General features: G+C 66.7%; 51 protein-coding genes (2 of these 51 cut by a window edge). 31 read left to right on the top strand and 20 right to left on the bottom strand.

Features of this window, described 5'->3' with window-relative positions; all coding sequences use genetic code 11:
• A protein-coding gene (locus ACQR1E_RS11490; RefSeq protein ID WP_315753195.1) for a DHA2 family efflux MFS transporter permease subunit crosses the window boundary here: on the top strand, positions 1–1,405 show its 3' portion. The gene continues 179 nt to the left of window position 1, outside the view; the window shows 1,405 of its 1,584 coding nt (coding positions 180–1,584); its start codon lies beyond the left edge, outside the window; its stop codon occupies positions 1,403–1,405.
• A 122-nt stretch (positions 1,406–1,527) separates the two neighbouring features.
• Here ACQR1E_RS11490 and ACQR1E_RS11495 read toward each other — a convergent pair whose 3' ends face one another.
• From ACQR1E_RS11495 to ACQR1E_RS11510, 4 genes are read right to left on the bottom strand one after another with little or no spacing between them, the layout of a single operon-like run.
• On the bottom strand, positions 1,528–2,379 hold the full coding sequence (locus tag ACQR1E_RS11495; protein WP_315753194.1) for a fumarylacetoacetate hydrolase family protein: 852 nt from the start codon (positions 2,377–2,379) through the stop codon (positions 1,528–1,530).
• 9 nt (positions 2,380–2,388) lie between these two features.
• Entirely contained in the window at positions 2,389–3,711 is a 1,323-nt protein-coding gene (locus ACQR1E_RS11500) for an MFS transporter (protein ID WP_315753193.1), read from the bottom strand.
• A gap of 27 nt (positions 3,712–3,738) precedes the next feature.
• A complete protein-coding gene (locus ACQR1E_RS11505) occupies positions 3,739–5,295 on the bottom strand; it encodes a bifunctional 3-(3-hydroxy-phenyl)propionate/3-hydroxycinnamic acid hydroxylase (protein ID WP_434845145.1) in 1,557 nt (518 codons plus the stop codon).
• Between the two features lie 31 nt (positions 5,296–5,326).
• Complete coding sequence (locus ACQR1E_RS11510) at positions 5,327–6,220, bottom strand: VOC family protein (protein WP_316169669.1); 894 nt, start codon at positions 6,218–6,220, stop codon at positions 5,327–5,329.
• 175 nt (positions 6,221–6,395) lie between these two features.
• Here ACQR1E_RS11510 and ACQR1E_RS11515 point away from each other — a divergent pair, with 175 nt between their 5' ends.
• The gene (locus ACQR1E_RS11515) at positions 6,396–7,112 is read left to right on the top strand and encodes a GntR family transcriptional regulator (RefSeq protein WP_315828184.1); all 717 of its coding nucleotides are present in this window, start codon (positions 6,396–6,398) and stop codon (positions 7,110–7,112) included.
• A 2-nt stretch (positions 7,113–7,114) separates the two neighbouring features.
• Here the strand turns inward: ACQR1E_RS11515 and ACQR1E_RS11520 are convergent, their stop codons facing one another.
• Entirely contained in the window at positions 7,115–7,771 is a 657-nt protein-coding gene (locus tag ACQR1E_RS11520; protein ID WP_315753189.1) for a TetR/AcrR family transcriptional regulator, read from the bottom strand.
• A 188-nt stretch (positions 7,772–7,959) separates the two neighbouring features.
• Here ACQR1E_RS11520 and ACQR1E_RS11525 point away from each other — a divergent pair, with 188 nt between their 5' ends.
• Positions 7,960–8,388, top strand: a complete 429-nt coding sequence (locus tag ACQR1E_RS11525) for a CHRD domain-containing protein (protein WP_315712732.1) — start codon at positions 7,960–7,962, stop codon at positions 8,386–8,388.
• A gap of 30 nt (positions 8,389–8,418) precedes the next feature.
• Here ACQR1E_RS11525 and ACQR1E_RS11530 read toward each other — a convergent pair whose 3' ends face one another.
• The 5 genes from ACQR1E_RS11530 to ACQR1E_RS11550 all read right to left on the bottom strand — a co-directional run bounded on the left by ACQR1E_RS11530 (position 8,419) and on the right by ACQR1E_RS11550 (position 13,684).
• Positions 8,419–9,993 carry an EAL domain-containing protein gene (locus ACQR1E_RS11530; RefSeq protein ID WP_316201854.1) on the bottom strand — a complete coding sequence of 525 codons (1,575 nt, stop codon included), beginning with the start codon at positions 9,991–9,993 and terminating at the stop codon, positions 8,419–8,421.
• A 162-nt stretch (positions 9,994–10,155) separates the two neighbouring features.
• Positions 10,156–11,343 (bottom strand): MFS transporter, encoded by a 1,188-nt coding sequence (locus ACQR1E_RS11535; RefSeq protein ID WP_315712730.1) that lies wholly within the window; start codon positions 11,341–11,343, stop codon positions 10,156–10,158.
• Between the two features lie 27 nt (positions 11,344–11,370).
• Positions 11,371–12,735, bottom strand: coding sequence for an NAD(P)-binding domain-containing protein (locus ACQR1E_RS11540; protein WP_315753187.1), 1,365 nt, complete (start codon positions 12,733–12,735; stop codon positions 11,371–11,373).
• A 48-nt stretch (positions 12,736–12,783) separates the two neighbouring features.
• Positions 12,784–13,101 (bottom strand): ArsR/SmtB family transcription factor, encoded by a 318-nt coding sequence (locus ACQR1E_RS11545; protein WP_315712726.1) that lies wholly within the window; start codon positions 13,099–13,101, stop codon positions 12,784–12,786.
• Positions 13,102–13,204: 103 nt separating this feature from the next.
• A complete protein-coding gene (locus ACQR1E_RS11550) occupies positions 13,205–13,684 on the bottom strand; it encodes a hypothetical protein (protein WP_315828179.1) in 480 nt (159 codons plus the stop codon).
• 77 nt (positions 13,685–13,761) lie between these two features.
• Between ACQR1E_RS11550 and ACQR1E_RS11555 the strand changes: the two genes are divergently transcribed.
• The 4 genes from ACQR1E_RS11555 (at position 13,762) to arsB (ending at position 16,420) form a co-directional block, all read left to right on the top strand.
• Entirely contained in the window at positions 13,762–14,412 is a 651-nt protein-coding gene (locus tag ACQR1E_RS11555; RefSeq protein ID WP_315828178.1) for a Crp/Fnr family transcriptional regulator, read from the top strand.
• Positions 14,413–14,504: 92 nt separating this feature from the next.
• Positions 14,505–14,867, top strand: a complete 363-nt coding sequence (locus tag ACQR1E_RS11560) for an ArsR/SmtB family transcription factor (protein WP_315712722.1) — start codon at positions 14,505–14,507, stop codon at positions 14,865–14,867.
• Positions 14,860–15,387, top strand: a complete 528-nt coding sequence (locus ACQR1E_RS11565; RefSeq protein WP_316192934.1) for an arsenate reductase ArsC — start codon at positions 14,860–14,862, stop codon at positions 15,385–15,387. The genes ACQR1E_RS11560 and ACQR1E_RS11565 overlap by 8 nt, the downstream gene beginning before the upstream one ends.
• Before the next feature lie 4 nt (positions 15,388–15,391).
• Entirely contained in the window at positions 15,392–16,420 is a 1,029-nt protein-coding gene (gene arsB, locus ACQR1E_RS11570; RefSeq protein WP_315712719.1) for an ACR3 family arsenite efflux transporter, read from the top strand.
• Positions 16,421–16,453: 33 nt separating this feature from the next.
• On the opposite strand, the gene ACQR1E_RS11575 is transcribed toward arsB, so the two are convergent.
• Positions 16,454–16,723, bottom strand: a complete 270-nt coding sequence (locus ACQR1E_RS11575; protein ID WP_316187543.1) for a hypothetical protein — start codon at positions 16,721–16,723, stop codon at positions 16,454–16,456.
• Positions 16,724–17,083: 360 nt separating this feature from the next.
• On the opposite strand from ACQR1E_RS11575, the gene ACQR1E_RS11580 reads away from it, so the two are divergent.
• The 9 genes from ACQR1E_RS11580 to glgX all read left to right on the top strand — a co-directional run bounded on the left by ACQR1E_RS11580 (position 17,084) and on the right by glgX (position 25,586).
• A complete protein-coding gene (locus ACQR1E_RS11580) occupies positions 17,084–17,389 on the top strand; it encodes a PepSY domain-containing protein (RefSeq protein ID WP_315712717.1) in 306 nt (101 codons plus the stop codon).
• Positions 17,390–18,055, top strand: a complete 666-nt coding sequence (locus ACQR1E_RS11585; RefSeq protein ID WP_315712715.1) for a response regulator transcription factor — start codon at positions 17,390–17,392, stop codon at positions 18,053–18,055.
• Positions 18,052–19,470, top strand: a complete 1,419-nt coding sequence (locus ACQR1E_RS11590) for a sensor histidine kinase (protein WP_315712714.1) — start codon at positions 18,052–18,054, stop codon at positions 19,468–19,470. The genes ACQR1E_RS11585 and ACQR1E_RS11590 overlap by 4 nt, the downstream gene beginning before the upstream one ends.
• Before the next feature lie 108 nt (positions 19,471–19,578).
• Complete coding sequence (locus ACQR1E_RS11595) at positions 19,579–20,127, top strand: cytochrome b (protein ID WP_315753181.1); 549 nt, start codon at positions 19,579–19,581, stop codon at positions 20,125–20,127.
• 60 nt (positions 20,128–20,187) lie between these two features.
• A complete protein-coding gene (locus ACQR1E_RS11600) occupies positions 20,188–20,883 on the top strand; it encodes a VIT1/CCC1 transporter family protein (protein WP_315828176.1) in 696 nt (231 codons plus the stop codon).
• A 447-nt stretch (positions 20,884–21,330) separates the two neighbouring features.
• Positions 21,331–21,942 carry a hypothetical protein gene (locus ACQR1E_RS11605; RefSeq protein WP_315828175.1) on the top strand — a complete coding sequence of 204 codons (612 nt, stop codon included), beginning with the start codon at positions 21,331–21,333 and terminating at the stop codon, positions 21,940–21,942.
• Between the two features lie 168 nt (positions 21,943–22,110).
• On the top strand, positions 22,111–22,359 hold the full coding sequence (locus tag ACQR1E_RS11610) for a DUF3551 domain-containing protein (RefSeq protein ID WP_410052185.1): 249 nt from the start codon (positions 22,111–22,113) through the stop codon (positions 22,357–22,359).
• Positions 22,360–23,013: 654 nt separating this feature from the next.
• Complete coding sequence (locus tag ACQR1E_RS11615; protein WP_315712707.1) at positions 23,014–23,286, top strand: DUF3606 domain-containing protein; 273 nt, start codon at positions 23,014–23,016, stop codon at positions 23,284–23,286.
• A 65-nt stretch (positions 23,287–23,351) separates the two neighbouring features.
• The gene (gene glgX / locus ACQR1E_RS11620; RefSeq protein ID WP_315753178.1) at positions 23,352–25,586 is read left to right on the top strand and encodes a glycogen debranching protein GlgX; all 2,235 of its coding nucleotides are present in this window, start codon (positions 23,352–23,354) and stop codon (positions 25,584–25,586) included.
• Between the two features lie 21 nt (positions 25,587–25,607).
• On the opposite strand, the gene ACQR1E_RS11625 is transcribed toward glgX, so the two are convergent.
• Positions 25,608–26,525 (bottom strand): LysR family transcriptional regulator, encoded by a 918-nt coding sequence (locus ACQR1E_RS11625; protein WP_315828172.1) that lies wholly within the window; start codon positions 26,523–26,525, stop codon positions 25,608–25,610.
• A 129-nt stretch (positions 26,526–26,654) separates the two neighbouring features.
• Between ACQR1E_RS11625 and ACQR1E_RS11630 the strand changes: the two genes are divergently transcribed.
• The 5 genes from ACQR1E_RS11630 to ACQR1E_RS11650 all read left to right on the top strand — a co-directional run bounded on the left by ACQR1E_RS11630 (position 26,655) and on the right by ACQR1E_RS11650 (position 32,661).
• The gene (locus ACQR1E_RS11630) at positions 26,655–27,950 is read left to right on the top strand and encodes a D-galactonate transporter (protein WP_434897059.1); all 1,296 of its coding nucleotides are present in this window, start codon (positions 26,655–26,657) and stop codon (positions 27,948–27,950) included.
• A gap of 21 nt (positions 27,951–27,971) precedes the next feature.
• Positions 27,972–29,045: a tartrate dehydrogenase gene (locus tag ACQR1E_RS11635; protein ID WP_315753175.1), complete on the top strand. Its 1,074-nt coding sequence runs from the start codon at positions 27,972–27,974 to the stop codon at positions 29,043–29,045.
• Between the two features lie 155 nt (positions 29,046–29,200).
• Complete coding sequence (gene pyk / locus ACQR1E_RS11640) at positions 29,201–30,619, top strand: pyruvate kinase (protein WP_315753174.1); 1,419 nt, start codon at positions 29,201–29,203, stop codon at positions 30,617–30,619.
• A gap of 192 nt (positions 30,620–30,811) precedes the next feature.
• On the top strand, positions 30,812–31,624 hold the full coding sequence (locus ACQR1E_RS11645; protein ID WP_315828168.1) for a UDP-2,3-diacylglucosamine diphosphatase: 813 nt from the start codon (positions 30,812–30,814) through the stop codon (positions 31,622–31,624).
• A 47-nt stretch (positions 31,625–31,671) separates the two neighbouring features.
• Positions 31,672–32,661 (top strand): threonine ammonia-lyase, encoded by a 990-nt coding sequence (locus ACQR1E_RS11650; protein WP_315828167.1) that lies wholly within the window; start codon positions 31,672–31,674, stop codon positions 32,659–32,661.
• Between the two features lie 10 nt (positions 32,662–32,671).
• Here the strand turns inward: ACQR1E_RS11650 and ACQR1E_RS11655 are convergent, their stop codons facing one another.
• Together ACQR1E_RS11655 and ACQR1E_RS11660 are read right to left on the bottom strand one after the other, a co-directional pair.
• Positions 32,672–34,351, bottom strand: coding sequence for a caspase family protein (locus tag ACQR1E_RS11655; protein ID WP_316167132.1), 1,680 nt, complete (start codon positions 34,349–34,351; stop codon positions 32,672–32,674).
• A gap of 205 nt (positions 34,352–34,556) precedes the next feature.
• Positions 34,557–36,167, bottom strand: coding sequence for a hypothetical protein (locus tag ACQR1E_RS11660; protein ID WP_434841842.1), 1,611 nt, complete (start codon positions 36,165–36,167; stop codon positions 34,557–34,559).
• 75 nt (positions 36,168–36,242) lie between these two features.
• Between ACQR1E_RS11660 and ACQR1E_RS11665 the strand changes: the two genes are divergently transcribed.
• Positions 36,243–37,430 carry an MFS transporter gene (locus tag ACQR1E_RS11665; protein WP_434841843.1) on the top strand — a complete coding sequence of 396 codons (1,188 nt, stop codon included), beginning with the start codon at positions 36,243–36,245 and terminating at the stop codon, positions 37,428–37,430.
• On the opposite strand, the gene dgcA is transcribed toward ACQR1E_RS11665, so the two are convergent.
• The gene (gene dgcA / locus ACQR1E_RS11670) at positions 37,412–38,407 is read right to left on the bottom strand and encodes an N-acetyl-D-Glu racemase DgcA (RefSeq protein WP_316169656.1); all 996 of its coding nucleotides are present in this window, start codon (positions 38,405–38,407) and stop codon (positions 37,412–37,414) included. The two genes, ACQR1E_RS11665 and dgcA, sit on opposite strands and share 19 nt — an antisense overlap.
• Before the next feature lie 158 nt (positions 38,408–38,565).
• Between dgcA and ACQR1E_RS11675 the strand changes: the two genes are divergently transcribed.
• From ACQR1E_RS11675 to ACQR1E_RS11685, 3 genes are all read left to right on the top strand, one after another.
• Positions 38,566–39,699 (top strand): ABC transporter permease, encoded by a 1,134-nt coding sequence (locus ACQR1E_RS11675; protein ID WP_315713623.1) that lies wholly within the window; start codon positions 38,566–38,568, stop codon positions 39,697–39,699.
• A gap of 6 nt (positions 39,700–39,705) precedes the next feature.
• Positions 39,706–40,476 (top strand): ABC transporter ATP-binding protein, encoded by a 771-nt coding sequence (locus ACQR1E_RS11680; RefSeq protein WP_315753168.1) that lies wholly within the window; start codon positions 39,706–39,708, stop codon positions 40,474–40,476.
• A 151-nt stretch (positions 40,477–40,627) separates the two neighbouring features.
• The gene (locus tag ACQR1E_RS11685; RefSeq protein ID WP_315828162.1) at positions 40,628–41,500 is read left to right on the top strand and encodes an MlaD family protein; all 873 of its coding nucleotides are present in this window, start codon (positions 40,628–40,630) and stop codon (positions 41,498–41,500) included.
• Between the two features lie 283 nt (positions 41,501–41,783).
• Here ACQR1E_RS11685 and ACQR1E_RS11690 read toward each other — a convergent pair whose 3' ends face one another.
• Positions 41,784–47,396, bottom strand: coding sequence for a methyl-accepting chemotaxis protein (locus ACQR1E_RS11690; RefSeq protein WP_315712690.1), 5,613 nt, complete (start codon positions 47,394–47,396; stop codon positions 41,784–41,786).
• A 381-nt stretch (positions 47,397–47,777) separates the two neighbouring features.
• Here ACQR1E_RS11690 and ACQR1E_RS11695 point away from each other — a divergent pair, with 381 nt between their 5' ends.
• A complete protein-coding gene (locus tag ACQR1E_RS11695) occupies positions 47,778–48,152 on the top strand; it encodes an Hpt domain-containing protein (RefSeq protein WP_315712689.1) in 375 nt (124 codons plus the stop codon).
• Positions 48,153–48,235: 83 nt separating this feature from the next.
• Complete coding sequence (locus tag ACQR1E_RS11700; RefSeq protein WP_315707114.1) at positions 48,236–48,556, top strand: 2Fe-2S iron-sulfur cluster-binding protein; 321 nt, start codon at positions 48,236–48,238, stop codon at positions 48,554–48,556.
• A gap of 50 nt (positions 48,557–48,606) precedes the next feature.
• On the opposite strand, the gene ACQR1E_RS11705 is transcribed toward ACQR1E_RS11700, so the two are convergent.
• Positions 48,607–49,071: an acyl-CoA thioesterase gene (locus ACQR1E_RS11705; protein ID WP_316167126.1), complete on the bottom strand. Its 465-nt coding sequence runs from the start codon at positions 49,069–49,071 to the stop codon at positions 48,607–48,609.
• A 174-nt stretch (positions 49,072–49,245) separates the two neighbouring features.
• On the opposite strand from ACQR1E_RS11705, the gene ACQR1E_RS11710 reads away from it, so the two are divergent.
• From ACQR1E_RS11710 to ACQR1E_RS11720, 3 genes are all read left to right on the top strand, one after another.
• Positions 49,246–50,274, top strand: a complete 1,029-nt coding sequence (locus ACQR1E_RS11710) for an NAD(P)/FAD-dependent oxidoreductase (protein WP_316187535.1) — start codon at positions 49,246–49,248, stop codon at positions 50,272–50,274.
• Between the two features lie 172 nt (positions 50,275–50,446).
• Positions 50,447–51,055: a DUF2147 domain-containing protein gene (locus tag ACQR1E_RS11715; protein ID WP_315713622.1), complete on the top strand. Its 609-nt coding sequence runs from the start codon at positions 50,447–50,449 to the stop codon at positions 51,053–51,055.
• Between the two features lie 196 nt (positions 51,056–51,251).
• Positions 51,252–51,512 carry a DUF3551 domain-containing protein gene (locus ACQR1E_RS11720; RefSeq protein ID WP_316200825.1) on the top strand — a complete coding sequence of 87 codons (261 nt, stop codon included), beginning with the start codon at positions 51,252–51,254 and terminating at the stop codon, positions 51,510–51,512.
• A 203-nt stretch (positions 51,513–51,715) separates the two neighbouring features.
• Here the strand turns inward: ACQR1E_RS11720 and ACQR1E_RS11725 are convergent, their stop codons facing one another.
• Both ACQR1E_RS11725 and ACQR1E_RS11730 read right to left on the bottom strand, forming a co-directional pair.
• Complete coding sequence (locus ACQR1E_RS11725) at positions 51,716–53,662, bottom strand: hypothetical protein (protein ID WP_434897060.1); 1,947 nt, start codon at positions 53,660–53,662, stop codon at positions 51,716–51,718.
• Positions 53,663–53,765: 103 nt separating this feature from the next.
• Positions 53,766–54,857 (bottom strand): lysylphosphatidylglycerol synthase transmembrane domain-containing protein, encoded by a 1,092-nt coding sequence (locus ACQR1E_RS11730; protein ID WP_315712684.1) that lies wholly within the window; start codon positions 54,855–54,857, stop codon positions 53,766–53,768.
• Positions 54,858–55,227: 370 nt separating this feature from the next.
• On the opposite strand from ACQR1E_RS11730, the gene ACQR1E_RS11735 reads away from it, so the two are divergent.
• Complete coding sequence (locus tag ACQR1E_RS11735) at positions 55,228–55,734, top strand: ferritin-like domain-containing protein (RefSeq protein WP_434897061.1); 507 nt, start codon at positions 55,228–55,230, stop codon at positions 55,732–55,734.
• Between the two features lie 74 nt (positions 55,735–55,808).
• Here ACQR1E_RS11735 and ACQR1E_RS11740 read toward each other — a convergent pair whose 3' ends face one another.
• On the bottom strand, positions 55,809–56,215 hold the 3' portion of the coding sequence (locus ACQR1E_RS11740) for a hypothetical protein (RefSeq protein ID WP_315738812.1). 28 nt of this gene lie beyond the right edge of the window; only the last 407 of its 435 coding nucleotides appear in the window; its start codon lies off the right edge, out of view; its stop codon occupies positions 55,809–55,811.

Below are 56,215 nucleotides of genomic sequence, written 5' to 3' on the forward strand. Positions count from 1 at the left end.
GACCTATCTCGTGTCCAACGCGATCATCCTGACCGCCTCGAGCTATCTCGCCAAGCGCTTCGGCCGCAAGACCTTCTTCCTGCTGTGCCTCGGCCTGTTCACCTTGAGCTCGGTGCTGTGCGGCTTCGCCTGGAATCTGCAGGTGCTGCTGCTGTTCCGGATCATGCAGGGCCTCGGCGGCGGCGGCATGGTGCCGGTGGCGCAATCGATCCTCGCCGACTCCTTCCCGCCGGAAAAGCGCGGCCAGGCGTTCGCGCTGTTCGGCGTCGCCGTCGTGGTCGCGCCCGTCGTCGGTCCGACGCTCGGCGGCTATCTCTCCGACAACGTCTCCTGGCACTGGTGCTTCCTGATCAACGGCCCCGTCGGCGTCGCCGCGATGATCCTGATCGGGCTCATCCTCAAGGAGCCAGAAGAGGTCACGGCCGAGCGGCGCAAGCAGGCGCATGGCTTTGACGTGGTCGGCTTCGTGCTGGTCGCGACATTTCTCGGCGCGCTCGAACTGATGCTGGACCGGGGCCTTGAGGACGACTGGTTCGACTCGCGATTCATCATGGTGACCGCCGCGGTCTGCGTCGCGGCCTTCATCGCCATGATCCCGTGGGAGATGAACCAGAAAAATCCGACGGTCGATGTCCGCATGCTGGCGTCGCGCCAGTTCGGCGCCAGCTTCCTGGTGATGCTGGCGACCGGCGCGATCCTGCTCGGCACCACGCAGATGCTGCCGCAGATGGTGCAGCAGGATTTCGGCTACACCGCGACCTGGGCCGGCCTCGTGCTGTCGCCGGGCGGCCTCGTCACGATGGCGATGATGTTCGTCGTCGGACGCCTCTCGGGCAAGGTGCAGCCGAAATACATGATCATGACGGGCGCGGCCGTCGTGGCGTTCGCGATGTACGACCTCACCCGGGTCTACGCCAATGTGGATTTCTGGTTCTTCGCCGAATCCCGCATGCTGATCGGAATTGGCCTGCCGCTGATCTTCCTGTCGATCACGACCGCGTCCTACAACGGCATTCCGCCTGAGAAGACCGACCAGGCCTCGGCGCTGATCAACGCCGCGCGCAACACCGGCGGCTCGATCGGCGTGTCGCTGGCCGCCAACATCCTGGCGCATCGAGGGCAGTTCCACCAGAGCCGGCTGGTGGAGAATGCGATTCCATCCAATCCGGCCTATCAGGACACGCTGCACCAGGTGACCAATTACTTCACCGCGCATGGCAGCTCGCTGGTCCAGGCGCAGCAGCAGGCGCTCGCCTGGATCGGCCAGACCGTGCAGATGCAGTCGTCGCTGCTCGCTTATGTCGACGTCTACTGGGCGCTGATGCTGATCTCGCTGTCGGCGATTCCGCTGGCGCTGACGCTCCGCAAGGTCAAGCTCGGCGGCGGGCCGGCGATGGCGCATTGAGTAGGCACTGTTGTTCGGCTGTCATTCCGGGGCGATGGCAAGCATCGAACCCGGAATCTCGAGATTCCGGGTTCAGCCCTGACGGGCTGCCCCGGAATGACGGTCAAGAACATCAGGGGCGCTTACACCGCCTCGTCGGCGATGCCGTTCCGCAACAGCCCGATGCGGTCGATCTCGACCTCCACCACGTCGCCCGGCTTCATCCACAGCGGCGGTGTTCGGCGCGACCCCACGCCGCCCGGCGTCCCCGTGGCGATCACGTCGCCCGGCTCGAGCCGGGTGAACGACGAGCAGTATTCGATCTGGCGCGGGATATCGAAGATCATCTGGCTGATCGTGGCGTCCTGCACCACCTCGCCGTTCAGTCGGGTCTGCAGCCGCAGCGGACCGAGATCGTCGATCTCGTCCGGCGTGACCAGCCACGGGCCGAACGCGCCGGTCGCGGGAAAATTCTTCCCCGGCGTGAACTGGTGGGTGTGACGCTGGAAGTCGCGCACGCTGCCCTCGTTGTAACAGGCATAGCCGGCGATGTGCTGCCAAGCCTCGCTGCGCGGGATGTAGCGGCCGGGCTTGCCGATGACGATGGCGAGCTCGCCCTCGAAATCGAGATCGGTCGAGACGCGCGGGCGGATGATGTCGGTGAGATGCCCGGTCTGGCTGTTGGCGAAGCGGCCGAACACCGTGGGGTTCTCGACCTCGGAGCGGCCGGTCTCCTTGCGGTGCGTCTCGTAGTTCAGGCCGATGCAGAGGATCTTGTCCGGGTTCGGAATCACCGGCAGGAAGCTGATGGCCGAGAGCGGATACCGCCTTGCGCCCGAGGCCGCTGCAGCCGCTTCCTTCAGCGCGTCCGCTGCGATCGCCGATTTCAGATCCGGGAAGCGGTCGCGCAGGACAGCACCGAGATCGGCGATGTCAGTGCCCTCGACCAGTCCCCAGGTCGGCGCATTGTCGATGGTGAAGCTTGCAAATCTCATCCGATGTCCTCAGGTCGAAACCGCCGCTACGGCGGAGGGAGAAGCCGGTTCTTGCGCCGATTTCGCGAAGCGCGCGATGGTGCGCTCCGGGAAGATCAGCGCGAAGGCCGAGATGGCGCCAACGATCAGCACGCCGGCGGTGAAGGTCATGGCGTGGGCGTAACCAAGCGGCGCGTTGCCGCCGGCCTCGCCGACGATCCAGCCGGTGAGCGCATTCGACACCAGCGCGGATGCCGCGTTGCCGGAATAGATCACGACGATGAGCCGGCCGCGCTGGATCGCCGGCGCCACGGCGCCGAGCGCGACGGGGCCGAAGATCGTGGTGAGGCTCGGTGCGGCGAAGGCGATCGCGATACAGGCGAGCTGCAGCGGGCCCGAGGTGACGATGCTCAACAGCAGTGCGCAGCCGGCGGCGAGCAGCGCGAGACCGGAGGCGTGGCCGAGGCAGGCACGCAAGCTGAAGCCTTTGCGCTGCAGAACTTGCGTCAGCCAGGAGCCGCCGAGCAGCAGCGGCGACTGGAACAGATAGATCCCTGAGATGATCCAGCCGACATCGACCTGCTTGTAGCCGAGCCCGAGCTGCAGATAGGGCGGCAGCCAGGTCGCGGACATGCCGACGATCCAGTACGACGCGGTCGACATGATGATGACGCCGATCACGGTCGGATCGGCCCACAGCACGCGCGCCGGCAACGCCTTGTCCTTGGCCGCCGCAGCCTCCGGCGCATGGGCGGAGTAGGGTCCTTCGCCGCCGATGAAGAACCAGCCGAGCATCCAGGCCAGCCCGAGCAGGCCGCAGAACAGGAAGCCGGTGCGCCAGCCATAGCTCACGATGACATAGGTCAGGATCGGACCGCCGGCCAAGAGGCCGACGCTGATGCCCTGCAGCACCACGGCGCTCGGCACGCTGCGCCGGTCGGCGGGAAACCAGTTGTAGCAGGCGTGCAGCGCGGTCGGCAGCCCAGGCCCTTCGCCGGCGCCGAGGATGATGCGGCAGATCACCAGCACGGCGATCGAGCCGGAGAAGAAGATCGGGATCTGCGTCGCCGACCAGACGCCGGCCATGATCAGGAGCAGCCATTTCACCGGGAAGCGGCCGACGACGAACATGCCGACCGCCATCCCCGACAGCGAGAACAGCAGGAAGAAGCTGCTGCCGATCAGCCCGAACTCCTTGGGGCTCAAGCCCAGCTCCTTCATCATCGGCACGGCCGAGAGGCCGAATACCAGCTTGTCGAAGAAGTTCAGCGTCTGGAACAGGAACAGCATGATGAGGACGGCGATCGCGCGTCCTCCCATACTGGATCTAGCGGTGTCCGATGATGTCGTCATGGCGTTTCCCCGTTTGATAGTCTCTTGTTATGATGAGTGCAGTCGTTCGTTCAGCTCGCTCAGCAGCGCGGCGAGCCCTGGCGCGTCCGTCGCGACGCCGTAGACATAATGGTCGGGTCGCACCAGCGCGGCGCCGCAGCCGTGGCGTTCGAACCAGCGTGCGACGACGGCGCTCTCCTCGTGCAGGCCGTGACCGCCGATGGCGATCAGACTGATCCCGGCGTCGCGGGTCGCAGCGTCGATCGCGCTCGAGTTCAGCGCACCCCGCCCGTCGAGGACGAGCCGCCATCCGGTGCCGGCCACGGTATCGAGCAGGGCCCGCCCACCGTCGCCGACGATCCAGGGCTGCGGAAACAGCGTGCCGTTGGCCGCATTTGCCTTGGTCGCGAGCAGTCCCTGCGTCAGCGGCGGCACGATCTCCTGCCGGGTGATGGTGCGCGGCGCGCCGCCGCCTTCGGCAAGGATACGCGCGTCGCGCGCCGCTGCGGCCTCCGGATCCTGCTCGCAGATGACGCGGCCGATCGCCTTGATGCGCGTGGTCAGCTCGCGCACATGCGTGCTGCGCTCGATCTCGTAGCTGTCGAGCAGCGCCGCGGTCGATTGGCCGCGCAACACGCGCGCGAGCTTCCAGCACAGATTGGCTGCATCGCGCAGGCCCTGGCACATGCCCTGGCCGATGAAGGGCGGCTGCTGATGCGCGGCGTCGCCGGCGAGCAGGACGCGCCCCTGGCGCCAGCGGCGTGCGACCAGCGCATGGAAGCGATAGCTTGCCGCGCGCCACAGCGTTGCGTCCTCGGGCCTGAGCCAGGGTGAGAGCAAACGCCAGACCTGCTCCGGCTGCTCCATCGCGTGGCGGTCTTCCCCCGCTCGCAGCATGATCTCGAAGCGGCGATGGTTGCCGGGGCCGACGATGTAGGTGGTCGGACGCGCGGGATCGCAGAACTGAGCGGCTGTCTTCGGCAGCTTGCCGACGCCGCTGTCGTTGACGAGGAGGTCGACCACGAGCCACGGCTCGTCGAAATCGAGATCGTCGAAGCTGATGTCGAGCTGCTGGCGCACGGTGCTGGAGGCGCCGTCACAGCCGATCACGTAGTCGGCGGTGACCTCGCGAACTGTACCGTCCGCCCGCTGCAGCACGACGGCCGCCGCCGTCGCATCCTGCCGGATTGTGACGAGGGTCGTGCCGAGCTCGACCGTGACGGAAGGACAGCGGCGAGCACGATCGCGCATCACCTGCTCGACCGGCGGCTGGGTAAACACCATGCTCGGCGTGTAGCCGAGGGGATAGGGCGGGCCTACCATGTCGATGCGGCGGATCAACTGCCCTTGGGCGCCGAAATGCTCGGACGCCGGGAACGGCGCGACGTACCGGCTGACTTGTTCGGCGATACCGAGATTGTCGAACAGCCGCATGATCTCGTGATCGAGCGCGATCGCGCGCGGCTTGTCGTAGATCTCGACAGCGCGGTCGATCGCGAGCGTTTTGATGCCCTGCATACCGAGCAGGCTCGCGGCGATGGCGCCGGTCGGACCGAAGCCGACGATCACGACCTCGAAATGCTTGTGATCTGACGTGGCGGACATGGATCTGGAAACTCTGGAGTTGGAAAGCGAGTCAGGCGGCGTAGCCGACCGCGAGCTGCGCGGCCTTGACGTGCTCGGCCTTGGGCGGCGCGATGCCCCATTGATCGGTGCGGCCGGGCGGCCAGACCCAATGCTCCGGCCCGCGCACGACGTAGTCGTCGTCGACCTGCAGCACCTCGGCGGTGTATTCGATCACGGTGCCGACGGGATCGATGAAGTAGGCGAAGACATTGTCGCCGGGGCCGTGGCGTCCGACGCCCCACGCGATCGGATGGCCGGCATCGATCATGCGGCCCGCACCGCGCATCACGCCTTCCCAGGTCGGCATCAGGAAGGCGACGTGGTTGAGCCCGTTGACCTTCGCCGCAGCGATCACGACGGCATGGTGGTCCGAATTGCAGCGAACGAAGGCCATCGCCGCGGAGCGGTCGGTCAGGCGGAAGCCGAGCGCCTTCTCGTAGAAGGCCGCCGAACGATCGACATCGGTGCTGTTGAGATTGACGTGGGCGAGCCGCTCCGGGAGCTCGGGCCGCGGCGGCCTGGCGTCGTGCCTAATGTCGCCGTGCACGAAGCGCAGCACGCCGCCCTCGGGGCCGCGCAGGCTCATGATCACGCCGCCGTCGGGGCCGGGGTTCGGCGCCGGCGCTGCGATCAGCGTCGCGCCTTCATGGATGGCGTTGCGGCTGACGGCATCGAAATCACTGGACTCGGCGAGGCGGAAAGTCACCGCCTGCAGCTCGGTGCGCTCGCTCTGGTGCAGCGCCACGACGTGATGATCGCTGCCGGTCGCACGGAGGTAGACGATGCCGTGGGCCTCCGCGACGCGCTCCAGCCCCCAGGTCTGTCGATAGAACGCTTCCGAACGCGCGAGATCTGGCGTGCCCAGATCGACGCTGCGCAGAGCCGCGACCGGAAACCGGGTCATGAGCGTGTCCTCCTGCGCGATGCCCGGATGAGGACGCGCGACGTTTTCTGTCCCTGGCCGGCGAAACCGGCTCGTCCCTTTTATTACATAAAAAATCGAAATCAATCAGAATTTATAAATTTTATGTTCTGCAGCCTCGCTCTATACATGTCGTCTGATTCAGAGGAGATCGGGCGTGGATGCGGTTTTGGAGGCCGAGGGGCAGGGCCCGTCGACGCAGGCGAGTCATGTGTATGACCGGCTGCGCGAGGACCTGCTGTCCGGCCGGCTGGCGCCGTCGCGCAAGCTGCAGATGCGGTTTTTGACCGAGACCTATCAGACCGGGCAGACACCGCTGCGCGAGGCGCTCAACCGCCTGACTGCCGACGGACTGGTCGAGGTGCGCGAGCAGCGCGGCTTCTACGTCAAGGACATCAGCCGCGCCGAGCTCGCCGAGCTGACCAAGACGCGCTGCTGGGTCGAGGCGCTGGCGCTGCGCGAGTCGATGGCGGCGGCGACGCCCGATTGGGAAGAGCAACTGGTGCTGGCGCAGCATCGGCTCAGCCGCGCGCCGCGCTCGCTCAGCGCGACAACGTTCGAGGACAATCCGGAGTGGGAGAGGCTGCACCGGATCTATCATCGGGTCCTGATCTCGAACTGCGGCTCGCAGTCGCTGATCGCGTTCTGCGGCCAGCTTGCCGACCAGCTCTATCGCTACCGCCGGCTGTCGATCCGCAAGGCGTTTCCGTCACGCCCCGTCGGCGACGAGCACGCCGACATCGTGAACGCCGTGCTCGACGCCGACACCGAACGCGCGGTTGCGCTGCTCACGGCGCACTATCAGCGCACCGCGGACGTGATCCTGCAGGACGAGACGATCTTTCCGGAGCTGCGCAAGGACAGAAAGATTTAGGATCACGTCGTCGCGGCGAGGAAGAAGTCGACGCGCTTCTCGACATGCGCCTGGGCTTCCTTCTTCAGGGCGCGCATGTCCTCGCCGAGCAGGCTGCGGATCAGCACGGCGAACACGACGAGATCGAGGAAGATCCGTGCACTGTCCTCGATGCGGTCGGCCGAGAACGCGCCCTTGCCGGCGAGACCTTCGGCGCGCGCGAGCTCGCCGATCGCGTGGCTCACATTGCAGGTGGCGCGCTTGCGCGCCGTGTCCTGGATCTCGAGCGTCAGCTCGGGAAAGCGCGGACTTTCCGCAATCGCGGTGCGCATCAGGCCGATCGTGTCCTCGACGAAGGCGCGCTCGATCAAGGTGAGCCCGAGGCTGATCAGCCGGGCGCGGAAGGTGCGGCCCTGCGGCACCAGGTTCTCATACTGCGTGTTGCGCGCGGCCTGGCGGCCGATGACGGCCGCGAACAGCGCGGCCTTGCTGGGAAATCGCGCGTAGATGGTCGGCTTGCCGGCGCGCGCGGTCTGCGCGATTTCGTCGACGCTCGCGCCTTCGAAGCCGTTTGCGAGGAACACCGTCTTTGCCGCGTCGAGAATGCGCTCCTCGACCTCGCCGGCACGTTCGAGCGGAGGCCGCCCCACCTTGCCGCGCGCCGTCCTGGAAGCAACCATTCGATCCGCCATGGCTTTCTTTCGAGGCCTTTGTGTTCCCGTCCTGTTTGGCACAGGGGTCGGGATTGTTCAATCAACGCGGCCGGGGCCGCTGCTCATGCCTGGGGTGTTAATGCGTTCCACGGAATATCAGCTTGCCCGTGGGGTCTCGAACACCGAGACTGCACAAACGATTTGGGAGGAAAATCATGGGACGGACATTCGTTCATTTGGCGTTGCTCGCCGTCGCCTGGGTCGCGGCCGCGCCGATGGCTCGCGCCGAAACTGTCGTCTTGAAGTCCGAGCTCAAGGCCGCCAACGAGGTGCCGCCGAACGCGTCCGCCGCGTCGGGCGCGGCCGAAGCGAGCTTCGACACCGCAACCAAGACGCTGAGCTGGAAGGTCACCTTCTCCGGCCTCAGCGGGCCGCCGATCGGCGCGCATTTCCACGGTCCCAGCGAGCCCGGCAAGAATGCCGGCATCGTGCTGCCGTTCAAGAGCCCGGAGCCGCCGATCACGGGCTCCGCCGTGATCACCGATGCGCAGGCGGCCGATCTGCTGGCCGGCAAATGGTACGCCAACGTCCACACCCAGGCGAACCCGGGCGGCGAGATTCGCGGACAGATGACCCGGCAGTGAGGCGCGTGCCCGACGCGCGCGGGCTCGCCGTCACGCGGCCAGTTCCGGCTCGCCGGCCTGGCCGGGAACGGCCGACGCCCGGCGCACGTCGAGGAACTGCTTGAAGCGGCCGAGCGACAGCGGCGGCGCGACCAGGTAGCCCTGGCCTTCCTCGACGCCGCAGGCGATCAGCGCATCGACCTGCTCCTGATGCTCGATGCCCTCGGCGACCACGGACATGTCGAGCTCGCGCGCCAGCGCCACCAGCATCTGCACCACCACGATGGCGGACTGGTCGCGGGTGATCGCGTCGACGAAGAACTTGTCGATCTTCAGGATGCGCGCGCCGAGCCGCTGGATATAGGACAGGCCACTATGGCCGATGCCGACGTCGTCGAGCGCGACGCGGAAGCCGAGCTCGCTGAGCTCCCTTACGACATCAGTCGCCTTGGCGAGATCGGCGAGCTCCTCGCGCTCGGTGACCTCGAGCACGACTTGGCGGGTGGAGACCGATGACGACGCGACCGTCTTGCGCAGATCGTCGATGAAGCGGTCGCGGAGCAGATGGCGCGGGGTGATGTTGACGGACAGCTTGAACAGCTTGTCCTGCTTCATCTCCGGCTGCAGTTCGCGCAAGGCGGTCTTGAGAAGCTGCCAGGTCAGCTTCTCGATGCGGCCGGTGGTCTCGGCGAGCGGGATGAAGCTCATCGGCGGGATCAGCCGGCCGTCAGGCTTCTCCCAGCGCGCCAGGATCTCGCAGCCGACGATGTCGCCGGTCTTCAGTCGGAAGGTCGGCTGTACATAGGGCTTGAACTCGTTGGCCGCGAGCGCGCGGTCGAGCTCGGCGACCGGGTCCACCGGCCGGCTGAGATAGCTCGCCAGCAGCAGGCCGAACATGCCGCCCAGCGTGCCGGCGGCGAGCATGGTCGGGAGATAAGCGAGGTCGCCGCGGGTGCTCAGGCTCTGCGGCCGCACATGGATCGTGGCCCGCAGCGGATAGCGGTCGGACACGGTGGTGAACGCGACGGTCTGCGCCGCAGACTTGGCGGATGCATCGGGATGATAGCCGGCCACCTGCTCGCCATCGGGCAGGGTCAGGGTGACGTTGCTCTCGGCGCGCAGGCCGACCGGCATCACGTCCAGCAGGTTGCCATCGATGCGCAGGATCGCAGCCAGAGACCGTTGCGCGTCGATGTCGCGCATCACGCCGAACGCGGCGCCGGTGAACTGCTCGACGCGGAACAGCCGCAGCTCGCCGTCGGCGGACTTGAACATCTCGTCGCGCCGCGCCCAGCCATTGTCGAATTCGAGCGTTTCGGAATAGGCCGCACACTCGACCGCGCCGTCGCGGTCGACGGTGCGGATGTCCTTGATGATGGTGCCTTGATAGACGTGAAGGCGCAGCGCCTGCAGCGCGACGGCGCTGCAGTCCATCGGACCTTTCGCGATCAGGCGGTTCAGGATCGATCCGGCCGAGTCGATGGCCGCCTCGGAGCGGCGCAGCGCCACCTTGCTGAGCTCGCTGAGCTGCCGCGCGGTCTGGTTGCCGATCAGCGCGGTCACGGCGAAATCGGCGCCGGCCAGGAAGATCCCGACGCAGGCGGCCACCGCCCCGACGCGAAGCATGTGTTTGCGCTGCAATGCCATCGTGTCGTGAATGACCCCCGTATGACCACGGGTATCCTTCAATCCAACCTTCAACTTTTCGTATATGCGCTCATGGATGCCCGTCCGTAGCGGCACGGTGAGCGGTGGGCGCAGAAAGCTGGTTAAGAAAGGGCTACCGGCTCAAGCCGCCTTGTCGGTGGTGTCGAGCGGCACCGCCGTCTCGGCGCGCTCGGCCGGCAGCAGCATCAGGGCGGCGAGCGCCGACAGGCTGAGGCTCGCCGACACGATCAGCACGCCGCGGCCGAGCCCATCGATCAGCAGGCCGAACAGCAGCGGCGCGAAGGCCTGGCAGATCCGCGACGGCGCCCCGATCAGGCCGAGCCGGTAGGCGTAGTTGACGGGGCCGAAGATGGCGAGCGGCAGGGTGCCGCGAGCGATCGTCAGGATGCCGTTGCCGGAGCCGTGCAGCAGCGCGAACGCCGCCGCGGCGCCCCCGCCGAACAGCCCGATCGTCACGGCGCCGATCGGATGGGTGATACAGGCGAGCCGCGCCGAGGCGAGCGGATGGAAGCGGCTGAGGAAGCCGGCCTCGAACACGCGCGCGGCGACCTGCGCCGGCCCGATCATCATGCCGGCGAACAAGGCTTGCGCGGGCGTCGCGCCGAACGCCTGCATCAGCCGCGGCAGATGCACCGCCATCGCCGCGGTCACGGTCCAGGCCGCCGCCATCGCGAACGCGATCAGCACCATCGGGCGGTCGAGCGGGATGTTGGGCTTGCCCGTCGGGATATCGCCGGGCGCCATCACGGTCGCCCGCGGCAGCGACAAATTGAGCGGCAGGCCGATCACGAGATGCGCGATCGCCCAGGCGAAGCAGGTCTCGCGCCAGCCGATCGTCGCGAGCCCCAGCGTGCTCAGCGGCCAGCCGACGGTGGAGGCGAAGCCCGCGATCAGGGTGATGCCGGTGATCGCGCCGCGTGCATCCTTGCCATAGATGCGCCCGAGCGCGCCGAACGCGGCGTCATAGAGGCCGAGCCCCATGCCGACGCCGAGCCACAGCCACGCCAGCGCCATCACCCACAGCGAATGCGACAGGCCGAGCAGTGCGAGCCCGATCGCCAGCACGATGTTGGAGGCGCACAGCACCTGGCGGCCGCCGACGCGGTCGATCTGGCGGCCGATGCGCGGACCCAACAGGCCGGAGATGATCAGCGAGGCGGAAAAGGCGGCGAAGAACCAGTTGTTGGACAGGCCGAGATCCCTGGCGATCGGGTCGGCGAGGATGGCGGGAAGATAGTAGCTCGATCCCCAGGCCAGCGTCTGGGCGGTGCCGAGAGCGATGACCACGCCCAGCCGTCTTGCCTGCATTCCCGTCGACCTCTCCTTGGCTCGGCGTCATGAGCAGCCGCAGCCGCTGCGGCCAGCCAGCTTGGCTTTGGCGTCATCGGCACAGCAACTGTCTACGCCCGATGGCGCCGGTCCGCCACAGCAGCCGGGCAGGGCTGCAATGCTCTCCACTCCGCCGCGGGTGCAGACGCCGGTCTCCGGCAGTTTCAACTCGACACGATGCGCGGCGGCCTTGTCCCCGGCGATGTCGGCGGTGATCGAACGGACCTGCTCATAGCCCGTCATCATCAGGAAGTTCGGCGCGCGGCCATAGCTCTTCATGCCGGCGAGATAGAACCCGGGCTCGTCGGCCTGCGCCAGCTCGCGCGCGCCATGCGGCCGCACCGTGCCGCAGGAATGCTCGTTCGGATCGATCAATGGCGCGAGCGCAACAGGAGCCTCGATCGCGGGATCGAGCCGCAGGCGCAGCTCCGCGAGCAGCGACAGATCGGGGCGGAAGCCGGTGGCGACGATAAGCTCGTCGGCGGTGATGCGGCGGTCGCCGTCCGCGGCGATCCGCAACCGGCCGTCCTCATCGGTGATCCCCGTGACGCCGAAGCCGGGCTCGAGCCGGATGCGGCCCGAACGTACCAGCGCGGCGAAGGCCAGGCCGAGTTCGCCGCGCGCGGCGAGCTGGTCGGCGCTGCCGCCGCCGAACGCCTTCGCGGGATCGTCGCCGCGCAACAGCCAGATCGCCTGCGTGCCCGGCGCGACCTCGGCCAATGCGGCCAGGTCGATCAGGGTGCCGATCGCCGAGTGGCCGGCGCCGAGCACCGCGACCGTCCTGCCAGCATAACGGCTGCGCTGCGCGCCTCGGACGTCCGGCATCGCGTAGGCGATGCGCGCCGCATGCGCGGCTTCGCCGAGCGCGGGCAGTCCGCTATGGCCGGCAGGGTTGGGCGAGAACCAGGCACCGGAGACATCGATAACGGCGTCGGCCTGCAGCGCCGCCTCGCCCTTGCCGTTGTGGATGCGGATCTCGAACGGCGCATCGGCGCGTCCCTTCGACGTGGCCTTGTCGAAGCCGGCCCGGCTGATCGCGGTGACGCGATGCGAGGTCCTGACGACGTCGCGCAGCGCAGTGCGCGTCGCCAGCGGCGCGAGATAGGATTCGATCAGCTCGCGCCCGGTCGGATAGACCTCGGGCTCGGGCGAATTCCATCCCGTCGCAGCGAGCAGCCGCGCCGCCGCGCTATCGATGTTGTACTTCCACGGCGAGAACAACTGGACGTGCTGCCATTGCCGCACCGCGTGCGCGGCTTCCGGACCCGCTTCCAGCACGACCGGGGTCAGGCCGCGCGCCAGCGCATGGGCCGCTGCCGCCAGCCCGACCGGGCCGGCGCCGATGATAGCGACCGTCTTGGCGTCCGTCATGTGCGTCCTCCTATACTTCTAGAATAATCGAATTAAAGGGCGAAATCATCAGGCCGCCGGCCTCGCGGTGCCGCAGTCGCGCTCCTCGACGCAGCATTCTGAGACGAGAAAGCCGAGCAGGGAGCGCATCACGTCGTATTCGGCATGGCAGACCAGCGTCGTGCCCTCGCGCATTTGCGAGATCAGCCCGACCGCGACCAGCGTCTTGACGTGGTGCGACAGCGTGGAGGCCGGGACCTTCAGCCGCTCCTGCAGCCGGCCGACCGGCATCCCGGCATGCCCGGCGCGCACCAGCGCGCGGTAGATCTTCAGGCGCGTGGTATTGCCGAGGGCTTCCAGGCGGGCAGCGGCGTCATCGAGCTTCATGGTGTGGAGGATGCGGCATGCGGCCCGCCGGAGTCAAACGATATTTCTAGAATATTGGAAATATCCATGAGTGCGCGCCGCGCGCGGTCGGTTGTCCGGCGCGCTATCGCAGCCGGTAGCCGGCATGGCAGCCGACGCAGGCCGCCATCGTCTCGCCGAGCGCCTTCAGCGCCGGCTTGAGGTCGCCGGTCACACCCGCATTCTGCGCTTCGATGGCGAAGCGGCTCGCCGCTTTGTGCATGGCGGTGCCGGCCTCCTGCATGCCCTGGGGCATGAACCCGGCGACCTCGGCGGCGCCGTGCAGGCGCAGTGAGCTCATGCCCAGGCGTTGCTCGGCGATCTGGCCGGCTTTGTCCGGCTCGCCCGCCGCAAGCGCGTCGTTGATCTGCTGCAGCGCCAGCAGATGGTCGCGCATGTTGGCGAGGGTGTGCTCGGCGAGATCGGGCGGAAACGCCAACCGCTCGCGCTGGTCTGGCGGAAGCGCCCCATGGCTGCCGTGGTCGTGATGGCCGTGGTGCTGCGCCGTGGCGATGCCTGCGGACGCAACAAGGGCCAGCGTGATGGCGGCGAGACGCAGGCGCATGAGGACCTCCATTTCAGCGAACGCGGTGGCGTCTTCCCTAGACCGCGCGGCCGGGCGGCGCATATGATCCTGATCATATGCCGAGGACCTGCCATCTCTCGCCCGAGGGCACGCGCCCGTCGCTCGACTGGCGCGCTCTTGCACGGCTGTCGCCGTTGCTCGCCGCGCTGCCCGCGGCCGCGCGGTTGCAGACCCGGCGCATCCAGGTGCCGCGCCAGGGCACGGTGTTCTGCCGGGGGGATCGGCCGCGGGCGATGTTCTTCGTGCTGACCGGCGAGGTGAGGCTGGTGCGCCGCTCGCGCGCCGGCGACGACATCGTCCTGCAGCGGGCCCGACGGGGCTTTCTCGCCGAGGCCAGCCTCGATCAGTCAACGTATCATTGCGACGCCGTCGCGACACAGGACTCAGCGCTGCTCGCGATCGACCGCGAGGCCTTCGCCGAAGCGTTGCGTCGTCCCGAGATCGGGGACCGATGGTGCGATCATCTCGCCCGCGAGTTGCGCAAGGTCCGGGCGCAGTCGGAGCGGCTCAGCCTGAAGACGGCGCGCGAGCGGATCGTGCATTTCATCGAGACCGAGGGGGAGGGCGGCGAGGTCGAGCTCGGCCGGTCGAAGAAGGACTGGGCCGCCGAGCTCGGCGTCACCCATGAGGCGCTCTATCGTGCGCTGGCACGCATGGAACGGGACGGCGAGCTCACCGTCGATGGCACCCGCCTGCGCTTGCGGTGAGCCTTCGGGCGCCGCGTCTCCCGATCGTCGACACTGACCATTCGAACTCGTCAGCCTTGACGCCGGATCATCATATCGATAGTTCTGGATATATGGAAAACGAGCAAGCCGTTCTGGCCTTGGCGGCGCTGGCGCAGCCGACGCGCCTGCAGGCCTTTCGCACCCTGGTGCAGCACGAGCCCGACGGTCTGCCGGCCGGCGAGCTCGCACGTCTGCTGGAGGTGCCGCAGAACACGCTGTCGGCGCATCTGTCCGTGCTGGCGCGCGCCGGCCTCGTCAGTTCGATCAGGCACAGCCGCTCGATCGTCTACCGGGCCGATCTCACGCAGTTTCAGAAGGTCGCGCTGTTCCTGCTGCAGGACTGCTGCGGCGGCCGGCCGGAGGTCTGCGCGCCCGTCATCGCAAGTCTCACCCCGTGCTGTCCGCCGAAGCGCAAGGAGAAGAGCCGTGTCTGACCGCATCTACAATGTATTGTTCCTCTGCACCGGAAATTCGGCACGCTCGGTGCTGGCCGAGTCGATCCTGCGCAAGGACGGCGCGGGCCGCTTCCACGCTTTTTCCGCCGGCAGTACGCCGAAGGGCGCGGTGCATCCGTTGGCGCTCGAGACGCTCGCGCGCATGGACTATCCGACCGACGATCTGCGCTCGAAGAGCTGGAGCGAGTTCGCCGCCGCCGGCGCGCCGGCGATGGATTTCGTCTTCACGGTCTGCGACAACGCCGCCGGCGAGGCGTGTCCGATCTGGCCGGGGCAGCCGATGACTGCGCATTGGGGCATCGAGGATCCGGCGGCGGCCGCAGGCACGGAGCTGGCGAAGCTTGCGGCGTTCACGACCGCCTTCCGCTATCTGAAGAACCGGATCGACGCCTTCATCAATCTGCCGCTCGGTCGCATCGATTCGATGTCGCTGGGCACGCGGCTGCGCGAGATCGGGACGGGCGAGGGCGCAACGTCGTTCCGCTCCGACGTGGCCTGATCCGATGACGATCTTCGAGCGCTATCTGACGGTCTGGGTCCTGCTCTGCATCATCGTCGGCATCGGTCTCGGCCATCTGATGCCGGGGCTGTTCGCGGCTGTCGCGTCGGCGGAGGTGGCGCGGGTCAATCTGCCGGTCGCAGCCCTGATCTGGCTGATGATCATTCCGATGCTGCTGAAGATCGATTTCGCCGCGCTCGGCAACGTGAAGGAGCATTGGCGGGGCATCGGCGTCACCCTGGTCGTGAACTGGGCGATCAAGCCGTTTTCGATGGCTCTGCTCGGCAGCGTTTTCATCGGCCACGTGTTCGCGCCGATGCTTCCCGCAGGCCAGTTGTCGTCCTACGTGGCCGGTCTGATCCTGCTCGCGGCGGCGCCGTGCACGGCGATGGTGTTCGTCTGGTCGAATCTGTGCGACGGCGAACCGCACTACACGCTGAGCCAGGTCGCGCTCAACGACGTCATCATGGTGTTCCTGTTTGCGCCGCTGGTGGGCCTGCTGCTCGGCGTCGCCTCGATCTCGGTGCCCTGGACCACCCTGCTGCTGTCGGTGCTGCTCTATATCGTCGTGCCGGTCATCGTCTCGCAACTCTGGCGCCGGGCGTTGCTGCGTAGCACGGACGGGGCATTGGAGCGCACCTTGCGGGTACTGCAACCGGTCTCGCTCGTGGCGCTGCTCGGTACGCTCGTGCTGCTGTTCGGCTTCCAGGGCGAGCAGATCCTGAAGCAGCCGGTCGTCATCGCGATCCTGGCCGTGCCGATCCTGATCCAGGTCTATCTGAACGCGGGGATCGCCTATTGGCTGAGCCGCCGGCTCGGCGTGGCCTGGTGCGTCGCGGCTCCGGCCGCCTTGATCGGCGCCAGCAATTTCTTCGAACTGGCGGTTGCCGCCGCGATCAGCCTGTTCGGGCTCGACTCGGGGGCTGCGCTCGCGACCGTCGTCGGGGTTCTCGTCGAAGTCCCCGTGATGCTCTCGGTCGTGCGCATCGTCAGGGCGACGCGTCGCTGGTACGAAGCGGGACTGCCGGCTTAGCTCCGGTCAGTGCTTCGGCAGAGCCGGTTTGCCTCACCGCCGCGACTCGTCCTGATCGTCGTCGTCGCCTTCGCGCTCCCGGCGGGCCGGCTCGTAGCTCAGCGGCTCGCCGTCGGCCCGCGCATGCAGCGCCGCAAGATGCGGGTAGGCCCCAAGACCAGCTCCAAGACCAGCTTCAAGACCGCCGTCAACGGCACGGGCCACCGGCACCAGCGTGGGCGCTGCGTTCCGGCTGGCTTGTGACATGGCCAAGAGGCCGCCCAGCCCCGCCAGCACGGCTGCCAATGTCATCGTCTTACGCATTCTCGTCTCCGAACTCACCGCGCCCCCGGCTCGCTCCGTCCGGACGCGATGATGTCGCAACGAGCGTGACAGCATCCTGTCAGGTTGAGTCAGCGAGACGTCAGCTTGTCTCGGGCAGGATGCCGATCCCTTGGAGTTTCCCACCCCCGCATCGGCCTGAGCGCAATTCCGACATCGGAAGTTCAAACTAAAATCCGCACCATCTCCTTAGCATTTGCGAACGCTCCGCAAGTCGACCCCCGCAAGTCGACCTCCGCAATTCGAACCCAGTGGCGAGAGCGCAACAAATCACGACGAGCTTTGAAGATCAGAGCGTCAGGCCCCGGGAAGATCATGCATTTGCCTCAAATCGGACGGTTCATGCGCATCACGGTATTTGCGATGCTGATCTCGACGGCGGCATCCGCGGCGACGGTGGCGCGCGAGGATGATCGCGAGCGCCGTGACGCCGTGCGCCGCGCCGTCGAGGCGGGCGACGTCCTGCCGCTATCGGAGATCCTGCCGCGATTGCGCGGCCGGGTCGCCGGCGACGTGATGGGAATCGATGTCGACCGCCAGCGGGGCCGCTGGCGCTATGAGTTTCGGGTGATCGGCCGCGATGGCCGCGTGCGCGAGGTCTATGTCGATGCGCGCAGCGGCGAGATCGAACGGATCGAGGAAAAATAGATGCGAGTGCTGCTGGTCGAGGATGATCCGCGGCTGGCGTCCGACCTGGCCCGGACGCTTCAGGCGGCGGGCTATCTGGTCGAAACGTCCGACAACGGCGAGCAGGCCTGGTTTCTCGGCGACACCGAGGACTATGGCGCCGTGATCCTCGATCTCGGCCTCCCCGGCATGGACGGGTTGTCGGTGCTGAAGCGCTGGCGCGGCGCCGGGCGGCACGTGCCGGTGCTGATCCTGACCGCGCGCGCGAGCTGGGCGGAGCGGGTCGATGGCATCGATGCCGGCGCCGATGACTACCTGCCGAAGCCGTTTCGCAATGAAGAGCTGTTGGCGCGGTTGCGCGCGATCGTGAGGCGCTCCGCCGGCCATGCGGCGCCGGTGCTCTCGTCCGGCGATCTGGCGCTCGACGAGCGCCAGATGAAGGTCAGCCTGTCCGGCGTGCCGGTGACGCTGTCGCAGCTCGAATACCGGCTGATCGCCTATCTGCTGCGGCAGAGCGGCCGCGTCGTGCCGCAGCATGAGCTGGAGGAGAACGTCTACGGCCTCGGCCACGAGCACGACTCCAACGCGCTCGAGGTGCTGATCCGGCGCGTCCGCAAGAAGCTCGGCGCCGAGATCATCGAGACCCGCCGCGGCTTCGGCTACATGATCCCGGAGACGGCGGAATGAGGCTCGGCTCGCTGCGGCTGCGGCTGGTGGCGGCGGGCACCATCGCGCTGCTGGTCGCGCTCGGCGTCGCCGGCTTCGGCATGGTCGTGCTGTTCAAGCGCCACGTCGCGCGTACGCTCGCCTCCGATCTCGACATTCACCTGCGCCAATTGCTGAACGGCCTCGAGGTCGATGCGGAAGGGCGCATCGTGGTCGCGCGGCCGCCAGCCGATCCGCGCTTCGTGGTCCCGCTGTCGGGGCTGTACTGGCAGATCTCGGACGATCATGGCCAGTTGCTGCGCTCGCGCTCGCTGTGGGACACCATCCTGCCGCTGCCGATCGACGAGCCCGGACCGAGCGACGTGCATCAGCATGAGCTTGCCGGGCCGGATGGCGAACACGTGCTGGTCGCCGAGCGCGGCATCCTGATGAATCCGGAAAGCCAGATCCGCGTACGCGCGGCCGTGGCCTACGACCTCGACGGCGCCACCAGCGCGGTGCGGACCTTCGCCAAGGATCTGTCGATCGCGCTCGCCGTGCTGGCCGTCATCCTCGCCGTCGGCACGTCGGTTCAGGTCACTCTCGGCCTGCGTCCGCTCGGCGTGCTGCGCCGTGGCGTCGCCGAGATCCGCAGCGGTCGGCGCCAGCATCTTCCGGTGGACGTGCCGACCGAGGTGGCGCCGCTGGTCGACGAGGTCAACGCGCTGCTTGATGCGCAGAGCCGCGAGATCATGCGCTCGCGCAGCCGTGCGGCCGATCTCGCCCACGGCTTCAAGACGCCGCTCGCCGCACTCGCGGCCGACGCCGCGCGGTTGAGGGAGCTCGGCCAGCTCGAGCTGGCGCGCAATGTCGAGGATGTCGCCGAGGCGATGAGCCGGCAGGTCGATCGCGAGCTGGCGCTGGCGCGGCTGCGCGGCAAGGCCCGCGGCGGGCCGGAGGCCGCGACCGAGCTGGCGCCCCTGGTGAATGCGCTGCTCGGGACGCTCGGCCGCACGCCGGCGGCCGCCCATGTCAGCTTCGATGGCCAGGTGCCCCCAAGCCTGCGCGTCGGCATGGATCGGACGGATCTCGCCGAGGTGCTCGGCAATCTCTTGGAGAACGCCGCGCGTCATGCGGCGAGCACGGTTCGCATCGTCGCCAGTGCGACCCCTCTGATCGTCACTGTCGAGGATGACGGTCCGGGCATTCCGGACGCGAAGATCGGCCGCGTGCTCGAGCGCGGCGGCCGCCTCGACGAGCAGGGGCCGGGCAGCGGGCTGGGGCTCGCGATCGTGCAGGACGTGCTCGAAGCCTATGGCTGGCGGCTGCAGATCGGCCGTTCCCAGCTCGGCGGCGCCAGGATCACGATCGCGCCGGCCATCGTCTCGGCACTCCGCTGGCCGCAGCCCGCGACGTCCCAGGCCACCCCGGCGCCGTCCATTCTGACAGCAGGCTGACATCCCGCGTCAGCGGCGCGACGCCCCCGGTGAGCTATCTCCTCCGGTCCTACCACCCCGCGCTCCGGCTTGCCGGCAGCGGGGCCAAATGGCCGAAGGAAGCTGATCATGCGTATTCGAAACTCCGCCAAGACGTATGGCTCCGTCGCGATCGCACTGCACTGGATCGTCGCCGTGCTGGTGCCGGCGGCCTGGATTTCAGGCCATCTCGGCGACATGCTGCCGCGTCCCTCTCACGACACGGGCCTGTTCATGCACGTCTCGCTCGGGCTGTCGATGCTCGGCTTCGCGCTGGCGCGCCTGGCCTGGCGCCTGGCCGATCCGCCGCCGACGCCTGAAGCGACCAAATTCGGCCCGTGGACCGTTCATGCCGGCGAGATCACGCATCTGCTGATCTACGGCATCATGTTCGCCATTCCGGTCCTCGGCATCGTCACCCAGTTCGCCCGCGGCTACGGCTTGCCGGTGTTCGGCCTGTTCGAGATCGCCTCACCCTGGGTCGGCGACCGCGACTTCGCCCACGACATGAAGGAGATGCACGAGGCGCTGGCCAATGGCCTGATGATCCTGATCGGCCTGCACGCAGGCGCTGCCTTGCTGCACCATTACTGGCTGCACGATCGCACCCTGCGGCGGATGGTGCCGGGACTGCGGTGATCGCTCCTGTCATCCGGGCCTGCTAAAGGGCCTCCGTCGAACACGTCATCGGAGGCCATCATGCCGGCAACGCCGCATATCGAAAAGCACTTCACCGCGTCGGAGGTCGTCCGCGACGTCGTCATCGGCATGGCCGACGGCCTCACCGTGCCGTTCGCGCTCGCCGCCGGTCTTTCGGCGGCGGTCGCCAAGACCGATGTGATCGTCACGGCCGGCCTCGCCGAGGTCGTCGCCGGCGCGATCGCGATGGGGCTCGGTGGCTATCTCGCCGCTCGCTCCGACGCCGAGCATTATGCCGCCGAGGAGAAGCGGGAGCACGACGAGATCGAGAAGCTTCGCGGTCGCGAGGTCGAGGAGGTCGCGGCGATCTTTCGTGGCTATGGTCTCGAAGGCCAGGCCTTGACCACCGTGGTCGACGCGATCGCGTCCGATCGCAAGCGCTGGGTCGACTTCATGATGCGCTTCGAGCTCGGCCTCGAACGCCCGGATCCGAAGCGCGCGCCGGTCAGCGCCGTGACCATCGGCGGCTCCTACGTGATCGGCGGCCTGATCCCGCTGATCCCCTATATGCTGGCGCCTGACATCTCGTCCGCGCTGCGCATCTCCGTGGTCGCCACCGGCATCGCGCTCTTGATCTTCGGCGCCATCAAGGGCCACTTCACCGGCGTCAACAAGATCAAGTCGGCGCTGCAGACGGCGCTGGTCGGCGGCCTCGCCGCCGGCGCCGCGTTCTGGCTGGCGCATCTGTTCGGGTAGGCGGACAGGATTGCGGTCGAGATCGTTCGGAAGGAGGTCGCCGGCCGCGATCATAATCGGCGTCACCCGAGCCGTAGGGTGGGCAAAGGCGCGCCAGGGTGCGGCCTTGTCGGACGAGCTTTTCCGCGCACCGTGCCCACCGCCCGCACCCAGCGCCACCGATGGTGGGCACGCGCCGCCTTTGGCGTCGCTTTGCCCACCCTACGGTGGCGTCGACTGCGGCGAAGGGTTTTAAGTTCGCCGAGTTCGAGACCATTGCTGCTCTGCGGATCTGGAGACGTCCTGCCGATGGCGTTGGAATGAGACCATGCGTCAGCCTTGAACTGGCATAGCCTGGCTTCAGGCCAGAAAACCGACCGTCATGGCCGGGATGCGGCGGCTTTGGCCAGAGTCTGGCGTTACTTCGATCCAATTGGCCGTTGCGGAGGGGCATGGTAGTCGGTTTGCGTGAGCAAGACCCTGACCCCGGCCAGAGCAAGAGATCTCGCGATCCGCCTCGCATCGGTTCGCCCGGACGAAGCGCTAAGCGTCGCAAGAGGGATCGAAGCGCCTTGGTTTAGGTGTCAGGCGCTATCTCACGTTGCACGCCATTGGCCCGATAAAACGTACAGCCGCCTCCTTGAAGAGGCGGTTCTGGCAGCCGACTGTCAGGAGGAGATTTTCAATCGTGTAGCCGTCTCGGCATGGCCGATTAGGGCATATCTTGAGCGCGGCAACTCGCCGCGCGCCGAAGAACTTCTCATAAAGTACGTCGCTGCCTCTGGCGCCATTGAAAACATGGGGAGTCGTTCAGAGGCGCTGTTTTCCATATTTCAGGCGTCGAAGCCCTTCGACACCGGGTTATGGCGCCCTGTATTTTGGGCTTTGGTGGCAGCAGCGGAGCCCGCTCTTTCCTGGCGTCAGCTTAGAAACCTGAGGGACGCCGTCGCAATGGTTGCCTCCGATAACGATGAATTGGTGCATCAGGTACTTGAGAAGCTTTCTGAACCGAAAAATCTTTCGACCGTGAGACGCTACCTCGGCCAACATATCAAGCAGCAGCCGCGCTCCTATTTCTGAGTCATGAGCCGCCGAAGCCAGCTGCGATCGCCTGCTTTCCGTGGAGCAAGAGATGGTCACCCGACGACGCGAATACCGAAACCCGCCGCGCCTGCCGATCAAGCCCGCGTGGACGTGGCCGCGGCACACCCTTTCGGATTGGTCAGCCTCATGCCATGATGTGTGATGATGCGCGCGCTTCTCCTCATGACTTCGATCATCGTGCTTGCAACCGCTCCAGCCGCAGCTCAACGGTTCGATGGCAATGATCCGGTGTGCCTCCAGACATGGGAATGGGGCGGTTCCAGCACAATCTCGTGCCAGTATCGGTCGTGGGAGGCGTGTAGAGCGGGGGCTGCGGGCCTTTCGGCCATGTGCTTGCCGAACCCCTATGCACAACGCCCGTCTGAGCCAAGCCGCCGTCGGCCTCCCCGGTAGGCGCCGATTGCGATCTGACAACACCCCAAGCTTCAACGGAGCTGGCACGTGCCATCCGATGTTTGCTCGGGCTGATTGGATCCGGTCTTCGTTCTGAGAAAAATAAATCGATTGCTATTTTTCAGAATACATGCTTGATTGTCGCCATCCCGTGCTCCTCGAGAGGGGCGCTTCGCGATCGTCACGGAACGTTGGGTGCGGGATGCGGTGGCTGCAGGATGCCGCAGCGTGGGGCGACCCGCGCGGACGAACGGCAGCTTGCGGACGCGAAGTCGCGTGGTCCTGGCGCCCCGATGCTGGCGCCAAGTCGTCGGGCGATGATCCCGAGGGCGACGGTGGCTACCAAGCCGGACACCGGGGAGATCGCGAAGTAAGCGTGAAAACCATCGCGCGGGGAATGCCGGGATGTCTCGGCTGAACCTGTGGTGACTGCCGCCTGCTTTTTTTCTGCAGGCGGGCCATGGGGGCGGCCAGCTCCCGGCATTCCCTGCGCCCTCTGCCTGATCAGGGGGCAACACCGATGACATCACTCGGGCGCATGGCGCCGCGAGAGCAGTGACGCACGTCTTCATGGCGATGCCCAGGGGGGGAGGGAGCCCGTCGCGGGAACCAAATTCCGCAGCCAAGGTTAGCTGGCATGCAGGAGGACTCCCGATGCGCCGTCCGAAGATTCAGCCGTCCCGCAACAAGCTCGACATGACCGATCAGGCCCAGGTCCGCGTGGTGACCAAGCGGCTGAAGATGTCGCCCGGGGAATTGACCGAGATGGTCGAACGCATTGGCAACTCCATCGCAGCCATCACCAAGGAAGTCGCGCAGCAGCGGGCCGCGAAGGCTGCGCCGGAAGGAGCTGTGATCGCCTCGGTGACGGTGACCGAGACCAAGGCGGAAGTCATCGTGCCGGACGAGACGCCAGCGGCAACCTAGCAATCGACGCTGATCATCGAGACCCCCGGCAATCGATCTGGGGAATCGGACGAAGGGGGCAAAGGATGGACCAACGCACCGACCTCGGTGACGCTTTGACGCAGGCGGCGTTCAATCTGCGCAAGACCAGGATCAGCGAAGGCCGTCCGTTTCCTCTCGGCGCGACCTGGGACGGCCTCGGCGTCAACTTTGCGATCTTTTCCGCGCATGCGACCAAGGTCGAGCTGTGCCTGTTCGACGACAGCGGCGAGACCGAGCTCGAGCGCATCGAGCTTCCCGAATACACCGACGAGGTCTGGCACGGCTACCTGCCGGCCGCGCGGCCTGGCACCGTGTATGGCTATCGCGTGCATGGGCCCTACGAGCCCGACGCCGGTCACAGGTTCAATCCCAACAAGCTCGTGATCGACCCCTACGCCAAGCAGCTCGTCGGCAACCTGCGCTGGGGGCCGGAGCTGTTCGGCTATCGGCTCGATCATGCCGACAAGGACCTGTCGTTCGACGACCGCGACAGTGCGCCCTTGATGCTGAAGTGCCGGGTCATCGATCCCGCTTTCACCTGGGGAGGCTCGCGCAAGCCGGAGATTCCGTGGGAGCGAACGATCTTCTACGAGATGCACGTCAAGGGGTTCACCAAGCTGCATCCAATGGTGCCCGAAGCCGATCGCGGCACCTTCGCCGGTCTCGCGCACCAGGACATTCCGGCCTATCTGCGTTCCCTGGGCATTACCTCGGCCGAGCTATTGCCGATCCACGCCTTCATCGATGACAGCTATCTGGTCGAAAAGGGCCTGCGCAACTACTGGGGCTACAATTCGATCGGATTCTTTGCGCCGGAGCCGCGCTATCTGAAGACGCCGTTCGCGACCGAATTCAAGACCATGGTCAACCAGTTCCACGCCAACGGCATCGAGGTCATCCTCGACGTGGTCTACAACCACACCGCCGAAGGCAACGAGCTCGGGCCGACCTTGTCGTTCAAGGGCATCGACAATGCCAGCTACTACCGGCTGATGCCGGACCAGAAGCGCTACTACATCAACGACACCGGCACCGGCAACACCGTGAACCTGTCGCACCAGCGCGTGCTGCAGCTCGTCGCGGACTCGCTGCGCTATTGGGCGACCGAGATGCGGGTGGACGGCTTCCGCTTCGACCTCGCCACCATCCTGGCGCGCGAGCCCTATGGCTTCGACGAGGGCGGCAGTTTCCTGGATGCCTGTCGTCAGGACCCGGTGCTGTCGAGCGTCAAGCTGATCGCCGAGCCCTGGGACATCGGTCCCGGCGGCTATCAGGTCGGCCAGTTTCCGCCGGGCTGGGCGGAGTGGAACGACAAGTTTCGCGACACCGCGCGGGCATTCTGGAAGGGCGACGGCGGCACGCTCGCCGATTTCGCCAAGCGCATCTCGGGCTCGGGCGACCTGTTCAACAAGCGCGGCCGAAGGCCCTGGGCGAGCGTGAACTTCATCACCGCGCATGACGGCTTCAACCTCAACGACCTCGTCTCCTACAACGACAAGCACAACGAGGCCAACGGCGAGGATAATCGCGACGGCCACAGCAACAACCACTCCTGGAATTGCGGCGTCGAAGGACCGACCGACGACCCCGAGATCACCGCGTTGCGGGAGCGGCAGAAGCGCAATCTCCTCGCCACGATGCTGCTGTCGCACGGCACGCCGATGCTGCTTGCCGGCGACGAGTTCGGCCATACCCAGAACGGCACCAACAACGCCTATGCGCAGGACAATGAGACCACCTGGCTCGACTGGATGGGCATCACGCCGCAGGGGCGGGCGTTGCGCGAATTCACGCGCAAGCTGATCGCCATGCGCAAGGCGTTTCCGATCCTCTATCGCAGCCGCTTCCTGATCGGCTCGCACAATGAGGACCTCGGCGTCAACGACGTGACCTGGCTCGACCCGTCGGGCGAGGAGATGACGACGGAGCAGTGGACCGACGATCACGCGCGTTGCTTCGGCATGCTGCTCGACGGCCGCGCCCAGGAGACCGGCGTCAAGCGGCGTGGCTCGGATGCGACGCTCCTGCTGGTCTACAACGCGCATTTCGACGTCGTGAACTTCACGCTTCCGTCCGTGCCCGAAGGCCACAATTGGCTGGCGCTGCTCGACACCAACCAGCCGGATGCTCAGCCGCAGTCGTTCCCGTTCGGCCACGTCTACGCGGTGACCGGGCGATCGCTGCTGGCCTTCGGCCTGTCGTCGGAGCAGCAGCCGATGCGCGGCCTGCGCCATGGCCTCGGCGCGCTGCTCGACGTCGCGGAGGCGCCGCTGGGGTAGGATGTTCGGCGGATTTTGCGGTCAGGCACCGCGGGCGTATTTCGCAAGCCTCGCGTCGAGCACGCCGAGCATGGCCTCGCGCGCCGGATCGCGCGAGCCGCGCAGCCAGACGGCCGCGAGCGGAAGCCGTCCGGCGGTGCTGCCGCGTGTCATCCGCAGCGGCACGAAGCGGACGCCGGAGACCGCGAGCCGCGAGGTCCAGCGCGGCACGATGGCGATGCCGAGCCGCGCGGCGACGAGATGCACGATGGTCTGCTTCTCATCGGCGAACTGCGCGATAGCCGGCGACAGCCCGGCCTGTGCGAACAGCTTCATGGTGAGGTCGTGGCTGTGCGGCCGCGACCGGCGGTCCGGGACGATCAGCGGCTGGTCGGCGATGTCGGCGAGCGAGACCACAGCACGCGAGGCCAGCCGGTGCCGCTGCGGCAGGGCCACCACGGCGCTCTCGCTGAGCAGCGCGCGGAATTCGAGCCTGATATCGGTGCGCTCGGGCGGCCTGACAAAGGCGAGGTCGAGCGCGCCGGACAGGATCCTGGGCAGCAGCCGGATCGTCTTCTCCTCCGTGAGCTGCACCGCGATGTCGGGATGCCGCTCGCGAAAATCGTGCAGCAATTGCGGCAGCAGCCCGGCGGCCGCGCTGTCGATGGCGCCGACGCGCAGCCGCTGCGCCTTCGTGCTTCGGGTACGGCGGCGGAAGCCGGTTTCGACCGCCTCGACCCGGGCCAGGATCGCCCGGGCATCGCGCAGCAAGGTCGTGCCGTGCTCGGTCAGCGACACCGCGCGCGTCGTGCGGGCGAACAGCGGCGTCGCGAGGTCTTCTTCCAGCAGCTTGATCTGGCGTCCGAGCGCCGAGGGCAGCATCTGCAGCCGCTGCGCCGCCTTGCCGAAATGCAGTTCCTCGGCGGCGGCCACGAAGCAGCGGAGCTGGTGCAATTCCATGGTGGGGTCCTGAAGAGGTGATGGGCCGGATTATATCATTTTTTTGTATAATGATGCGAGCATTGAAGCCGGCCTGGCTCGACGCCTACGCTTGTCAGATCAACGACAAGACGGGACAGGGAGGTGACGATGGCCGGAGAGCTGGAAACGCGCGTGCTGCGCAGGATCACGTTGCGCATCGTGCCCTTCATCATGCTGCTCTATTTCGTAGCCTTCATCGACCGCGTCAACGTCGGCTTCGCAGCGCTGACCATGAACAAGGACATCGGGCTGTCAGCCTCGGCCTATGGGTTCGGCGCCGGCATCTTCTTTTGGGGCTATTTCCTGTTCGAGGTCCCCTCCAACCTCGCGCTGGACAAGTTCGGCGCGCGCATCTGGATCGCGCGGGTCATGATCACCTGGGGCCTCGTCTCCGGCGCGATGGCGTTCGTGCAGGGACCGACGAGCTTCTATGTGCTGCGCTTCCTGCTTGGTGCTGCGGAAGCAGGCTTCTTCCCCGGAATCATCCTCTATCTCTCCTACTGGTTCCCGGCGCGCCAGCGCGCAGCCGTCACCGCGCTGTTCATGGCCGCCGCGCCGCTCTCCACGGTTCTCGGCTCTCCGGTTTCCGGCGCGCTGCTGGAGATGGACGGCATTCTCGGCTTCAAGGGCTGGCAGTGGCTGTTCCTGATCGAGGCGCTGCCGGCGGTGCTGCTCGGCTTCGTCGTGCTCGCCTACATGACCGATCGTCCGGAGCAGGCGCGCTGGCTCGCCGACGACGAGCGCGACTGGCTGGTGCGCACCATGAATGCAGAGGTGGCGAGCAAGGCCGCCACCGCGAGCCACAGCATCTGGCGCGGGCTGGCCGACATCCGCGTGCTGGCGCTCGCGCTGGTCTATTTCGGCACCTCGGCCGGCCTCTACACGCTCGGCGTCTGGGCGCCGCAGATCATCAAGCAGTTCGGCCTGTCGTCCTTCACCGTCGGCTTCCTCAACGCGGTGCCACCGACCGTGGCCGTGATCGTCATGATCCTGTGGGCGCGCCATTCCGACCGTACCGCCGAGCGCACCTGGCACGTCGTGCTGGCCTGCGTGGCCGCAGCCGTCGGGCTCTGGTTGGCCGGGCTGTCGACCAGTGTCGCCGCCGTCCTCGCTGCGCTCACGCTCGTCAATGTCGGCATCTCCTCCTCGAAGCCGCCGCTGTGGAGCATGCCGACCATGTTCCTGTCCGGCTCGGCCGCCGCGGCGGGCATTGCAACCATCAACTCGATCGGCAATCTCGGCGGCTTCGTCGGTCCCGCGATGATCGGCTGGATCAAGGACCAGACCGGCAGCTTCAATGGCGGGCTCTATTTTGTCGCCGGCCTGCTGGTGGTATCGGCGGTGCTGACCCTGTTGCTGTCACGTTCACAAAGTGCGAAGGCCCAAGCAGCCACGCCGTCCTGACCTCATCAACGGAGCTCTTTCATGCGCACCCATTCCATCGCCGCCATTCCCGCCGACGGCATCGGCCCCGAGGTCATCTCCGAAGGCGTCCGCGTGCTCGAGGCGCTCGCCAAGCGCGCGGGCGACATCAGCTTCAACGTCAAGACCTTCGACTGGGGCTCGGACTACTACAAGAAGCACGGCGTGATGATGCCGGCCGATGGACTCGCGGAGCTGAAAAAGTTCGACGCGATCTATTTCGGCGCGGTCGGCGCTCCCGACGTGCCCGACCACATCACGCTGTGGGGCCTGCGGCTGCCGATCTGTCAGGGATTTGATCAGTACGCCAATGTGCGGCCGACCAAGATCCTGCCCGGTGTGGCCTCGCCCTTGCGCAATGTCGGCGTCGGCGATCTCGACTGGGTGATCGTGCGCGAGAATTCCGAAGGCGAATATGCCGGCATGGGCGGTCGCGCGCACCGCGGCCTGCCGGAGGAGGTCGGCACGGAGGTTGCCGTCTTCACCCGCGTCGGCGTCACCCGCATCATGCGCTACGCGTTCAAGCTGGCGCAGTCGCGGCCGCGCAAGTTCCTCACCGTCGTCACCAAGTCGAATGCGCAACGCCACGGCATGGTGATGTGGGACGAGATCGCCGCCGAGGTGGCGCGCGAATTCCCCGACGTGACCTGGGACAAGATGCTGGTCGACGCGATGACCGTGCGCATGACCCTGCAGCCGAAGAGCCTCGACACCATCGTGGCGACCAATTTGCATGCCGACATCCTGTCCGATCTCGCCGGCGCGCTGGCCGGCAGCCTCGGCGTGGCGCCGACCGGCAACATCGATCCGGAGCGGCGCTTCCCCTCGATGTTCGAGCCGATCCACGGCTCGGCCTTCGACATCACCGGCAAGGGCATCGCCAATCCGGTCGCAACATTCTGGACCGGCGCGCAGATGCTCGAGCATCTCGGCGAGACGGACGCGGCCGCGCGGCTGATGGCTGCGGTCGAGAAAGTCTGTGCAGCCGGCATCCTGACCCCCGATGTTGGCGGCACGGCGACGACCAAGCAGGTGACCGACGCCGTCATCGACGCGATCCACGGCTCCAACGCCTGAGGCGTGCTGTTCTCTTGCACAATTCTGGCGTGTTCCGTGTCGCGCTTGCAATGGACGCTGCGGGGCGTATATCAGCGCTTCCGCTGCGTCCGCGCATGCCAATCACATGCGTGTCATAGAGACGCGAGACACGGCTTAAGGAGAAAGGACACATCATGCGTCGTCACCGTCGAGCCAAGATCGTCGCGACTGTCGGTCCCGCGAGCAATTCTCCGGAGATGCTGAAAGCGCTGTTCCTCGCCGGTGTGGACACCTTTCGTCTCAACTTCAGCCACGGCACCCAGGCCGATCACGCCAAGGTCCATGCCGCGGTCCGCGCCCTCGAGAAGGAAGTGCAGCGGCCGATCGGCATCTTGATGGATCTGCAGGGTCCTAAGATTCGCGTCGGCACGCTGCGCGACAAGAAGATCCAGGTCGAAGCCGGCGAGACGATTCGATTTGTTCTCAACGGCACCGAGGGCGACAAGACATCGATTCCGTTGCCGCATCCGGAAATCTTTGCGGCAGTCTCGCCCGGTCACGATCTTCTGATCGATGACGGCCGCGTGCGCGTCCGCGTCACCGGCCTCGGCGACGACTGGATCGAGGCCAAGGTGATCGTCAGCGGCGCGATCTCCAATCACAAGGGCGTCAATCTGCCCGGCACAATTCTGGAGCTATCGCCGCTGACGGCCAAGGACCGTTCTGATCTTGCCTTTGGGCTCGACCTCGGCGTCGACTGGGTGGCGCTGTCGTTCGTGCAGAAGCCGTCCGACGTGCTGGAGGCGAGGGGCCTGATCAATGGCCGCGCCGGCATCATGTCCAAGATCGAGAAACCGGCGGCGCTGGAGCGGATCGACGACATCATCCAGCTCTCTGACGCGATCATGGTTGCGCGCGGCGATCTCGGCGTCGAGATTCCCAACGAGGACGTGCCGGGCAAGCAGAAGGAGCTGGTGCGCGCCTGCCGGCTCGCGGTGAAGCCGGTGATCGTCGCGACGCAGATGCTGGATTCGATGGTCGCGACGCCGACGCCGACGCGCGCCGAGGTCTCCGACGTCGCGACCGCGATCTATGACGGCGCCGACGCGGTGATGCTGTCGGCGGAATCGGCCAGCGGGCAATATCCGCGCGAGGCGGTGGCGATGATGGACAGCATCATCAAGGCCACCGAAGGCCACAAGATGTACCGCTCGATCGTCGAGGCGACGCAGCCGGGCGAGGAGCAGACGCCGCCGCATGCGGTGGCGACCGCGGCGGCCGATCTCGCCTCGGCGATCCACGCCAAGGCGATCGTGGCCTATACGTCGAGCGGCACCTCGGCCTCGCGCGTTGCGCGCAAGCGGCCGAGCCTGCCGATTCTGGCGATCACGCCGAATGAGGACACCTCGCGGCGGATGTGCCTGCTGTGGGGCGCGCACAGCGTGCTGTCGCAGGACGTGCAGAGCTACGAGGAGATGGTCGAGCGCGCGACCTTCTTCGCCGTGCAGGAGGAGTTCGCTGAAGCCGGCGACCTGCTCGTCGTCGTCGCCGGCATTCCGTTCGCGCAGACCGGCACCACCAACAATCTGCGCGTCGTCACCGTGCCGAGATAGGAGGCTGATTTTCCCTGTTCGCGCTGCCCGCCTGTCGCCTGATTGTCGCACCCCGCTGGTATCGCGGGGCAGTGACGAGGGACATCGCGAGTCGTCAAACGAGCGGTGTCCGGTCGCGGTCCGGCAGGATGGGTTCTGCCGGTGCGGCGTTTCGTCATCGCGGTGTCATCAGGGACTGTTAGGTGGGCGCGCATGGGACTTGAGACTGCTGGTGAAGAAAGCCCGGCTCGGCGCTTTCGGACGTTGTTCATCTCGGACGTTCATCTCGGAGCCCGCGGCTCGCAGGCCAATCTCCTCGTCGATTTCCTGCGTCACCATGATGCCGACACGATCTATCTGGTCGGCGACATCATCGACGGCTGGGCGCTCAAATCGAGCTGGCATTGGCCGCAGTCGCATAACGACCTGGTGCAGAAGATGCTGCGCAAGGCGCGCAAGGGCGCCAAGATCGTCTATGTCCCCGGCAATCACGACGAGTTCCTGCGCGGTTATTACGGCACGCATTTCGGCGGCATCGACGTCGTCGAGAACATCTTGCACACCGGCACCGACGGCAAACGCTATCTGGTGATCCACGGCGACATCTTCGATCTGGTCGTGCAGAATGCGCGCTGGCTCGCCCATCTCGGCGACAAGGCCTATGACTTCGCCATCCAGATGAACCGTCTGGTCAACTTCTTCCGTCGCATGTTCGGCGTTCCCTATTGGTCGCTGTCGCAATGGGCCAAGCAGAAGGTCAAGAACGCCGTCAACTACATCGGCGCGTTCGAGACGGCGCTGGCCTCGGAGGCGCGGCGGCATGGCGCTGATGGCGTGATCTGCGGCCACATCCATTGCGCCGTCATCCGCGACCAGGACGGCATTCGCTACATGAATTGCGGCGACTGGGTCGAGAGCTGCACGGCGCTGGTCGAGCACGAGGACGGCCGTTTCGAGATCCTGACCTGGACCGATCCGCAGCGGCAACCCGCGCCGGTTCCGCAGCTGGCCGCCCGCGCCGCCTGACACCGGTTCCCTTGCCTCTCGGCAATCGGGCGCGGTAAAATAGGGGTATGACAGCTCATTCCCCGATCCTGCCCGTGACCGCCGCCGACATCGAGGCGGCGGCACGCGTCCTCGCGCCCGTGGCCGTGCGGACTCCGCTGCTGCCGGCTCCCGTGCTCAACGAGCGGTTCAAAGCGAACGTCTTCGTGAAGCCGGAGGTGCTGCAGCGGACCGGCTCGTTCAAGTTCCGCGGCGCCTACAACAAGCTGGCGTCGATCCCGGAAGCAGCGCGCGGCAACGGCGTCGTCGCATTCTCCTCCGGCAATCATGCGCAGGGCGTCGCCCATGCCGCCACATTGCTGGGCATGGACGCCACGATCGTGATGCCCTCGGATGCGCCAGCGGCCAAGCGCGAGCGCACCAAGGCGTTCGGTGCCGACGTCGTGCTCTATGATCGCGATCGCGAGGACCGCGAAGCGATCGCGCGCGACATCGCAGCAAAGCGCGGCTCGACGGTGGTGCCGCCCTATGACGATCCCTACGTCATCGCGGGGCAGGGCACCGTCGGTCGTGAAATCGCCGAAGATCTCGCGGCGCTCGGCCTGTCGCCGGATCTGGTGATCGTCCCGGCTTCGGGCGGTGGACTGCTTGCCGGCGTCTCGACCGCGGTCAAGGCGCGCTTTCCCAACACCCGGATGGTCGTGGCCGAGCCAAAGGGTTTTGACGACCATGCGCGCTCGCTACGGGCCGGCCACCGCGAGGCGCACGACGCAAAGGGCCGGACCATCTGTGACGCGCTGATGGCGGCGATTCCAGGCGAGATCACCTTCGCCATCAACAGCCAACTGCTGTCGGCCGCGGTCGAGGCTTCGGATGAGGAGGTGGGGCGCGCGGTCGGCTTTGCCTTCCGGGAGCTGAAGCTCGTGGTCGAGCCCGGCGGTTCGGTCGGGCTTGCAGCATTGCTGGCCGGCCGGCTGGATGTGGCGGGCAAGACGGTGGTGATCGTTTTGTCCGGCGGCAATGTCGATGCTGAGCTCTACGCCAGGCTGATCGCCTGACGATCAAGCCTCAGTGAAAGCTGAGGCCGCCTTTTGCAAATCCCCCGCCGCCCATCCGCAGTCCGGACTGCGCGACGTGCGGCGTGCTCCGCGCCGGGCCGCCCTGCATCCCGCCTTGGCCACGCGCCATCGACGGATGCGACGCGTTGATGTTCGGCTTGAACGGTCCGGAATTGCCGGGGAAGGGACGCCGCACTTCGCGGGCGTCGAATGGCCGCCCAGGACTGCGCTTCAGTGGATCGCGCTGGATTTTCGTAGCCACGGGCGGATTTGTCGGCGGCACGATCCTGTCGCGCAACTTGGTCTGAGCGATAGGCCCGGGATCGACGACCTTGTTGGGACCCGCGTTGTTGATGGCATTGCCTTTCGTGACCACCGTTGGCGGCAGCGGTCCGTGCGGCACGGTGGCGGCCGGCAGCGTCGGTTGCGGGGCTGGATGGCTCTGGATCTGCGGACCGGGATTGAACGGTCGCGCGATCGGTGCCAGTTGCGGTGGCATCATGAGACGGCTCGGTTGCAGCACGGGGATGGGCCGAGGCTGTCCCTGCAGCCGCAGTGCGACCGGCGCATATGGGCTGTCGGCATAGGATTCACGGAAGCTCTGATAGGCGGCCGGCGAATTCGCCAGCACGGCTTGGTGCCACGCCGCGGCCTGCACGAGGCCGGCGAGCAGTGCGCGGATGCGGTCGGCGAGCGGATCGCGCGGATACAGCTCGATGAACTCGCGATAATATTGCGGACGGTTCTCCGACAGCACGTAGTCATAGGCCTGCCGCACGGAACGGCTCGGCAGGTTGGCCGCCATCTGGATCACCGGCGTATTCTCGGCAGGGCGCGCCGCCGCGACCAGCGTATCCCCGAAGAAGGTGAAATCACTGGTCAACGAGGAGCTTTCCCATGGTGTCTGTCGTCCGTCGGTGCTCTGGTTCACCTGTAGGCGAATGCGCTTGAACAATTGCTCGATCGGCAGGTTCGGCTGCCGCGCCAGGTTCAGGAACGCCTGCGCGTACGGGCTGTGCTCGCCACGCCCGTCGAGCGCCTCGGCGCCGGGCGAGGTCGAGTATCCGAGGATGGAGCCGTTCGGCGCGTCGACGATGGCAAGTCCGCGTCCGGCATCGTTGATGGCAGGGAATGGATTGTTGCGGCAGGCGTCCAGCACGACGATCCGCATGCGGCTCGGGATGGCGTCGAGCGTTGCCATCAGGTCCACCAGACGGATGGTCCCCGTCGTCAGGTCGGAGGGCGCTGAGATACGGGCATCGATCGGGATCAGATAGTTCTCGCCCGCGAGCTGAACCCCGTGGCCGGCGTAGTAGACCATTGCCACGGTGTTCGGGCCGTGTGCTGCCACCCGGCTCGAGAAATCCTCGACGACCTTGAGCATCTCGTTCTGCGTCAGATCGGTCGCCGTGATCACCTCGAAGCCGGCCGAGTTCAACAGCTTGGCAACAGCATGGGCGTCGTTGTCCGGGTTCTCCAGCGGCGGCGCGTTCTGATAGCTCGCATTGCCGATCACGAGCGCGACGCGTGGCTCGGCTCCTTGAGGGATCGCGGCGGGCGTGTTGCTCTCCTTGGCCGGTGAGGGAGCTGCCAGCGCGCGCGGTGGTGTGTGAAGGTTGTCGAGCTCACTGCCGGCGGCGAACGCCGAGTCCGGGCCGACCCAGGCCATCAGGCCCAGCAGCGCGGACATGAGCAGGGATTTCCAGGCGGATGTTACAGCGCGAAATTTCGGAACGGACACGGCGTTCTCCTCGAGCATGCGCAAAGCGAATGGCTTGAGGATCAGGCTACGCAGATCACGCAGCAGCGTACGTGATCCGCGTCACCCATCAACGCGGCACCTTTCGGTGCTCAGTGATCGAGGTTCAACAGGAGGCGGCCGAGATGCACTCGCCCTACGAGAAGAATGCGATCTTCTCAGGCTGGGTCATGCGACGGATCGGCGCCAACGAGTCGTTGGCGGGTGCCTGCGGCCGCTGCAGAAGGCCGTTCGACAGCAGCGTCGATCCCAGCGACGGCTCGTAGGCAGGCTTGGGCATCGCGGACGCGCTGGTGCTGTGAGCCGCGGCGGCGGTCGGGCGGACCTGCTGGATCGGCGCAACGTCGGCCTTCGGGGCCGCTGCGGGAGATTGAGCTGCGACCGCAGCCGCCACGGCGGCCAGGGTCTCGATGGTGATCGCCTCCGGAAGCGGTGGCGATACGGGCACGCTGGGGACCGGCGCCGGGGCTGCAGGCGAGGCCATGCGCGGGGGCGCCGCGGGCGGGGCTGGCATCGGAGGGGAAGACATCGGCGGAGCCGACATCGTGGGCGCAGCGGGAGCCGGCGCTGCGCTGGCAACTGGGGCTTCTGCCGTGGTCAGCACGAGATCCGGCTCCGACGGCGCCGTCTCGCTGAAGCTCGCGACGATGTCGTCGTCGACCGAGGTCGGCTCCTCAATATCGAAGCCGAGCGTCCTGGCCCGGCTGAACTCCTCATCGTCGATCGGATCGGGGGCACCCATCTCCGCCGCGACCAATTCCAGGATGGCTTCGTCGTGGGCTTCTGCGGCGACGGCGTCATCCAGGGCCGCCGCGGCGTGCTGCTCGATCTCGAGCAGGGCTTCGTCCACCGACGGCTCGGTCGCAGCTTCCGGGGGCTGCACCACCGCCGAAGCGGCGGTGTCGACCATCCTGGCCTCAACCGCTGCAGCCGCCATGATCACGGCATCAGCGCCGGAGGATGTCTCGACCGATTCGATCGCGGCCACTGCGGCAACGAGCGGAATGGTCATCTCGAGCCCGGCTTGGGCCGCCTCCATCTGTTCCGGCACGGGCTGCGGCTCCGGAGCCACCTGTGGCTCAGCCGAGACCGTCGCCGCCGCAGTCGGACCCGATGCGACATCGGGTGTCGGCGGGGCCGCAGCCTCGGTCGCCGGTTCGATCTCGTCAGCCGCGGGCGGAATGCTTGCTTTCTCCGCGTCGAACTCCTTCAGCCGCGTCTTGATGATCTCGAAGGCCGCAAGCAGCGCGACCTTGGGGTCGGCGCACGCAAGCTGGTCGCAGGCGGCCTCGATCGACGTGACCTGTGAATCGATCAGGTCGCAGATCCGCGAGTCCGCACCGATCTCGCGCCAGCGCCAGGAAATTTCCTTGATGATTCGGATGCCCTTGCGCACCGGCGCCAGGTTCTGCTCGAGGGCCATGCTGTCGACCGCAGTGGCGGCGGCGAGTGCGGCGTCTTCGACCGTGGCGCGGATCGCGGCCAGCGCTTCGGGCAGTGCCTTGCTGTCGGCCTGCTCGAACTCCTGCTGCTGCTGACGCTGTGAGGCCAGCGCATGCTCGATGCGGGCCACCGCGTCGAGCACCATGCTGGTGTCGGCATTGCGGTTGCGCTTGGCGTATTCGCCAAGGAACCAGCGGCCTCGGGACGTCTCCATGAAGGCGTCGCGGATCGCCTCGTAATCGGCCTCGTTCGGCTGAGCCGCACGGGCGGATATCGGCGAGAGGGCGAAGACTTCATCGACCATGGCAAACCTATCGCGCACATTGCTGCGCGTTGGCATAACGATCACCATGATATTGATCGAATCGCAATTGAATTGATGCCACTGTCCCGACAAATCTCCACCACATCGCCGGTATTGTCGCGCCGATTCGCGGACAGGTTGGGGCTGTTCTATGGCGCTGTGTTCGTGCTCTCGGGCACGCATCTGCCGTTCTTTCCCGTATGGCTACGGGCGATCGGCCTGGATGCCGCATGGATTGGGGTCATCGTTGCGGTTCCCGCCGTAACCCGCTTCACCGTCCTGCCGCTGATCACCGCGGTTGCCGAGCGCCGGCAGGCCCTGCGCGCCGCGATGCGGCTGACCACCTTCGCAACGGCATCGGGCTTTGTGGCTCTTGCCTTCCAGCGCGAACCCTGGCTGGTATTCCTGGTCTACGTGGCAACCTGCTGTCTCTGGACACCCGTTGTCCCGCTGACGGACGCTTATGCGCTCCGTGGCGTGATGAGCTATGGCCTGAACTACGGTCGCCTGCGGCTGTGGGGATCGGCCGCATTCATCGCCGGAACGCTGCTGTGCGGCGGGCTGGTCGACCTCGCGCCGTCGTCCGAGCTGATCTGGATCATCGTCTCGGTCGCGCTGTGCGGTGCGGCAAGCAGCCTGCTGCTGCAGGCGCTGCCGCCGCTGCCGCATGGCGCCGGCCTGGCCCGGGACGGGCGCAGTCTGCTGGGCAATCCGAGCTTCCTCTGCATCATCGCCGCTTCGGCGCTGATCCAGGCAAGCCATGCGGCCTACTACACGTTCTCCGCCATCGAGTGGAAGGCGCAGGGCTTCAGCGGGCTGACCATCGCTTGGCTCTGGACCATGGGCGTGCTGGCCGAGATCGTCGTGTTCGCCCTGTCGCCCCGGTTCACGCTGGCGCCCGCGAGCCTGGTCATGATCGGCGCGATGGCGGCCGTGCTGCGCTGGAGCCTCACGGCCCAGGAGCCCCATGCGGGTGGGCTCGCCGCGGTCCAGATCAGTCACGGCTTCACCTTCGGGCTGACCCTGGTTGGAACCATGGGGCTGTTGGTCCGCCAAGTGCCGGCGCAGCTGACGGCGCGCGGGCAGGGCTATTATGCGGCTGCGAGCGGCGTGGTCGGCTCGGCGGCATCGGCCCTCTCGGGGCCGGTCTATGCGGCCTATGGACCCGGTGTCTACTACGTGATGGCCGCGATGGCCGGAGCGGGCGGCGTCCTGATGTGGATCGCGCACCGAAGCCTGTCGTTTCAGCCCCACAACGCCTGATCGGGCGGATAGACCAGGCTGTCCTCGTAGTGCAGGCCGTGCTCGCAATCCTCGGCGAGCAGCAGCGGACCGTCCAGATCGACGAAACGGGCGAAAGGCGTCAGCAGCATGGCCGGTGCCATCGACAGCGATGTCGCCACCATGCAGCCAACCATGATGTCGAAGCCGACCGCGCGCGCGGCTTCGACCATCGCAAGCGCCTCGGTGAGTCCTCCGGTCTTGTCGAGCTTGATGTTGACGGCGTCATAGCGTCCGCGCAGCGCTTCGAGCGAGTCGCGGTCATGCACGCTCTCGTCGGCGCAGACGGTGAGCGGGCGCGCGATCTTTCCGAGCGCTTCGTCTTTCCCTGCGGGCAGCGGCTGCTCGACCAGCGTGACGCCGGCGATGGCGCAGGCTGCGAGATTGGATTCCAAATTCGCTTCGGTCCAGGCCTCGTTGGCGTCGACGATCAGTTGTGACTGCGGCGCCGCCGCTCGCACGGCTGCAATCCGCGCAGGATCGCCGTCGCCGCCGAGCTTGATCTTGAGCAGCGGGCGATGCGCGGCCTTGGCCGCAGCTTTGGCCATCACATCGGGGCTCCCGAGCGAAATCGTGTAGGCCGTGACGCACGGTGCCGGTGCGCGACGTCCGAGCAGGTCCCAGATGCGCCGGCCGCTCCGCTTGGCTTCGAGGTCGAGCAGCGCGCAGTCGAGCGCATTGCGCGCCGCGCCCGGCGGCAACGCCGTCTGCAGGGCGGCGCGGTCGAGACCAGAGGCGACCGCATCGCGCATCGCGAGCAGGGCGCTCAGCGCCGCATCGGGCGTTTCGCCATAACGCGGATAGGGCACGCATTCGCCGCGGCCAACCATCGTCCCGTGTCGCAGCTCCGCGATCACTGTCACGGCTTCGGTCTTGGCGCCGCGGCTGATCGTGAAGCTGCCGGCGATCGGCCAGTGGCCGATCCGGGCGTCCAGTATTGGAAAACCGTTGGAAGTCATTTGAAAGTCTGGCGCTTTGTGAACCGGAATGAGGCGCTTGGGACTTGCGCGATCTGACCGACTATGGCTGTTGATAGTGGTCTCCGGCAAGGTGGTAGCGACGCGGTGGGATTTTTCTCGTCAAGGAGCGGACGTCCAAGGCTCCGAGGATGGCCGTCGTGAAGGGCGGCCCTGATTTGCAGCGCAGTGGCGATGGCAACGCGCTGTCGCTGCGCGCGACCGGCGCCTGGACTGCGCCCTTTGCGCCGTCGCTCGAACGGCTCGTCGCCGATGCCGAAAAGCTCGCCGGCAAGAAGATCGATGTCTCCATCGACGTCTCCCAAGTCTCCAAGCTCGACACGTTCGGCGCCTGGCTGATCGAGCGGCTGCGCCGCAGCTTCACGACCGGAACCGTCGAGGTCCGGATCGATGGGCTCTCTGCGAACTACGCCAGCCTGGTCGACGAGGTTCGACGCGTCAGCACCGCGCCCAATGGCGACGCGACGATGGTGACCATCACCGGCATGCTCGGCCAGATCGGCCTCAGTGTCGCCGGCATCTTCGGCACGATCGCCGCGCTGATCGACATGCTCGGCGCCGTGATCGTCGCCAGCGGCCGGGTCCTCATTCATCCCCGCAGCTTCCGATTGACCTCGACCATCCATCATCTCGAGCAGGTGTGCTGGCGCGCGGTGCCGATCATCGTGCTGATCACCTTCCTGATCGGCTGCATCATCGCTCAGCAGGGCATCTTCCATTTCCGAAGGTTCGGCGCCGACATCTTCGTCGTCGACATGCTCGGCGTGCTGGTGCTGCGCGAGATCGGCGTGCTGCTGGTGGCGATCATGATCGCGGGCCGGTCGGGTAGCGCCTACACGGCCGAGCTCGGCTCGATGAAGATGCGCGAGGAGATCGACGCGCTGCGCACAATGGGCTTCGATCCGATCGAGGTCCTGATCCTGCCGCGCATGCTCGCGCTGGTGATCGCACTGCCGATCCTGGCCTTCCTCGGCGACATCGCCGCGCTCTATGGCGGTGGGCTGGTGGCCTGGTTCTATGGCGGCGTCGATCCCGAGGCCTTCCTGCTGCGCCTGCGCGATGCGATCTCGATCGATCATTTCAAGGTCGGGCTGCTCAAGGCGCCGGTGATGGCGGCGGTGATCGGGATCGTCGCCTGCGTCGAAGGACTGGCAGTGCAGGGCAGTGCCGAGTCGCTGGGGCGCCACACCACTTCGTCGGTGGTGAAGGGCATCTTCTTCGTCATCGTGATGGACGGCGTGTTCGCGATCTTCTTCGCCGCGGTCGGGATGTGAGCTGAGATGACGCAGGAGGTCTCCGATCCGATCATCCGCGTGCGTGACGTTACCGTGCAGTTCGGCAAGACGCGCGTGCTCGACGGGCTCGACCTCGACGTCAAGCGCGGCGAGATCCTGGGCTTCGTCGGTCCATCCGGCGCCGGCAAGTCGGTGCTGACGCGCACCATCATCGGCCTCGTGCCGAAGCTGTCGGGCAACATCGAGGTGTTCGGCGTCGATCTCGACGCCGCCGATCGTGCCGGCCGCCGCGCCGTCGAGCGGCGCTGGGGCGTGCTGTTCCAGCAGGGCGCGTTGTTCTCCTCGCTCACCGTGCGGCAGAACATCCAGTTCCCGGTCCGGGAGTATCTCAAGGTCTCGCAGCGTCTGCTCGACGAGATCATGATCGCAAAGCTGGTGATGGTCGGATTGCGGCCCGATGTTGCTGATCGTTTCCCGAGTGAGCTGTCGGGGGGCATGATCAAGCGCGTGGCGCTGGCACGCGCGCTCGCGCTCGATCCGGAGCTGGTGTTCCTCGATGAGCCGACCTCGGGGCTCGACCCGATCGGCGCCGGCGATTTCGACGAGCTCGTCCGGACCCTGCAGCGCACTTTGGGACTGACGGTTTTCATGGTAACCCATGATCTCGACAGCCTGTATACGGCGTGCGACCGCATCGCCGTGCTGGGCGACGGCAAGATTATCGCCGCGGGATCGATGGCCGACATGCAGGCCTCGGAACATCCGTGGCTCCGACAGTATTTCCACGGCAAGCGTGCCCGAGCCGTGATGGGGTAGCGCGACGCGCCCCAGGGACGATTTTTGTGAGCGGGAGTGGGGACTGCCGCGACAAAGTTGATGGGGTGGGTGCCGCTGTCCGGCGCCAACCGACAGTGCACGGAAGCGGGGGCCGGATGACCGCCGCGACGTGCCGGTACCGGAGTTGGTAATGGAAACGCGGGCGAATTACGTCCTGATCGGGTCGTTCACGCTGGCTGTGATTGCCGCGGCGATCGGATTTGTCCTCTGGTTTCAGAGCCTGCACACGACCAAGCAGCGCAGCCCGCTGCGGGTCGTGTTCGAGGGTCCGGCCGCGGGTCTGCGCAACGGCGGCAGCGTCAACTTCAATGGTATCCGGGTCGGTGAGGTCATCTCGGTCAAGCTCGACAATCCGCGCCGCGTCGTCGCGCTGGCGATGGTCGAGAACAACGCACCGATCCGCAAGGACACCCTGGTCGGGCTCGAGTTCCAGGGCCTGACCGGCGTCGCCGCGATCTCGCTGAAGGGCGGCGAGGAGGCTGCGCCGCCGCCGCCGCTCGACGAGGATGGCGTGCCGATGCTGCGTGCCGATCCGACCCGGCTGCAGGACGTGACCGAAGCGATCCGAGCCACCTTGCAGAACATCAACAAGGTGGTCGCGGACAACCAGGACGCCGTGAAGAACTCGATCAAGAATCTCGAGGTGTTCACCCAGTCGCTGGCCCGCAATTCCGAGCGCATCGATGGCGTCATGAGCCGTGTCGACGGCATCATGGGCAAGGCCGATACCCTGATGCTCGGTCTCAACACGCTGGCCGGCGGCAAGGATGGCGGCGAGCTGTTCCTGACGGTGAAATCGATCCGGGAGCTCGCCGAGGATCTGGACAAGCGCTCCGGCGCGCTGATGGCCGATGGACGGCGCACGCTGTCCGACATCAGCCGCGCCGTGAACAATTTCGACCGCAATCCGACCCGGGTCCTGTTCGGGGCCAGCAACGCCAGCCCGAGCAACGCCCAGGCCTCGCAGCCCGCGCCCGCGGCGCCCACCAGCGGGCGGCGGTGAGGGAGGCGGGCGGGCGCAGGGCGTAGCGAGAGGCAGCGCCTCGGTGCCCTCCGCGGCGATGCACCGATTGCTCCACGCTCGGCTTGGCATTGTCCCGTCTCATGCTGACTGGCATCCCGGGCGCCTGCAACGACGGCTGCCGTGCCGGTCGGGCCGGCGACGGGCAAATCCGAAAACGCTTCACTGGACCCCGATAAGCGAAACGGAGGCCTCGCGGCCTCCGTTGTCTATTCTCATCGCGGTCGGCTCCTCGCCATCCGCTAGTCGCTGTTCGCTGCTCCCGTCACGCCAGCCTTCCGGCGGCGTGGGCGAGCAAGGTGTAGACCAGCCCGGTCTCCGAGGTGAGCTGGGCACGCAGCGCCTGCGGATTGCGGTCGTCGCGTGCGACCTCGTCGAGCAGCCGCTCGAACTCGGTGATGTAGCGGTCCACCGTCTGCTTGAAGGTGCGGTCGGCGCGGTACTTGCGGGCGACCTCGTCGAACGCCTTCTGGCCGGCCGGGGTGTAGAGACGCTTGGAGAACGCCTTGGTCTCGCCGCGCTGGTAACGGTCCCACATCTCGGCCGCGAGATTGCGGTCCATCAGCCGTGCGATGTCGAGCGACAGCGACTCCAGCGGATTGCCCGACTGCTGCGCCGGACCGCGGCCACGCGGCGGCTGGGGCTGGCCGGCGGTGCTGTTGTCGGCCCGGTTGAGCAGGTCGGACAACCAGTTGTCGCTGCGCTGATCGGCGACCGGACCCATCGGCGGCGCCTCGACCCGGCGTGGCTGCGGCGGCGGGGCCGGCGGCTGCATGCCGAGATCCGGCGGCGGCAGGTTGGCGACGCTGGTCGCAGCCGGCTCGCGCAGGCGCATGTCCGGCCGGCCGCCGACGGCTGCGGCGACGATCGGCTCTTCCTGACGGATCACGGCCGCGGGGGCGGCGACCGCGGCGGGACGCGACGCGCTGACCACGTCGAGACCGCGGCCGTGATGCGCGACGATCCGGTTGAGTTCGGCCAGCGCCTCGATCTGGTCGACGATGACCTTGCGCATCTGCGCCGTGCTCTCGGCGGCCTCCTGCGGCATCTCCAGCACGCCGCGGCGCAGCTCGTTGCGCGTCGCCTCGAGCTCGCGATGCATCTCGGCGGTCATCTGCTTCATGCTCGACACCAGCGTGGCGAACTTCTCCGCCGACTGCTTGAACATCGCATCGGCTTCCTGCGTGCTCTGCTGGTAGATCTCCTGCATCTGCGACGTGGTGAGGCGGCGTTCCTCCTCGGCGTTGGCGCGGATGGCCTCGAACTGGCGGCTGAGCGCGGTCGAGCCGGCCCCCGCCGTTTCCGCCACGACCCGGGCGATGTCGCGGGCGCGCTCCTCGGCGGCCGCCAAGGACTCGTCGAGCAGGGTGGTGAAGCGCGTCAGACGCTGGTCGAGATCGGCGGTGCGCAGATCGATGGTGGTGACCAGCGATTCCAGCGTCGTCTTGCGATCCGAGATCGAGACGGTCGCATCGCGGTTGCTCTGCTCGACGATGGCCGCCGCCTCGATCAGCGCCTTGCCATGCGCGTCGAACTGGCCGGACAGCGAGTTGAGATCCTCCAGCGCCCGCGACGTCTTGGAGTTGAACACGTTGAGCTGGTCCTCGAGCGTCTGCGTCGCGGTGCCGTTGCGCGCGGTGACGTCGTTCATCGCGGTGACGAAGTCGGCCACCCGGGTGACCAGCGCCCGCTCCAGCGAGTTGAGGTTGTCGTGGGCGCCGGTCAGGACCTCCTGCAGCAGGATGTTGCCCTCGCGCAGACGTTCGAACAGGGCGACCGTATCGGTGCGCAGGATCTTGCTCGTCTCCTGCATCTCGGTGACCGCGGCCACCGAGACCTGGCGCGACTGCTCGATCGCCGCGCGCGAGGCCTGCTCCAGCTCCTTGAGCGACTTGGTGATCGCGGTGGTCGCGAGCTCTCCCGCCGAGGTGATGGTGCGGGCGACCTCGGAGCCGTTGCCATTGACGCTCTGGGCGAAGTTCTGGCCGCGGACCTCGATCGCCTTCAGCGCGTCGGTGGTGACGCGATCGATCTCGATCGTGAGCTGGTTGGTCTTCGAGTTGAGTGCCTCCACAAGGGTGCCGCGCTTGCCGTCGAGCATCTGCGACAGCCGCTCGCTCTGCTGCTGCACATAGGTGACGATCTCGTCGGTCTTGCCGGTCATGGCCGAGCCGAACGAGTTGCCGGCGGCGAGCACCGAGCGCTCGATCTCGGTCGAGGTCGACTTGACCCGCGTGGAGACCTCGTTGGAGGCGGCGACGAGCGCGCTCTGCGCATTGAGCGCGCTGCTCTGGATCGCATCGGTGGTGTTCGCCGCGACGGAGTTGATGACGCGCTCGATCTCCGACGACATCGCCTTGAGCTGGCCCGCGGTGTCGGTGGAGGTGGCGGTCAGCAGGTTCTGCGCCTCGCGCGCGCCGCCGACGATCACCGCGACCGTCTCGGTCGTGGTCGTCGTCAGCACCGCCTGGGCTTCGCGTGCGCTGCCGACCAGGGTGGCCGCGGTGTCGGCCGACGTGGCGGTCAGCGACATCTGCGCCTGGCGCGCGCTGTTGAGGATCGAGGTCGCGGTATCGGCGCCGACGGACGACAGCGTCCGCTCGACGTCGACGGCCAGCGACTTGACGTGCTCGGTTGCTTCCGTCGAGGCGGTGACGAGCTTCGACTGGACGTCGCGGGCGCTGTCGACGATCGCTGCGGCCGTGCTGGTTCCGACCGCGGCGAGCGTGCGCTCGACGTCGGCCGCCAGCGACTTGACGTGATTGGCCGCTTCGGACGAAGCGCTGATCAGCGTGCTCTGCGCTTCCCGGGCGCCGCCGGTGATCGTTTCCGCGGTGGTCGTCCCCGCGATCGACAGCGAGCGCTGGACGTCGACGGTCAGCGCCTTGACCTGTTCGGCCGCTTCGCTCGATGCCGCGAGCAGGGCATGCTGGGCATCACGGGCGCCCGCCGTGATGGCTTCGGCGGTTTCCGTCCCGGCACTGGTCAGCGAGCGCTGCACGTCGGCTGCGAGCGACTTCACGTGCTCGGCCGCGTTGGAGGAGGCGGACACCAGCGTGTTCTGGACCTCGCGTGCACCGGCGAGGATCGAGGCTGCCGTGGCCGAGCCGGCGGCCGTCAGCGCCTGCTCGACGTCGACGGCGAGCGACTTGACGTGGGTGGCGGCATCGGAGGAGGCGGACACCAGCGTGTTCTGGGCCTCGCGCGCACCGGCGAGGATCGAGGCTGCGGTGGTCGAGCCTGCCGCCGTGAGCGTGCGCTCGACGTCGGCCGACAGCGACTTGATCTGGTCGGCGGTCTCGCCGGAGGCCGCCACCAGCGTGGCCTGGGCCTCGCGCGCACTGGTCAGGACGGCCTCGGCCGCGCTGCTGCCTGCGTTCGACAGGGCACGCTCGACCTCGGCGGAGGTGTTCTTCAACTGCGATCCGACGTCGGTCGAGACGTTGAGCAGCGCCTGCTGTGCCGAGCGGGCCCCGGTCTGGATGGTCTCGCTGGTGTTGACCACGAGGTTGGTCAGCGCCCGCTCCGCATCTTCCACATGCGACTTGATGCTGGCGGACAGCAGCTCGGCGCGGGTCATCAGTTCGTCGCTCGCCTGGCGGCCGCTGCTCTCGATGCGGCCGGCCACGGCCTCGACGCGCGAGCCGAGCAGGTCCTCGAACTGCGACACGCGATGGTCGATGTCCTTGGCGATCGAGCCGACGCGGGTCTCGATGCCCTGATGGATGTCCTGGAAGCGCGCGGTGACGGCTTCGGTCAGCTCGTAGCTGCGGCCGTCGATGATGTTCGACAGGCTGTGGATGCGCTGATCGATCGCTTCGAGCGCCTTGTCGGTGCCGTCGGTCAGCGAGGAGGTCAGAATGTTGAGGCGGGAATCGATCGACTGGATCGCCTGCGCCGAGCCATCGGTCAGCGAGGAGGTCAGCACGGTCAGCCGCGAGTCGATCGCGTGCAGCACCTGGGCAGCGCCGTCGGTCAGCGAGTTGGACAGAGTGCCGAGGCGGCCTTCGATCGTCGAGGTGACCGAGGTCGCGCGGTTGTCGAAGTTCTCCTCGAGCGACTTGAGGCGGCCCTCGACGCTGTCGTCGAAGGTCTTGATCTTCGCATCGAGCGAGGTGTCGAGGGTGGTGATGCGGGCCTGCAGATTGGTCTCGAACTGGTTCAGCCGCTGATCCAGCGTCGCCGTGATCTCACCGCTGTTGGACGACAGCCGCGTATCGAACGTATCGACATAGGACTTGAGATTGTCGGAGATTTCCTGGGTCCGCTGGCCCATGCGCTCGACGATCTCGCCGCCATAGGTCTTCACCGTGCGGTCGAATTCGGTGATGTGCCGGGTGATCAGCGCGCCCAGCGTCGAGCTGTCGCGTGCGAAGCGCTCGGCGAGCTCGGTGCCCTGGTTCTTCACCAGCTCGTCGAAGGCGCTGATCTGGATCGACAGCGTGTCGTGGGTGCTCTCGGTCTGGCTGACGACCTTGGCGACCAGCGAATTGACGGTCGCATCGAGCGACTCGCTCGCCTTCTCGCCTGACGTGACGATGTGGCCGGACATGCGCTGGCTCGCCTCGTCGATCTTGGTGACGAGATCGCCGCTGCGCAGCTCGAGCTCCAGCAGGAGGGACTCGCCGGACGCCTTGAGCTGGTCGTGAACCTGCTCGGTTCGCACCGAGATGCCGTCGACGATGGCCGCCGTGCGCTGCTCGAACTCGCTGGTGATGCGGTCGATGCGCTCGTTGAGCATCTCGTGGACTCGGTCCGACAGGTCGGCGAACTCGTCGTGGACGTGGCCGGTCTTGAAATTGAGGCTGGTGGTGAGCCGCTCCGAGGCGTCGAGCACGGCGCGGGTGGTCTCGGCGCTGGCCTCTTCGAGCCGGTCGAGCAGATCGCCGCCGCGCTCGCCGAGCGCGAGGATCATGTTGTCGCCGGCGTTGCCGAGCGCGGCCGTGATGTGGGCGCCGCGCTCTTCCAGCGCGCCGGTGATGCTCTTGGCGACCTCGTCGACCCGCGAGGCGATCGCGTCCGAGATCAGCGCGATGTCGTGGCGAAGGTCGATCTGGACGCCCGAGATGGCGCTCCGGACCTGCTCGGCCTGGCCGACGAGGTTGTCGCGCTGATGGGCGATGTCCTGGAGCAGGGCGCGGATGCGCACCTCGTTGTCGCTGTAGGCGCGCTCGAGCGCCGCAACCTCGTTGGCGACCAGCATCTCGAGCTCGCCGGCACGCGCGATCGCGCGCTCGACGCCGTCGCCCATCGCCGCGACCTCGCGGCGGATGGCCTGGCCGACGGTCACGATCGAATCGCTGACGGCGCCTTCCGGCTCGGAGAATCGGATCGCGACCTGCGCCATCGACTGCGCGATCATGCGCAGCTCCTGGCCGCGCCAAGCGAGGCTCGCGAGGAAATAAAACAGCAGAACCGGGGCAAAGAACACTGCGGCGAGGCCTGCCATGACCAGCACGCCGCCGCTCTGGCCGATCAGGGTCTGCAAAGCGGGCAGGAAGCCGATGGTCAGCAGGACGCAGCCGACGATCCAGATGCCTGCAAAGGCGGTTGCCAGCGTGTAGACGCCGCGTGACGGGCGGCCCTTTTGGATCGCCTGCAGCAATTGGCCGATGGTCTCGCGGTCGTCGTTGGCCGGGCGGCGCGCGGCGAGCGGCGGCGGCTCGATCTCGTCAAGGCTGCTGCGGTCGATGCCCGGACGCGAGTCGAACGAATCCAGACTGGACACGCCGTTCGGCATGACGGGCGGAGCCCCGTCGGCGTGGACCGAGCTCTGCGAGTCCGTGGGCGCGGACGAATCGCTGATGTTCAAAGCCTCCTGAATGGCGGACAGCGCAACTTCAGTCGGGTCTTTGACCTTTTTCGGAGTGTTCGCCATGTTGAGTCCGAGCCCTCGTCTTAATTTCGATCCGGCGAGCCGCGTACGAGTGCCCTCTCGCAACGCTCGAACCGGACGTCATCCCTCGCAGGCACCAGGGGTGGCAAATTCCGCCAGGTGACCCACTCCATCCGGGCATCATCCTATTGGCTGTGCCTGTTGAAAGAAATGGCCGTGGTTAAGAGATTCTTAATCATCGTTAACAGCAGCCGCCGTTAACACTCTAGAAGTTCTGCGAATTCCCGTTTCTGCCGTGATTGGGGCAGAGCCGGGCCCAAATCGCGGCAAACCCGCGGCAATTGGGCCGGTAACAATGCATTAACCATTGTCGTGCTTGGCTTACCACAGGCGCGCGCGGCGCGCCCGGACCGGATTGCCGCCATGATTCCCGACCTTTCACGGATCGAATGGATGCCCTCGCCCCCGCTGGTTCCCGACGACGGGCCGATCAGCCTGGACCTGCTGCGCCGGATGACGCTCGGCGACAGCGCGCTCGAGCGTGAGGTGCTCGCCATGTTCTCCAGCCAGGCCGTCCGCCTGCTGGAGCGGTTGCAGGTGCTGCCCGAGGATGCTGCCACCGTCGCCCACACGCTGAAGGGCTCGGCCCGCGCCGTCGGCGCGCTCGACGTCGCCGACGCGGCGGAAGGGCTCGAAGCGGCGCTGCGGGCGGGCGACCCGGCCGATGCGCTGGCCTGGCTCGGCACGGCGATCGCGCAGGCCCGCGCGGCGATTTCGGAGATGCTCGGCGCGGCCTGAGCGGCCGGCGGCAGCACTAGCGCGGAGCGGAGCGGTCCGTTATAGGACAGCCCGACCTCATTCCCTGCGCAGCACGAGCACACATGGCCAAGATCACCTTTGTCGACCATACCGGCGAATCCCGAACCGTTGAGATCGAGAACGGCGCGACCGTGATGGAAGCGGCGATCCGTAACGCCATTCCCGGCATCGAGGCCGAATGTGGCGGCGCCTGCGCCTGCGCGACTTGCCATGTCTATGTCGACGAAGCCTGGCGCGAGAAGGTCGGCCCGCCGACCCCGATGGAAGAGGACATGCTCGATTTCGGCTACGATGTCCGGCCGAATTCCCGTCTTTCCTGCCAGATCAAGGTCTCCGACGAACTCGACGGCCTCGTCGTCTCCACCCCCGAGCGTCAGGCCTGACCGTTCGTCTCGCGCCCTCATCGCCGCGCTTCGGCTGATCGCCGCCAGGCCTATGCCGGCGGCGCGATCGCCATGCCGCGGCGGACCCACGGCTGTAGCGCAGCAATGAGATTCGGCGTCAGCGGCGCCGGTTTGCGCGTCACCTCGTCGATCAGGACCATGACCGCGGTGGCCGACGCCACGCAGCGCCCGTCCGAGAACACGACCTGCTCGCAGGTCACCGACGTGCGCCCCAGCCTTACGACCCCCAGTCCCAGCTCGATCGTGCCCGGCCAGCGCAGCTCGGCCCGGAAATGCATGTCCAGCCGCACCATGATCCAGGCCAGCCCGTCCTGGGTCAGGCCATGGCGCGGGTCTTTCATCAAGGTCACCCGGCCGGTCTCGAAGTAGGTCGCGTAGACAGCATTGTTGACGTGCTGGTTGGGATCGAGGTCGCCGAAGCGGACATTGTCCGTCAGCCGATAGGGAAAGTCCTCCAGGCGTGGCGCGTGGTCGCGGCGGGCCGTCTCTGTCACCGATTGATCTCCATCATTCATGTCCCCTTCAAACCCGGCTAAGCCCACCGCTGCAAGCCGCGCGCGAGCCAGGGGCGGCTTTTGTGCCTTCCCTGCGACCACCCCGTTGGCTACAAATTCGGAACCGCCATCTGCCGCCATCCGTCGAGCGGCGCCTCCAACGAGAAGAGCGACATGAGCGAAGCGATCAAGACCGATGTGCTGATCATTGGCGCGGGCCCTTGCGGACTGTTTGCCGTTTTTGAACTGGGGCTGCTCGACATCAAGGCGCATCTGATCGACATCCTCGACAAGGTCGGCGGCCAATGCGCCGAGCTGTATCCGGAGAAGCCGATCTACGACATTCCCGGCGTGCCGATGGTGACGGGGCAGGGTCTCACCGATCAATTGATGGAGCAGATCAAGCCGTTCAGTCCGACCTTCCATCTCGGCGAGATGGTCGAGAAGGTCGAAAAGATCGGCGATCCCGGTTTTCGCGTCACCACCGATGCCGGCAAGGTGTTCGAGTGCAAGGTCGTGGTGATCGCGGCCGGGGGCGGCTCGTTCCAGCCCAAGCGCCCGCCGGTGCCGGGCATCGAGGCCTATGAAGGCACCTCGGTATTCTATGCCGTGCGCAAGATGGAGCAGTTCCGCGACAAGAATGTCGTCATCGTCGGCGGCGGTGACTCCGCGCTCGACTGGACGCTCAACCTGCACCCCATCGCGAAGCGCATCACGCTCGTTCATCGCCGCGACGACTTCCGTGCCGCGCCCCACAGCGTCGAGCAGATGCGCGCGCTCGTCGCCGGCGGCAAGATGGATCTGCGCATCGGCCAGGTGACGGCGCTCGAAGGCGCCAATGGCCGGCTGTCGGCTGCGACGATCAAGGGCAACGACAACGCGGTCGAGACCGTCCCCTGCGAGATGATGCTGCCATTCTTCGGACTGACGATGAAACTCGGTCCGGTTGCCGAGTGGGGCCTCGCGCTCGAGCACAATCTCATTCCGGTCGAGACCTCTGCCTTCGAGACCTCCGTGCCCGGCATCTTCGCGATCGGCGACATCAACACCTATCCCGGCAAGATCAAGCTGATCCTGTGCGGCTTCCACGAGGGCGCGCTGATGGCGCAGAAGGCGCACCGCTACGTGTATCCGGAGAAGCGGCTGGTGTTCCAGTACACGACGTCGTCGTCGAGCCTGCAGAAGAAGCTCGGCGTCAACTAATTTGTCGGCGGTATGGAACCTTCCGCCGCCGGACCAACTCAAATGTGAAGAAATGTTTCCTGCGCGTGCCGGTTTCACCGGCGCGCCAGACCTGTTATGGGGCTGGAACGATGCATGAAACGGCCGTACTGTGCGGCCATTCATTTTGTGACTTGGTCAAGGTGAGATGATGATGCGCAATGCGTTTCCCCGACTTCGGCTGGTGCCTGGTGTGACGAAGCTCGCGATCGGCGCGCTCGTCGTTGCCGGTGCTCTGCTGACGCGGCCTGCGCTCGCGGCTGAGCCGACCGCGGCCGGTCTGTGGCAGAAGGTCGAGGATGGCAGGCCCGTCGGCTGGTTTCTCTTCATCGACCACGACGGCGTGTTCGAGGGCGTGATCGCCAAGACGTTTCCGCGTCCCGGCGACAATCCGAACGAGGTCTGTTCGAAGTGCAGCGATGACCGCAAGAATGCGCCTGTGCTCGGCATCTCCTTCGTGCGCGACATGAAGCGCGAGGGCCTGAAATACGAAGGCGGCAACGTGCTCAATCCGCGCGACGGCAACATCTGGAAGGCCAATATGCGGGTCAGTCCTGACGGGCAGACGCTGATCCTGCACGGCTATCTCGGCATCTCGCTGTTTGGCAAGGACGAGACCTGGACCCGCCTGCCGGATAGCAACATGGCGCAGATCGATCCGGCCATCCTCGCCAAATATCTGCCCTCGCAGGCGACGACGGCAACCGGCCCCGCCACCAAGCAGGCGCCTCCGATGATGAAGAAGCCGGCTGCAGTCAAGTAGACTGCTTCCGAACTGCGACCGTCCTCGCTCCTGGCCGACAAGGGATCGCGATCTCGGACACCGCGTCGGCGAAGAGCTTGATCCAGATCAACCGCGTGGTCGAGGACAAGGTCTCCATGATCATCTGGGCGTTGCTTGCCGGTGATCGTGAGACCATTGGCCGCAGCGGTCGGAATTCGACGAGGGAGCGATGCTGATGCTGCGTTGGATCATCGCGGGGAGCGCGGCCATCTCCATGATCCCGATCGCCGCTGCTCAAACCTATGATTCCAATTATCCTGTCTGCCTACAAAGGTGGGAATGGGGTGGTAGCACCTATGTCGAATGCACCTATACGTCCTGGGACCAGTGTCGAAGGGCAGGCCGGGGCCTCGCGGCCATGTGCGTGAACAACCCATATTGGGCACAAGGACAATCAGGATCGCTTGGCGGTGGTCGGCGTCGATTTGCGCGCTGAGCGTTGGGACGTCGAGGCCGACACGTTCTTTCGAGGCGGCCCGGCTCTCCATCCGCTCCGAACTCACCGTGAGGCCCGCGATCTCGCCGCCCCACAGCCTTTGTTCCTGAGCGCCCGCTCACGGAGGGGCGTCCCGAAAGACGGTGTGCGGAGCGGAGCGGTTCAGGCCGTTCTTCCTCTGCGATCCCTACCCGAATGGCCGACTACTGCCTCACCACGCCCGCCGGCGGCAGCGGCTGGCTGGTGACGTTGGGCTCGGCCGCATCGAGGTTGAGCACTTGCGCCGCGGCCGGAAAGGCGGCGTCGGCCATCGCGGCATGGCCCTCCGCCGTCGGATGCACGGCGCCGCCATAGACCGCGGACAGCACGCCCCAGCTCGCATCGTGGATGTCGGAGGGCTGCATCGCCGCCGGCAGCCCTTGCGGATAGGTCATCGCCGAGAAGTAGCTGTCGTTGGCATCGCGGATCCAGCGCGCGCGCGGCAGATAGGGACGATACTCGCTGGCGCCGCGGCCGCACAGCAGCGGCTCGTTGGCGGCGCTGACGATGTTCGGATCGAAGCTGGCGCCGTCGGCCGAAAAGCATTCGCGGTCGAACGGCGGATCCTGCGTCGAGCGGGCGCAGAAGCCGTGATCGGCAAACGCGGCCTGATGCGCATCGACGAAGGTCATGCGGTCGGCCTGCGGATCGCGGCACAGGACTCCCGCGGTACATTGCGCCAGCCCGCGTAGCGACGGCAGGAACTCGTTCTCGACGAAGCCCGCGACCTTGGCGAGCCGCTGCGGATTGGCATTGAACGATGGGTGGATATCGAAACCGGCCGGACCACCGGGGCAGGGCGTGCCGGGGCCGCTCAGTGCCGGGTTGCCGTACGAAGTGTAGATGACGTGCGAGAGGTCGCCGACCAGCGGCTTCAGCGCCTCGCGTAGCTTGGCAAAACCCTGCGGCAGGTCGCGCGCCAGCTCGCTGCGCGATTCCTCGACCGAGCCGATCACGCCTGAGCGTTTGAACAGCGTGCGTTCGGTCGGCGTATCGACGATGACGTCGGCGACGAGACCGGAGAAGTTGATGTCGTTGGCGCCGATCGACAGCAGAATCAGATCGAGCTTGCGGTCTGGCTGGCGACGCTTGGCCGCGGTCAGCGCCTCGCGCAGCTCGCCGAGCTGGCCGTTGACGCTGCCGGCGCAGGTGGTCGCGGCGCGGCCCGGCGTGCATTCGCGCGCGCGCTGGCTGCCGAACAGGCCGTCGGCGATGGTGGCGCCGGTGCAGGCGAGCGGCAGGTAGGTGACCGCGACGTGCGGATAGCGCACCGCGAGCGCCAGCGCCGTGCGGGTCTGGTAGCTGTAGAGCGAGCGATGGCAGGCGGCGTTGAGCCAGACCGCGCTGTGCTTCTGCCAGTTCTGCAGCGTGTCCGGCGCCTCGCAGGCGCGGCCGCCTTTGAAGCCGGCCCGGCTCGGCCGATAATATTGCGCGGTCGGGCCGCCGAGATAGGAGCGGAAGCAGAAGCCGTCGTCGGCGAGCGCGATCGGGCGGTCGGGATTGCCCTCGCCGGAGGCGATGCTGTCGCCGAGGCCGGCGATCAGGACGTCGCGGACCTGGATTCCCGTCGACACCTGCTGCGTGCCTTCCGGGCTGGCGACATCGACGGATGCGACGGTCTGGCGGCCGTAGCGGACGCGCAGGTTGACCGGTTCGGCGCAGTCGAATGTCGAGGTCTGCGGCCCGTCGCCGTCGTCGAACGACCACGCGCAGGTGGCGCCGACCGGGACCGGGCCGGTCAGGCGCACCGTGACCGGATGGTCGATCGGCGTGAGATAGCTTTCCTTGACGTTGTCGCGCGTGCACGGCTCGTTGATGCGGCCGGCGAGGTCGATGCAGAGCCGGTTGACGACGTTCCGGGCCCAGCCGCGGCCGTCGCTCTGCACCGCCAACGCCTGCTCGGCGGCGAGGATGGAGCGGTCGCGCGTGCTCTCGGTATGCAGCAGGAAGTCGCGCTCCTCCCGGAAGAGACGGAAGCGGTTGCGCACCTCCCAGCTGATCTGCAGCGGCGCTGCGCCGAACTGCGCGGCCGCCTCGGTGGCGGCGAGAGGGGCGAGCAGGCCGGCCAGGACGCAGGCGGCGAGCAGCGGACGAAGGGGCATTCGGGTCATGCGCAAGGATTCACGTCAGCGATGGGGCGGAAATAAGAGGATCGCACGCGAGTTCAACCGGTCGAGGGTCGAACCGTCGCGTCATCCGCGAGACGATTGCTGCTCAGCGCTGGGAGTGGCGCTTGATGCGCTGGGGAACCGCGGCGGGCGCCGTGGCCGCGGCGCGCTTGGCGGCGACCTCGTCCTCGCAGGCTGAGTTCAGCCGGCGCCGCTCCTGCCACGGCTTCACGACGTTCAGCCAGAGTTCCCTGATGCCCATGATGGAGATCGCCGTCGCGAACGGGATCACGAAATACAGCACGCGGAAAACGAGCAGGGTGGCCAGCAACTGCTCGCGGCCGAACTGCGGCAGCGCCACGAGCATCGCGGCATCGAACACGCCGATGCTGCCGGGCGCGTGGCTGGCGAAGCCGAGCAGGGTGGCGAGGATGAACACCACCGACAGCGACAGGAAATCGATCGGCGGAGCGGCGGGGACGAGGAGGTACATCGCCAGCGCGCAGAAGCCGAGGTCGACCACTCCGATCAGGATCTGCACGAGCGTGAGCTGCGCCGAGGGCAGCACCACCTTCCAGCCGTTCTGGCCGAGCTGGCGCCGGTTCTTGCCGGCGGTCAGCCAGCCGAGATAGGCGAAGATCGCCCCGAGGATGCCGATCGCGATCAGCTGGTTCACCGCCGGGGGCAACTGGTCCATCGCGGTGGCGGCGGCCGGATGCAAGGTCATGCCGATGCCGAGTACGAACAGATTGCCGAGCCAGAAGGTCAGGCCTGACAGGAAGCAGATCTTGGCGACGTCGATCGCGGACAGGCCGTAGTCGGAGTAGATCCTGAACCGGATGGCGCCGCCGGTGAACACGGTGGCGCCGATGTTGTGGCCGATCGAATAGCTGGTGAAGGCGCTCATCGCCGCGATGCGATAGGGCACGTGTTTCTTGCCAATCGTTCGCAGTGCAAAATAGTCATAGAAGGTCAGCGTGCAGAACGCGCCGACCACACACAAGGCCGCGAGGGCGATGTGACCGGGCGGGATTTCGGTGAGCGCGGTCAGGATGACGCCGGCATCGACGCCCTTCAGCGTGCGCACGAGTGTCGTGATCGCGAAGGCGATGATCGCAAGGCTCGCTGCAATCCCCAGCCGCTTCCAGCCGATCCATTTCTTGAAGCCACGCCCAAGCGTGGTCAGCAGGCGCTGCATTCATCCTCCCGGCGGGGCGGTACTAGATCTTGGAAAAGAGGCGAAACCATTGATCGATAGGCGGGCAATTCGTGACAGCTTGTTCCTTATGCTAAAATGCGCGCCTTGTGCAGTCCTTGACACAGCTCAGCTCCGACCCATGCGGCGCAGGTCTGTCACACTCCGGTCACATAGCTGGTGGCCCGTCCGCCTCAATTCGGTCCAACTGGTCGCCCGCGCGGTTCACGAGAACCCTCGTCCCTGCGACCGGTTCGGCAGGGGCGGCACGCCGGAACAACCGCCGTAGCCGCCGGTTAGCGCACAGCGAACATGGCGACGATCGGTCAGGGGAGGGACCTGCCATGTTCCGAACCGAGAGGACGTGAAACAAATGGGACTGTTCACCAAGGACATCAAGACGATGAACGATCTGTTCGTTCATCAGCTGCAGGACATCTATTACGCCGAGAACCAGCTCGTCAAAGCGCTGCCGAAGATGGCGGACAAGGCGACGGATCAGAAGCTCAAGCATGGCTTTCTGACCCATCTCGATGAGACGAAGACGCATGTGACGCGTCTCGAACAGGTGTTCAAGATGCACGGCATCGCGGCCAAGGCGGTCGACTGTCCGGCGATCGACGGCATCATCGAGGAGGCCGACGAGGTCGCCGGCGAGGTCGACGACAAGGCGGTGCTGGACGCAGCGCTGATCAACGCCGCCCAGGCGGCCGAGCACTACGAGATCACCCGCTATGGCAGCCTGATCGCCTGGGCCAAGCAACTCGGCCGCAGCGACTGTGCCGCCGTCCTGCAGAAGACGCTCGACGAGGAGAAGGCGACCGACATGAAGCTGACCAAGCTCGCCGAGACCAGCGTCAATCTGCGCGCCGCGAGCTGATCGCGTCACCTGCCGATGAGACAAAACGCCGCGCGGACATCCCGCGCGGCGTCGTCGCATCCGGATGCCACGCGTCAGCTCTTACGCAACGCGAAATTGGCGCCGCAGAACGCCATCAGGGCGCCGAGGCAGAGCGCGGCGAGGCCGGCCAGCACACCCGAGGCCGACGGCACCGGGCTCGGGCCGGAGATCGCCTGGCCGATGCCGGCCAGCATCAGCACGCCGACCACGACCAGGAAGTTGCGCATCCGCTGCGGGATCTCGCCCGATACCGCGCTGTGCATGATGTTGGCGATGAAATAGCCCGAGGAGAAGCCGACGGTGGCGATCAGCCACCAGGCGATCGCCGATCCCGCCGGCATGAAGGCGCCGCTCTCGGTCTGCCACAGGCCGCCGAGATCGAGGCCGTAGCGGGCGCCGAGCATGTGCACCGCCAGCGCCAGCAGCACGCCGGCGGCCATCGCCCCGGCCAGGATCAGGT

The sequence above is a fragment of the Bradyrhizobium sp. HKCCYLRH1030 genome, assembly GCF_051168395.1.
Classification (GTDB): Bacteria; Pseudomonadota; Alphaproteobacteria; order Rhizobiales; family Xanthobacteraceae; genus Bradyrhizobium.

Bases quoted from the DNA above. Each gene is read 5' to 3' on its own strand.
- ACQR1E_RS11495 (WP_315753194.1), bottom strand. From the start codon at position 2,379: ATGAGATTTGCAAGCTTCACCATCGACAATGCGCCGACCTGGGGACTG.
- ACQR1E_RS11500 (WP_315753193.1), bottom strand. From the start codon at position 3,711: ATGACGACATCATCGGACACCGCTAGATCCAGTATGGGAGGACGCGCG.
- ACQR1E_RS11505 (WP_434845145.1), bottom strand. From the start codon at position 5,295: ATGTCCGCCACGTCAGATCACAAGCATTTCGAGGTCGTGATCGTCGGC.
- ACQR1E_RS11510 (WP_316169669.1), bottom strand. From the start codon at position 6,220: ATGACCCGGTTTCCGGTCGCGGCTCTGCGCAGCGTCGATCTGGGCACG.
- ACQR1E_RS11520 (WP_315753189.1), bottom strand. From the start codon at position 7,771: ATGGTTGCTTCCAGGACGGCGCGCGGCAAGGTGGGGCGGCCTCCGCTC.
- ACQR1E_RS11525 (WP_315712732.1), top strand. From the start codon at position 7,960: ATGGGACGGACATTCGTTCATTTGGCGTTGCTCGCCGTCGCCTGGGTC.
- ACQR1E_RS11530 (WP_316201854.1), bottom strand. From the start codon at position 9,993: ATGCTTCGCGTCGGGGCGGTGGCCGCCTGCGTCGGGATCTTCCTGGCC.
- ACQR1E_RS11535 (WP_315712730.1), bottom strand. From the start codon at position 11,343: ATGCAGGCAAGACGGCTGGGCGTGGTCATCGCTCTCGGCACCGCCCAG.
- ACQR1E_RS11540 (WP_315753187.1), bottom strand. From the start codon at position 12,735: ATGACGGACGCCAAGACGGTCGCTATCATCGGCGCCGGCCCGGTCGGG.
- ACQR1E_RS11545 (WP_315712726.1), bottom strand. From the start codon at position 13,101: ATGAAGCTCGATGACGCCGCTGCCCGCCTGGAAGCCCTCGGCAATACC.
- ACQR1E_RS11550 (WP_315828179.1), bottom strand. From the start codon at position 13,684: ATGCGCCTGCGTCTCGCCGCCATCACGCTGGCCCTTGTTGCGTCCGCA.
- ACQR1E_RS11555 (WP_315828178.1), top strand. From the start codon at position 13,762: ATGCCGAGGACCTGCCATCTCTCGCCCGAGGGCACGCGCCCGTCGCTC.
- ACQR1E_RS11560 (WP_315712722.1), top strand. From the start codon at position 14,505: ATGGAAAACGAGCAAGCCGTTCTGGCCTTGGCGGCGCTGGCGCAGCCG.
- arsB (WP_315712719.1), top strand. From the start codon at position 15,392: ATGACGATCTTCGAGCGCTATCTGACGGTCTGGGTCCTGCTCTGCATC.
- ACQR1E_RS11575 (WP_316187543.1), bottom strand. From the start codon at position 16,723: ATGCGTAAGACGATGACATTGGCAGCCGTGCTGGCGGGGCTGGGCGGC.
- ACQR1E_RS11580 (WP_315712717.1), top strand. From the start codon at position 17,084: ATGCGCATCACGGTATTTGCGATGCTGATCTCGACGGCGGCATCCGCG.
- ACQR1E_RS11585 (WP_315712715.1), top strand. From the start codon at position 17,390: ATGCGAGTGCTGCTGGTCGAGGATGATCCGCGGCTGGCGTCCGACCTG.
- ACQR1E_RS11590 (WP_315712714.1), top strand. From the start codon at position 18,052: ATGAGGCTCGGCTCGCTGCGGCTGCGGCTGGTGGCGGCGGGCACCATC.
- ACQR1E_RS11595 (WP_315753181.1), top strand. From the start codon at position 19,579: ATGCGTATTCGAAACTCCGCCAAGACGTATGGCTCCGTCGCGATCGCA.
- ACQR1E_RS11600 (WP_315828176.1), top strand. From the start codon at position 20,188: ATGCCGGCAACGCCGCATATCGAAAAGCACTTCACCGCGTCGGAGGTC.
- ACQR1E_RS11610 (WP_410052185.1), top strand. From the start codon at position 22,111: ATGCGCGCGCTTCTCCTCATGACTTCGATCATCGTGCTTGCAACCGCT.
- ACQR1E_RS11615 (WP_315712707.1), top strand. From the start codon at position 23,014: ATGCGCCGTCCGAAGATTCAGCCGTCCCGCAACAAGCTCGACATGACC.
- glgX (WP_315753178.1), top strand. From the start codon at position 23,352: ATGGACCAACGCACCGACCTCGGTGACGCTTTGACGCAGGCGGCGTTC.
- ACQR1E_RS11625 (WP_315828172.1), bottom strand. From the start codon at position 26,525: ATGGAATTGCACCAGCTCCGCTGCTTCGTGGCCGCCGCCGAGGAACTG.
- ACQR1E_RS11630 (WP_434897059.1), top strand. From the start codon at position 26,655: ATGGCCGGAGAGCTGGAAACGCGCGTGCTGCGCAGGATCACGTTGCGC.
- ACQR1E_RS11635 (WP_315753175.1), top strand. From the start codon at position 27,972: ATGCGCACCCATTCCATCGCCGCCATTCCCGCCGACGGCATCGGCCCC.
- pyk (WP_315753174.1), top strand. From the start codon at position 29,201: ATGCGTCGTCACCGTCGAGCCAAGATCGTCGCGACTGTCGGTCCCGCG.
- ACQR1E_RS11645 (WP_315828168.1), top strand. From the start codon at position 30,812: ATGGGACTTGAGACTGCTGGTGAAGAAAGCCCGGCTCGGCGCTTTCGG.
- ACQR1E_RS11650 (WP_315828167.1), top strand. From the start codon at position 31,672: ATGACAGCTCATTCCCCGATCCTGCCCGTGACCGCCGCCGACATCGAG.
- ACQR1E_RS11655 (WP_316167132.1), bottom strand. From the start codon at position 34,351: ATGTCCGCGCTGCTGGGCCTGATGGCCTGGGTCGGCCCGGACTCGGCG.
- ACQR1E_RS11660 (WP_434841842.1), bottom strand. From the start codon at position 36,167: ATGGTCGATGAAGTCTTCGCCCTCTCGCCGATATCCGCCCGTGCGGCT.
- ACQR1E_RS11665 (WP_434841843.1), top strand. From the start codon at position 36,243: ATGCCACTGTCCCGACAAATCTCCACCACATCGCCGGTATTGTCGCGC.
- dgcA (WP_316169656.1), bottom strand. From the start codon at position 38,407: ATGACTTCCAACGGTTTTCCAATACTGGACGCCCGGATCGGCCACTGG.
- ACQR1E_RS11680 (WP_315753168.1), top strand. From the start codon at position 39,706: ATGACGCAGGAGGTCTCCGATCCGATCATCCGCGTGCGTGACGTTACC.
- ACQR1E_RS11685 (WP_315828162.1), top strand. From the start codon at position 40,628: ATGGAAACGCGGGCGAATTACGTCCTGATCGGGTCGTTCACGCTGGCT.
- ACQR1E_RS11690 (WP_315712690.1), bottom strand. From the start codon at position 47,396: ATGGCGAACACTCCGAAAAAGGTCAAAGACCCGACTGAAGTTGCGCTG.
- ACQR1E_RS11695 (WP_315712689.1), top strand. From the start codon at position 47,778: ATGATTCCCGACCTTTCACGGATCGAATGGATGCCCTCGCCCCCGCTG.
- ACQR1E_RS11700 (WP_315707114.1), top strand. From the start codon at position 48,236: ATGGCCAAGATCACCTTTGTCGACCATACCGGCGAATCCCGAACCGTT.
- ACQR1E_RS11710 (WP_316187535.1), top strand. From the start codon at position 49,246: ATGAGCGAAGCGATCAAGACCGATGTGCTGATCATTGGCGCGGGCCCT.
- ACQR1E_RS11715 (WP_315713622.1), top strand. From the start codon at position 50,447: ATGCGCAATGCGTTTCCCCGACTTCGGCTGGTGCCTGGTGTGACGAAG.
- ACQR1E_RS11720 (WP_316200825.1), top strand. From the start codon at position 51,252: ATGCTGCGTTGGATCATCGCGGGGAGCGCGGCCATCTCCATGATCCCG.
- ACQR1E_RS11725 (WP_434897060.1), bottom strand. From the start codon at position 53,662: ATGACCCGAATGCCCCTTCGTCCGCTGCTCGCCGCCTGCGTCCTGGCC.
- ACQR1E_RS11730 (WP_315712684.1), bottom strand. From the start codon at position 54,857: ATGCAGCGCCTGCTGACCACGCTTGGGCGTGGCTTCAAGAAATGGATC.
- ACQR1E_RS11735 (WP_434897061.1), top strand. From the start codon at position 55,228: ATGGGACTGTTCACCAAGGACATCAAGACGATGAACGATCTGTTCGTT.